Raw genomic sequence first — 55384 nt, forward strand, 5'->3', positions numbered from 1 at the left:
ATGAAGTTCGGGAACCGCCCGAACCCCTACCCGTATTTCGAGGAGCTGCGCAGGACGCCGGTGGCCAAGGTCGCCGACAACACCTACGTCGTCACCGGCTATCCGGAGTTGCTTGCGCTGGCCCACGACCCGCGGATCAGCTCCGACATCAGCCGAAGCCCAGCAGGCCTCGGCGGCGGCAAAAGCGAGCCCGAACCCGGCGGCGAGCACATGCAGGCCTACGGGCGCGAGGCCAGCATCATCGTCACCGACCCGCCCGACCACGACCGCGCCCGCCGCCAGGTGATGCGCCACTTCGGCCCGCCGCACTCCCCCGACCTAATCCCGAGCATGGAGCCGTTCGTCGTGCGACTGGCCGGTGACCTGCTTGACAGGGTCAGGGCCCGCGGCGGCACCCGCCTGGACGTCGTGGAGGACTTCGCGTACCCGATCCCCGTGGCGGTCATCTGCAAGATCCTGGGCGTGCCAGTCGAACACGAGCAGATGTTCCACGCATGGATCTTCGACTTCATGATGGGCACGGACCTGGGGCCCGAGGGTGATACCGACGAGGGGCGCGCCCTGGCCGAGAAGGGCCGCGCAAGCACCGCGGCGTTGCTTGACTACCTCGGTGGCCTCGTGGACGGGTACGCGAAGGCCCCCGGCGACGGGCTGCTGTCCAAGCTGCTGCATGACGACGGACCCGACGGGCCCATGTCGATCAAGCAGGCCACGTCCAACGCCATGCTCTTGCTGGTCGCGGGCCACGACTCCACCGTCAACACCATCACCAACTGCGTGATGACACTGCTGCGCAACCCCGGCTCATGGGATCTGATGCGCGACCGACCCGAGTTGATCCCGCGCACTATCGAGGAAGTGCAGCGGCTGCAGTCAGCGGTGCAGTTCTTCCCCAGCCGCAGCGCCACCGCTGACATCGAGGTCGGCGGAACCGTGATCCCGGCGGGGTCGGCGGTGCACCTCGTTTACGCGGCGGCCAACCGGGACCCGCGCCGGTTCGAGAGTCCCGATCGCTTCGACCCGCTCCGCGACGACAACGAGCACTTCGGTTGGGGCAGCGGCATCCACACCTGCATGGGTGGGCCGTTGGCCCGCCTGGAGGTCAACCTGGCCCTCGAGACGTTCCTACGGCGCGTCGATTCTCCGGAGTTGGTGGTCGACCCGCCGCCCTACCGGCACAATCAGGTGTTCCGCGGGCCGCGCCATCTCTGGGTGGATTTCGCGGCGATCGCCGATTGAGCCCTCACCGACCGAGGGTGACGCGGTCACCCACGCGAATGACGCCTTCTGTCACCACCGCGAGATAAGCGCCCGCGCACGGCTGAGCACCGTGACCGCCTGTGTCCCAACGGTTCTCGGCTGCGGGGGTGCGGAGCGCCTGCGGAGCCCGCGGCAGTGGGCCGTGTTCGAGCGTCGGCACGACGCACCGTGATGTGGCGGTCAGCACCCGCAGACGCGCGTCGCCGACGGCGATTTCCCCGCCGACCCAATCGTTTTCGCCGTAGGGCGGGTAGCCCGGCGGCGTCGTGATCACCAGGTTGGGCCGGTACCGTAGCGCCTCGACGCCGATGTGCTCGAGCGTGGCGGTGGTGATCGCGTGCAGTGGCGCCTCGTCGGTGAACGCGTCGCCCGGGGTCGCCTTTGCGATCTCGAGAATGCGGCCGCTGACCTCGGCGTCCAAGCCCAGCTCGAGCAACTTCTCCGGGTCCGGGCGAACCAGCGTGGCACCCTCTGGGCGCTGGGCGATCAATCGAACCGGTCGCCCCATCAGCCGCGAAAGCAGATCGTCGATGCCCGGGTCGTCGGCCGTCACACTGGTGCCGTCGGGCAGCCCGATGCTCACCCGACCGGCGTCTGCATTCGCGGTGCACTTCAGCAGACCTCGCCACAACCGGGCGTTCTTGGCACTGGCTACATGCCCGGTCGTGGCGTCGAGCAACGCCAGCCGCCGGTCGCTTTCGGCGCCGTGCTCGTCGACGAACATGCTGGGCACGGCTTCCCCGAGCATCGACTTCACCGGGTAGCGGAGCAGGCTGTGCACCTGCATGTCCACCGCGGCGAAATCTGAAAAGGCCGTCGATTCCTCCACTGCTCATCCCCACTCGGCGAGACCGCACCAACTATCCCGCAAAGCGTATGCGGGAGGGGCGCGAAAACCGATGGTGGGTCAGGGAGCGGTCAGCCCGGGCAGTAGGTCGACTCCGCCGCACTGACCCAGCCGGTCATATCCGCGAACGAGAAGCCCTTCGAGCTCATGCTGGAGTGCAAATCGGCGGCGATCGCATCGGGAGTTTTTCCCGCCATCCGGTCGGCGCAGACCGCGTGTCCCATTGCGATCATGTCGGAGTCACTCCCCGACGGCCAGCTGAATCCCAGGTTGTGCAGTTTTGCGATGTACGCGTCGTCCGTGCTGTCGGCCGAGGCAATCGCGGTGGTTGCGGTGAGGGCAGCGCCAACCATGACGGGAATTGTCAGTTTGGCCAGCCAACGCGGTGCAAGCATTTCGTGCCCTTCTTTTCTTGTCGGTGTCGAGGTGGGGCCAGTATATGAGTGAGCGATGCCGCGAATATTAAAACTAGGAAAATTGCTGCGGTCTGTGGTAATCGGCGGCGGGGATCCATTTCCGCGAGGTCGATGTGAGTATTGATCGCACCCGCAGGGCCGGCCCGTCTGCCCGGGAAAGCCGGCACTCAGCCAGGACTCGCGGTGACCACAATCGATTCCTGTCCGGTTTGCCAGCCGGTCACGAAGGTCGGGATGGTGACCTGTTCGTCGGGGTGATCGGCGCCGGGGTCGTTGAGGTGGACGATCTCCCTATTGGTATCGATACCGGTGACGACCAGGAAGTGATCGGCCTTGGTCCGCTGATCGCTGGTGTTCCAGATGACGGCGGAGTTGACCCAGGCGATCACTTTGCGATTACCGGCGAGGTACCGCTCCAATGCAGGCATACCGGTCTGTTCCGGATGGGCCGCGTAAGTCACCTCCGATTTGATGCCGTAGTGGTCGAGTAGCACTACCGCATCGGCCATTTCGATGCCGCCGTCGCCGTTGGCGTGGCTCGGGTCGTCGCGCGGTGCGTAGATGGGCCCCGGATTGGTTTGTGAGGGCGTCGACTCCGCCAGCTTGATCATCTGCTGTTCCGTAGGTGCGTGGCCGGTGATCTCGCCGACCACGTCGGCCACCGAGATCAGCCCGCAGTTGTCCTCCAGGGACTGTGGCTGCCAATACTTTGCGGCCGCGACGGGATCGCCGTAGATGCCGTCTTCGATCGGCGGATGCGCGCCGGCCGCCTGCGTCGGCGTGGGGTTGCTGGGGGCGCTGCTGACGATTGCCGACGACGCGTTCGCCTGCGGCGCCGACGGCGGCGCCGGGCGGCACGATGAAACCAGGCAAACACCGACGACGCCGACGCATGCGGCCACCAGTGCGGCCCGGGGCATGGACGCCGTCGTGGAAGTGAACATGGGCGCTCGCGAAGTTCGATCAAAAAAGCTTGGCAGCGTGCAAACGGTAACACTTCCGCTCGCCCTTATAGGCGACTAATGCCGCGCCGCTACGTACTCAGCAATTCAAAGGTTTCGGTCGATATCAATCGCGAAATGTCGCCCCAACATACAAAAATCATACGAAACAATTGCCTGCGACATCTGTCGATATTGGACGCCTTTCTGAGAGCGCCAGTGAACGGAATGCGATCAGCTATCTCCATTTTCTGGGAGTCAGTGTGGGAGCAGGCGTTGCTTTTGCTCGTTGAATTCGTCCTCAGTGATGATTCCCGCGTCGCGCAGGGATGCCAGCTCGCGCAGCTCGGCGGCGATGCTGGTGATCGGGCCACCCGCCGGAACCTGCGGCGCCGCGGTGCCATCCTGCGTCGCCTTTTGCGTTGCGGCCCTGAGCCGTTCCGCGCGGCCGGCAACGCCCGCGCCTGCCGTACCGGCCATGGCGCGCCCGGCCATGCTCGCCGCGGCCATTTCCCCGAACAGGCTTCCGGAGCCGCTGGACGAGGCCTGCGCGGCGGCGCCGACCGTGGTGGCGGGCAAGGCCAGGGCGGCGGGGCGTACCGCAGGGGCGGCCGCCGCCCAGCCAGGCGGAACCGACAAACCGCCGACCGTGTTCGCCTGGCCCAGGCTCGCCGTCGCGGCCGACCCGCCCGCCAGGTTGGTGATCACCGGGAAGGGCGTGGGGGGCACGGGCGCCGACCCGGGCCAGGCCTGGATGCCCGCCCAACCGCTGACAATGTCATCGGTGTGGAAACCGGTCAGGGCGCCGGAAACGTCGTAGGGCAGCGCAACGACGGCGGCGGCGAGCCCCGCCGTCCCGACTTCTGGGTCGACGAACACCGCGCTCAGGTCGGCGGCCAGGCCCAGCAGGTCGCGTCCGCCGAAGCCAAGGTCGAGGGGGCTTGCGAGGTTGAGCAGCGCGTCGGGCGTCGCGTTGAAGGCCTGCTGGGTCGGCGAGAGGGCGCTTTGCACCTTGCCGGCCGAGGTGGTGGCGGCCTGGTTCAGGGCGGCCGCTTGCCGTACCGACCCGCCCGAATCACTGCTCTCTTGCGGCGAGGCGAACGGTGTCAGCCGTGCCGCCGCCGCCGACGACGCCGCGTAGCCGTACATGGCCCCGGCATCCTGGGCCCACATCTCCGAGTACTGCGCCTCGGTGGTCGCGATCGCCGGCGTGTTCTGCCCCAGGATGTTCGTCGCGATCAGGGACATCAGGAGGCTGCGGTTGGCCGCGATGACGGGCGGCGGTACGGACTCCGCGAACGCCGCCTCGTAGGCTGCGGCCGCGGCTTTGGCCTGGCCGGCGGTCTGTTCGGCCTGCGCGGCGGCGGTCCGTGTCCACGCGACGTACTCGGCGGCCGCGGCCGACATCGCCGCCGCCGATGGCCCCAGCCAGGGCCCGCCCGTCAACGCCGTCACCTCCGCCTGATACGAGTCCGCCGCTGAATGCAACGCGACGGCCAGCGCGTCCCAGGCCATCGCGGCGGCCAGCATCGGCGCCGCCCCTGGCCCGGTATACATCCGCCCGGAGTTGATCTCCGGAGGTAGTGCTGCGAAATCCATGAGTCGTCTCCTCGGACGGTTCAACGGTGGCCACAGTGTTAACGGCTCGTTGCTGGCCGTAGTGGGATTGCCCAACGGACAGCAAACAAATCTCGATCCTTTAAGTAGTACAGGTACCGCGACGACCGACAACCGAGCCCTGCCCCCTGGCCGCGGAGCTTTCGCGGCAGGCGCTCGAGCATCGGCGGTGACCAGGGATTCAACGACATAGGGATGTCCCAGAGCACCGATAAGTTACCTCCGCATCACGGCGAAACCCGTCAACCGCACCGGACGCGCCATGCCTGAATCGCGCGGTGCCGGCGGGGTCCCGCCCGGCGGTCCCGACCTGGCAGGTCTGCTTGGATCGATACCGTCACCGCGAGTTAGGTCGGAGTGGATGAAATTCGTACTGGCAAGCTACGGGGGGCGGGGCGACATCGAGCCCTGCGCCGCCCTCGGCCGGGAGTTGTCGCGCCGGGGTCACGACGTGCGCCTGGCAGTCCCGCCGGACAAGGTCGGCTTCGTCGAGTCGGCGGGGCTGCCCGCGGTCGCCTACGGGCCGGATACGCAACGCTCGATGAATGCGGCCTCGGAATTTCTTGGCCGCTTTCAAAACGGGCTCGGCGCGCTTTCTCAAGCCACCGAGCGTGTTAGCCGGATCTGGGCGGAGAAGAGCGCGACGCTGACATCGCTGGCCAAGGAGGCCGACCTGCTCCTGGCGCACATGAACGACCAGGCGCTCGCGGCCAATGTCGCCGAATATCACGGGATTCCGCTCGCCGCGCTGCACGTCTTCCCGGCGCGGATCATGCCGTCGAGCGAGTTGTATTCGGGCATCACCAGGGAGGCCGGAGCCGCCCAACGCCGTGCGCTTGGCCTGCCCGAGGTGGCCGCATCGGCGGGGCACGAAGACGGATCGCTCGAACTCCAGACTTACGACGAGATCTGCTTGCCCGGGCCGGCCGCCGAATGGGTGGAGCCGGGCGGTCGACGTCCCTTTGTCGGGTCGCTGACCTTGGAGTTGCCGACGGATGCCGACGATGACGTCTTGTCCTGGATTGCGGCCGGCACGCCGCCGATCTACTTCGGGTTCGGCAGCACACCGATCGACTCTCCCGCCGAGACCGTCGCCGTCATCAGCGCCGCCTGCGCGCGGTTGGGTGAGCGGGCGTTGATCTGCGCCGGCGCGAACGACTTCGGCGGCGTTCCACGGTTCGACCATGTCAAGGTGGTGGATGCGCTGAATTACGCGGCCGTCTTCCCCGCCTGCCGCGCTGTGGTCCACCATGGTGGCTCGGGCACCACCGCGGCGGGCCTGCGCGCAGGAGTTCCCACGCTCATCCTCTGGACGGTATGGGATCAGCCGATGTGGGCGGAGGCCGTCGACCGTCTGAAACTCGGTGCGGGACGGCGCTTTTTGGACAGCACCTTGGACTCGTTGGTCGCGGACCTGCGTTCCATCCTGACTCCGGAATGCGCCGCCCGCGCCCGCGAGGTCGCCGCACAGATGAGCAAGCCCGCCGAGAGCGTCGCCAAGGCCGCCGACCTCCTGGAAGACGCCGCCCGCTCGGACTGATCGACGCATTGGTCCGATCAGTGGTGCAAAGCGGCCGGGTCGTGTAGAAGGTTCTGGTGCAAGATCCGCCTCCTGGCCCTTTCGACCCGCCGATGCTCTACGAAGCGATGGTTAGGCGGTGGTATCGCCGGACGTCGGCCGAGGGGCACATCAGGGTGCCGGCCGTCCCGAGCCTGATCGACGAATACGTACAGTTGTGCGGCAACCTCTGCGCCACGCTGGGTGTCTGGCACACGCCCGAACAGTCCGCGCAGCTGCGGATCTCGCTCGAGACCGAGCTGGCGAAGGGCTTCAAGGCCTCTCCCCGCTCGGACATCCTCATCTCGTTCAACGCGTACTTCGGGACGAGCGTCAACATCCGCGTCAAGGCCGAGTGGCGGACGCTCGAGGCGGACTACGACGAATGGGTGGCCGTGCGCCCGGCGCCGCTGTTCGGCACCGAGCCCGACGCGCGGGTGTTGGCGCTGGCCGCCGAAGCGGCCGACCCGACGACCTACCGCGTGCTGGATGTCGGAGCGGGAACCGGGCGCAACGCCCTGGCCCTGGCCCGCCGCGGCCACCCGGTGGACGCGGTGGAGATGGCGGCCAAGCTCGCCGACGTCATGCGCTCGGAGGCGGAGAGCGAATCGCTGGGTGTGCACGTGATTCAGAGCGATGTCTTCACCGCGATGGAAAGCGTGCACGAGGAATACCAGCTGATGGTGCTCTCCGAGGTGGTCCCCGACTTCCGAACGACCCGCGAGTTGCGCGGCGTGTTCGAGCTCGCCGCCGAATGCCTGGCTCCCGGCGGGCGTTTGTTGTTCAACGCGTTCTTGCCCCGCGAAGGCTACGTCCCCGACGACGCTGCGCTGCAACTCGGTCAGCAGTGCAACACGATGATCTACACGCGCGATCAGATGGCGACCGCGGCCGCGGGGCTGTCCCTCGAGCTGGTTGCCGACGATTCCGCCTACGAATACGAGAAGGCTCACCTGCCCCAGGACGCCTGGCCGCCAACGGGCTGGTTCGAGGGGTGGGCCAACGGCCTCGACGTGTTCGACGTCGACCGTGAGCATTCGCCGGTCGAGTTGCGCTGGCTGGTCTACCGGAAGACGGAGTGAGCCCTTCGTGCCGAACGTGCGTTGACAGCGAGAGTTCGGCCGATTTTCCGCGTCGAGTGCACGCTCGGCGCGGGATCTAGGCGGTCAGATCGCGGGTGGCCGGCCCCTCGAGGAGGGTGCCGTCCGGGGCGAAGCGCGACCCGTGCAGCGGGCATTCCCACGCCTGGTCGGCGTCGTTCCAGTTCACGATTCCCCCGAGGTGGGGGCACACCGGCGACACTCGATGCTCGGTGCCGTTGACGCGGCAGCGTGCTTCCAGGTGCCACGGCGGCCCGCTGACCACACCGCCCTCGTCGGTCCCGGGGCTGCGCCGACCGGTGCGCAGCAGCGGGGTGACCCAGCCCTTGGCCAGGTCGAAGCCCACCTCCAGGTTGGCCTGCATGGCGGTCGGCAGGCCGGACAACTCGTGCGGGCTCCAGCTGGCGAACGCGTTGGCCCAGTCCATCCGTCCACCCAGGATGCGGCTGGACAGCGCCAGCGCCGCGGCGGCGCCGTTCGTCATTCCCCACTTGTTGAATCCCGTTGCCACGAAAATGGTTTCGCTCCTGGGCAGGATGGGCCCGACGTAGGGCAGCTGGTCGATGGGCGTGTAATCCTGCGCCGACCAGAAGTGCGTCTGCTCGGCGCCCGGATAGTGCTTGCGGGCCCACGACGCCAGTTCCTCGAGCGCCTTCGACGGGCTCTTCTTGCGTCCCACGGTGTGGCCGGCCCCGCCAACGATCAGCCGTTCGCCGTCCGCGACGGGCGCGTAGCGTACCGAGCGGGTCGGCGAGTCGGTCGAGATCATCATCGGCCGCGTGATGTTGCCGGGGACCTTGAAGGCCATGCAGTAGGACCGGCTCGGCTTGACGCGCGCGAAATATCCGCCGCGATCCAGGATCGGGATGCCGGTGGCGAGAATCAGTTGCCCGGCTAGGAGCTCGACGTCGCGCTGGGCGGCGTCGTTGACGTGTACGCGCACGCGTTCGCCGCGGCTCGACACCCGCCGGACCCGCGTGTGCTCGACCAGCCGCCCGCCGCGGTTGAGCAGCTCGGTGGCCAGCGCGTCCAGGAACGGCATGGGGTCGAACTGCGCCTGGTCGGGAAGCCGCACCCCGCCGTGATACGGGAACGGCACGCCGGCGTCGTCGTCCCAGACGGCGGGCAGCCCCACTGCCTGGCACGCTTTGAGCTCCAGGCGCGCGGACGGCACCCCTTTGGGGGATTGGGCATAGGTGTAGGCGTCCTCGCGCTGCACCGGTATGCCGTGCGACTCGCAGTATTCGAGCACCCAGTCCTGGCCTTCGCGATTCCCGTCGACGTAGGCGCGGGCCAATTCCCTGCCATGCCTGGGCAGGATCTTCGACAGGTGGGTGCTCTGCAGCAGGCTGATCTTCGCGGTGGTGTTCCCGGTCGCGCAGGCTCCCACCGTGCGCGCTTCGAGCACCAGTACGTCCTTGCCGGCGCGGGCCAGCAGAACCGCGGTCATCAGCCCGGTGATGCCGGCGCCCACCACGATGACATCGGCCGACCGGGAACCCTCGTCAAGCTTGCTTGCGGCCCAAGGCTGTTCGGCCCGATCGGCCAACCATAAAGACGTCACGGGGGGCTTAATACCCCGGCTGGACTCAGGGAAACACCGACGCGGCCCGACGGATGCTGTCAGCCCCGCTTCAACTGCGCTTTCGCCTCCTTGACTGATTCCCCCGCGGCGCGGCTGGCTTGCTCGGCCCGCTCGTAGTGCGCTTCGGCGTGTTCGAGTTCGCGCTCGGCGGTTCGCAGAGCCGCGAGCGCGTCATCACGGCGGTGCCGGGCCGCAGCGCGCTCCGCCCGGCGCTCCGAGAGCCTGGCCTCGGCGCCGGCCTGCTCGCGCTCGGCGGCTGTCACGGCCGCAGTCAGTTTCTCGAGTCGGCGCCGCGCGGCCGCGTCATGCGCGGGCTGCTTCGCCGGCTGTGCCCGCGACGGCGCGGACCGCTGGTTCGCCTTCCCGGCCCGCTCAGCCGTCACGGGCGCCGCGGCGCCGAATTCGCCGAAACCCGACCACTGCTCGGGCCGGGCCAGCCGGCCGAGGCGCTCCCTCACCTCGGGGTCGGCGATGGCCGCTTGCAGCGTGCTGACGATGTCGTCGCGCACCGCCGAGGATGGGTTGCTGACGTCGGCGGCCCGCAGTGCGGCTCGGGTGAGCTCACCGACGAGCCGGTGCTGCTCGGCGGACAAGTCCCGGATACGCGCGCCGTCCATCGCGGCGTGCGCGGCGCGCAGCCGGTCGCCCAAGTCGGTCAGGCGCCGTTTGGTGTCGGCATCGCGCAGCGCGAGCCGGTTGACGATCCACGCCGCGGTGGTCGGTTTGTTGGCCGCGGAAATCCGCTTGGCGCCGGCGTCGTCCCCCCGGCGCTTGGCCGCTGCGGCTAACTTCGTGCGCTGCGCCGTGAAATCCTTCGGCGGCGCCGCATACAGACTGTCCAGTTCGTCGTCGGCCATGACGCCATGATCCCCGCCCCGGCGCCGGCCGGTTTAAAAACCGCACGTCCGTGGCACCTGATGGACAACCTCGTCCTGCTGGGCAGTGATTCGACCCGGCATCCAACAGAACGCAAGGATCCGACAGCTCAATGATGTCCAAGACCAGTGACCGGTCCGTCCGCCGGATCCTCGCAGATCGCAAGGCCCGCCGATTGCTGATCGCCGCGCTGGTGGTTGTCGCGGTGGTGGGCGCCGTCGTCGTCGCGGCGTCGCTGGACTGCTTCAGCGGTGGCTGCGGTCACCGCAGCGCCTCGTCGAAAACCTCCGGGCCGGCGCAAGTCACGGTCACGCCGGGGCCCGATGCGCACGACGTCGATCCGCTCGCACACGTGATGGTCAAGGCCGACGCGGGAACGCTGACCGACGTCCGCATGGTCAACGAGAGCGGCAAGTCGGTGCAGGGCGTCATGACGCCGGATAACACCGTATGGAAGCCCACCGTCCCGCTGGGCTATGGCCGCACCTACACCCTGACGGTCACCAGCCGGGGCCCCAATGGCGTTGCGTCGACGCAAGTTTCGTCCTTTTCGACGCTGAAGCCGTCCAACCAGACCAAGGTCTCGTTCACCACCACGTCGGAGGCCGCCCTGAAAGACGGCGGGACCTACGGCGTCGGGATGGTGGTCGTGGCACACTTCGACGAGCAGATTGCCGACCGCGCCGAAGCCGAGCGGCATCTGGCGGTGACCACCGATCCCAAGGTGGAGGGGTCGTGGTTCTGGGTCGACGACCAAACCGCCCACTGGCGCCCCGAGCATTACTACGCGCCGGGCACTTCCGTCACCGCCGAAGCCAAGATCTACGGAGTCGCCTTGGGCGGCGGACTGTTCGGGCAGGACGACACCAAGGTGTCGTTCCGGATCGGCGATGCGCACGTCTCCATCGCCGACGACGCGACCCATCAGGTCAGCGTCTTCAACAACGGCGCCCTGGTCCGCACCATGCCCACCTCGATGGGGATGGGGGGCACCGAAGACGTCGGCGGCAGAAAGATTTCGTTGTGGACCCCGTCCGGCGTCTACACCGTGCTCGACAAGGGCAACCCGGTGGTCATGGACTCCTCGACGTTCGGGCTGCCCAAGAACTCCCGCCTGGGCTACCGCGAAACGATCAACTACGCCACCAAGATCAGCACCGACGGCATCTATCTGCACGAGCTCGACGCCACGGTGTGGGCGCAGGGGCATCAGGACACCTCGCACGGATGCTTGAACCTGAACGCGGACAACGCGAAATGGTTCTACGACTTCTCCGTGCCCGGTGATGTGGTGGAGGTCCGCAACAGCGGCGGCCCGCCGTTGACATTGGCGCAGAACGGCGACTGGACGATCAGCTGGGACGACTGGCGCAAAGGCAGCGCGCTGAAGCCAACCTGAAATCAGCGTGATGTGGCTCATTCGTCACCGGCAGTTGTGCCCCACTTCACAGTAAACTCTTGACTCGTTCCAGATAAGTGCGTCATATTGGTGCGGTGTCATCGACGGCCGATTACGCGGAACGACTGCGGATGGCCGATCTCCGGGTGACCCGCCCCAGGGTCGCCGTGCTGGAGGCAGTCGACGCCCACCCGCACTCCGACACCGAGACCATCTTCTCGGCGGTGCGCGTAGGCCTGCCAGACGTCTCCCGCCAGGCCGTGTACGACGTTCTCAACGCGCTGAGCACGGTGGGTTTGGTCCGCCGGATCCAGCCCTCGGGGTCGGTCGCCCGCTATGAGTCGCGAGTCGGCGACAACCACCACCATGTCGTGTGCCGGGCCTGCGGCGTCATCGCCGACATCGACTGTGCGGTGGGTGAGGCGCCCTGCCTCACACCGTCTGACGACAACGACATTCTGGATGGCTTCGTCTTGGACGAGGCCGAGGTCATCTACTGGGGCGTGTGCCCCGACTGTTCGACTGCAGGTTCCTAGAACGCAGCCCAATCACCCCTAAGAAAGGAATGCTGTGCCATCCGATATCTCCGAAGGTCGGCCGCCCCATGACGACAGCAAGACGGCTAGCACCAGCGAAAGCGAAAACCCCGCAATCGCCTCCCCCAAGCCGAAATCGAACGCACCCCTGACGAACCGGGACTGGTGGCCCGACCAGGTCGACCCGTCGATGCTGCAGCCGCACAACCCCCGGTCCAACCCGCTGGGCGACGACTTCGACTACGCCGCCGAGTTCGCCAAACTCGACGTCAACGCGCTCAAGGCCGACGTGATCTCGGTGATGACCACCTCCCAGGACTGGTGGCCCGCCGACTACGGCCACTACGGCGGCCTGTTCATCCGGATGAGCTGGCACGCGGCCGGCACCTACCGCATCTTCGACGGCAGAGGCGGCGGCGGCCAGGGCATGCAGCGGTTCGCCCCACTCAACAGCTGGCCGGACAACGTGAGCCTGGACAAAGCCCGTCGGCTGCTGTGGCCGGTCAAGAAGAAGTACGGCAACAAGATCTCCTGGGCGGACCTGATCATCTTCGCCGGTAACTGCGCCCTGGAATCGATGGGATTCAAGACCTTTGGGTTCGCGTTCGGCCGCGAAGACGTCTTCGAGCCCGAGGAAACCCTCTGGGGCGAGGAGGACACCTGGCTGGGCACCGACAAGCGGTACTCCGGCGAGCGCGACCTCGCCCAGCCCTACGGGGCCACGACGATGGGTCTGATCTACGTCAATCCGGAAGGGCCCGAAGGCAAGCCGGATCCCATCGCCGCAGCGATCGACATCCGCGAGACGTTCGGCCGCATGGCGATGAACGACGAGGAGACCGCCGCACTCATCGTCGGCGGGCACAGCTTCGGCAAGACCCACGGCGCCGGCAGTGGCGATCTGGTCGGACCCGAGCCCGAGGCCGCTCCGATCGAACAGCAGGGGCTGGGCTGGAAGAGCTCGTATGGCACCGGCGTTGGGAAGGACGCCATCACCAGCGGCCTGGAGGTGGTCTGGACGCCGACCCCGACTCAGTGGGACAACACTTTCCTGGAGACGCTGTACGGCTACGAGTGGGAGCTCACCAAGAGCCCCGGCGATGCTTGGCAGTTCGTCGCCAAGGACGGCGCCGGTGCCGGAACCATTCCCGATCCGTTCGCCGGGCCGGGTCGGGCGCCGACGATGCTGGTCACCGACATCTCGATGCGCGAGTCCCCGATTTATCGGGACATCACCAGGCGCTGGCTGGACCACCCCGAGGAGTTGACCGAGGCCTTCGCCAAGGCCTGGTACAAGCTGCTGCATCGCGACATGGGACCGATCAGCCGCTACCTCGGGCCGTGGATTCCCGAGCCGCAGCTCTGGCAGGACCCGGTACCGGCCGTCGACCACGAGCTGGTGGACGAAAAGGACGTCGCGGAGCTGAAGAGCAAGGTCCTCGGGGCGGGCCTGTCGGTTCCCCAGCTGGTGAAGACCGCTTGGTCGGCGGCCGGGAGCTACCGCAACACCGACAAGCGCGGTGGCGCCAACGGGGCGCGGTTGCGCCTGGAGCCGCAACGGAACTGGGAGTGCAACGAGCCCTCCGAACTCGACAAGGTGTTGCCCGTGCTGGAGAAAATCCAGCGGGACTTCAACGACGCGGCATCGGGCGGCAAGAAGATCTCGCTGGCCGACCTGATCGTGCTGGCGGGCTCCGCGGCGGTCGAGAAGGCGGCGAAGGACGCCGGCTACGAGATCTCGGTGCACTTCGCGCCGGGGCGCACCGACGCCTCCCAGGAGAACACGGATGTGGAGTCGTTCGCGGTGCTCGAACCGCGGGCCGACGGCTTCCGCAACTACATCCGGCCCGGCGAGAAGGCTCCCCTGGAGCACCTGCTGATGGAGCGGGCATACCTACTCGGTGTGACCGCCCCGGAGACGACGGTGCTCGTCGGCGGCCTGCGTGCGCTCGGCGCCAATCACGGCGGCACCAAGCACGGGGTGTTCACCGACCGGCCCGGCGCGTTGACCAACGACTTCTTCGTCAACCTGCTCGACATGGGTACCGAGTGGAAGCCGTCGGAGACCGCGGAGAACGTCTATGAGGGCCGCGACCGGGCCTCGGGCGCGACCAAGTGGACCGCGACCGCGAATGACCTTGTGTTCGGGTCGAACTCGGTGCTGCGCGGGTTGGCCGAGGTCTATGCCCAGGACGACAGCCAGGGGAAGTTCGTGGAGGACTTCGTCGCGGCCTGGGTCAAGGTCATGAACAACGACCGGTTCGATCTGAAGTAACACCCGGATACCGAGTGGCGCCCCGCGGGCCATGGGCTCGCGGGGCGCCCTCAGGTCAGGGCGCGGTCGTTTCCGCGACACATAACCTATGCAGATGACACGCGGCAAACCGTCGCACTCGGTTATGCCTCGTGACGTCGACGGGGCTCAGCGCGCGAAATCCCACTGGCCGAAGTCGGGCGCCAGGACCTCGTCGATGTCCACGTTGATCCCGCCGAGCAGCGGGCTGGGGTTGCTCGGGCTGTTGACCACGGACTGGTAGAGCACAGCCGCGGGTTCGCGCTGTCCATGCGACCACGACTTCGTCTGCCACGCCCACCGGTGCCCGGGCGTGGTCGAGTTTCCTATGACGCCGTCGCGGATCGCCCAGCCGCACGCGCCGGCATGGCCGTAGATGCCGGTGCGACCCACGCCCAGGACCGAGTTGATTCCGCGAAACCATTGGACGGCAACGCTATTCCAGGTGTTGACGTCGATGTCGTCGTCGATGCTGAAAAAGATCGGGGCCGAGCCCGGGCCCCCGGCCGCGGCGTGCAGCCGCGATGCGGTCTGCGCATCGGCCACGCCGCCGTCGTAGCCGCGCGTGCAGTCCGAAGGGTCGGGCCACCCGGGTTTGCCGTACTGGAAGTTACTGACGATCTGGAGACCCGCCGCGCGCAGCGCGTCCGCGTACTCGCGCGTGATGGGCTTTGCCTCGAAATTGGCCCCCGGCCGTGACTCCGACACATAATTCACCACCCCGCCATAACCCGCGGATTTGATCTCGTCCGGGGCAATCCTGCGCTCGGCGAAATCGATCAGCCGCATGTCGGCGGCGAATGCCTTTGGCCCCGCGGTGTTGGTGGCCAGCGTTGCGAGGCCGAGTAAAGCCGGCGCGGCGGCAAATTTCAGGGCGTCGCGCCTCGACACCCATCGCGGCGCGCCGCGTTCGCCTGCTGCAGCCGAATCCTGCACCGCGCGATGGTAACAAATAGCGCCCGACCTGGGCGAACTGCGGCGCGGGCGCACCGGCTGGCCCCGGGCACGTCGACGAAGCCATCGGCCGCCGACCCGAGCGCCCCGCTCGCCCCGCCATGGCGTCGGAGCTGTGCTCCCGCCGGCGCCCACCGGCTCATCACCTGCGGCTGGGTATAGCGTCGAATACCTCGTGCCGCGCGGGGGCCCGGCCGAACGGTTCAATCCCGTTCGGGGCCGAATGGCATGATCTTTGGGTGCCGGATTTCCGTCAGACCGTTTACCCGGGAGCCGGTGACGCCCGAGCTCGTTGCGCTCGATTAGGTGATCGAACTATAGTCTGGACACATGTCCAGTTTGCTGTCGCGGGGTTCGGGAGCCCGTTGACCGCGATGGATTCGGCGCCATTCCGCGGCCATTCACCAGCAAAGAAGAGTTGAGTATGCGAATTGCCCTGCTGTCCTACCGTAGTAAAACCCATTGCGGCGGACAGGGCGTCTACGTGCGCCATCTCAGCCACGGTCTGGTGGAACTGGGTCATGACGTCGAGGTGTTCTCCGGCCAGCCCTACCCCGACCTGCTCGACCCGCGGGTGCGGCTGACCAAGGTGCCGAGCCTCGACCTTTACCGCGAACCCGACCCCTTCCGCGTGCCAAGGCCCAGCGAGATTCGCGACTCGATCGACCTGTTGGAACTGCTCACCACGTGGACGGCTGGTTTTCCGGAACCCCGGACGTTCACCATGCGCGCCGCGCGGTTGCTGGCGGCCCGGATGGCCGACTTCGACGTCGTCCACGACAACCAGAGCCTGGGCACCGGGCTGCTCACCATCGCGGGTGCGGGACTGCCTGTGGTGGCCACCGTGCATCATCCCATCACCCGTGACCGGGTGCTCGACCTGGCGGCCGCGCGATGGTGGCGAAAGCCGTTGGTGCAGCGCTGGTATGGATTCCTGGCGATGCAGCAGCAGGTGGCGCGCCAGATCCCGGACCTGCTGACGGTCTCGTCGTCGTCGGCCGCCGACATCGTGAGCGACTTCGGGGTCTCGCCGGACCAGCTGCATGTGGTGCCGCTAGGCGTGAACACCGACTTGTTCAAGCCGGGATCCCTTCCCCGGCAACCTGGGCGGGTCATCGCGATTGCCAGTGCCGATACGCCGCTGAAGGGTGTGCGCACCTTGCTGCATGCGGTCGCTCGGCTGCGTACGAGCAGGGATCTCGAGCTGCGGCTGGTCGCCAAGGTGGAACCCAACGGGCCCACCCACAAACTCATCGCCGAGCTCGGCATCTCCGACATGGTCCACATCACCAGCGGGCTTTCCGACGCCGAGCTGGCCGCGTTGTTCGCCTCGGCCGAAGTCGCCTGCATTCCCTCACTCTACGAAGGGTTTTCGCTACCGGCGGTGGAGGCGATGGCCAGCGGAACGCCGATCGTCGCGAGTCGGGTCGGTGCGCTCCCGGAAGTCCTCGGCACCGACGGCGCGTGCGCCGAGCTGGTACCGCCCGCCGACGTCGACGCGCTCACCCGTGCCCTCGGAGACCTGCTGGACTCACCGGAGAAGCGACGGAGCCTGGGCAAGGCGGGACGAACCCGCGCGGTCAACGTGTTCAGCTGGGAAGCCGTGGCCGCCCAAACCGTGCGGGTGTATGAGCGGGCGATCGCACGCAACGCCGCCTCGGCCACTCCCGAAGGGGAAACGCGATGCTGACAGTCGATTTCGACCGGCTACGGGTGGGGCCGGCGACGAAGGTGATCGACGTCGGCTGCGGAGCAGGCCGGCATGCCTTCGAAGCGTACCGGCGCGGTGCCGACGTGGTCGCGTTCGACCGCGATGAGGCCGAATTGCGTTCCGTGGATACCATTTTGCGCGCGATGGCCGAAACCGGTGAGGCGCCTGCCGGTGCGTCGGCGAAGGTGGTGGTCGGTGACGCCCTGAAGTTGCCGTACGCCGACGAGACGTTCGACTGCGTGATCGCGTCCGAAATCTTGGAGCACATACCGCACGACGACGCCGCGATCGCCGAATTGATCAGGGTGCTCAAGGCCGGCGGCACTCTGGCGGTCAGCGTGCCACGCTGGCTTCCGGAGCGGGTGTGCTGGCTATTGTCCGACGAATACCACAGCAACGAGGGCGGCCACGTACGCATCTACCGGGCCAGCGATCTGCGCGCCAAGATCTCGGATGGCGGAATGGAATTGACGCATTCCCACCACGCGCACGCACTGCACTCCCCCTTCTGGTGGTTGAAATGCGCTGTGGGCGTGTCGAACACCGATCACCGAGCCGTGTCGGCGTATCACCAACTCCTGGTATGGGACCTGACGCAACGGCCGAAGATCACGCAGCTGGCGGAATCGCTGCTCAATCCGCTGGTCGGCAAGAGCGTGGCGATGTATTTCGTCAAACAACCGCCGGCCGAAAGCCAGGCGACGGTGGGATATTCAGTTGCGTCGGTCTAACCCACCATCGGTCCCGGGCGTCCTCAGTCCCGAGCAATGCCGTCGCACCGCGCTGTCGATCGCGGCCATGCAGGAGCCCACCGGGGCCATCCCCTGGTCTGAGGGGGGCCACACCGACCCGTGGGATCACGTGGAGTGCGCGATGGCGCTCACCGCCGCCGGGCTGCTGGAATCGGCGCGCGCTGCGTTCGAATGGAGCCGTCGCACGCAGCGGCCGGACGGCTCCTGGCCCATCCAGCTCCGCGCGGGCGTCGTCGAAGATGCCAACAGCGACAGCAACTTCTGCGCCTACATCGCCACCGGCGTCTGGCATCACGTGCTCGTCACCGGCGACCGGCGCTTCGCCGCTCAAATGTGGCCGGTCGTGCACAAGGCGATCGACTTCGTCATCGACTTACAGGTCGGCTATGGCGAAATCTGTTGGGCCCGTGGTGAAGCCGGCCCTTTGAACGAAGCGCTGCTGACCGGTTGCGCAAGCGTCTTTCACAGCATGCGGTGCGCCTTGGCGCTCGCGGCCCTGGTCGGCGAGCCTCAGCCGGAGTGGGAACTGGCGCTGGGCCGACTGGGACACGCGTTAGCCGCGCACCCCGAGGCGTTCACCGAGAAGGACCGCTACTCGATGGACTGGTACTACCCCATTCTCGGTAGCGCGCTGCGGGGGCCCGCGGCGGCCGCGCGCATCGAACAGCGCTGGGACGACTTCGTGGTCGGCGGACTGGGCATCCGCTGTGTGGTGGACCGACCCTGGGTAACCGGCGCCGAGACCTGCGAGCTGGTGATGGCGCTGGACGCCATCGGTCAGCGGTCCGCCGCCCATCGCCAGTTCGGCGCCATGCAGCATCTCCGCGAGGAGGACGGCTCTTACTGGACGGGTTTGGTGTTCGCGGACGGGAAACGCTGGCCCGAGGAGCGCACCACTTGGACGGGAGCGGCGATGATCCTCGCCGCGGACGCGCTGTCGAACACCACTGCGGGCGCCGGGATTTTCCGCGCCGAGGGATTGCCGATGGGTCTGCAGACCGACTTCGACTGCGAATGCGTCTCCACAGGTCCCGGCTGGTGACGTGAGTCCGGCTAGATCTGCTCGCCCGGCTGACCGCTGACACGTTCCAGGACCCTTAGCGATCCGGTGGCCGAAACCTCCCGGAACTGTCCGGAATCGATAGCGCGACAGTAGATGTAGTAAGGGGGCCGTCCGCCGTCCCTGGGGTCCGGGAAGACGTCGTGAATAGCCAGCGCGCCGCCGACGGCCACCCACTTCGCCCATCCGTCGAAGTCCTGGTTCGCCGCGGCCTCACTGTGGCCGCCGTCGATGAACAAGAATCGCAGCGGTGACCGCCACCCGGAGGCGACGATCGGCGACTTGCCCACGACGGCGACGACGTGGTCGTCCAGCCCCGCCGCATCGAGCGTGCGCCGGAAGGTCGGCAGGGTGTCGAACAGCCCCGTGACCTCGTCGACCAACGCGGCATCGTGGTATTCCCAGCCGGCCTGGTGCTCCTCGGAGCCGTGGTGGTGGTCGATCGTGTAGAGCACGCCCGCGGTTTGTTGGGCCGCGGCGCCGAGCAACAGGGTGGATTTGCCGCAATACGTGCCGATTTCGACGGCGACGCCGCCGTCGAGATACCGCAGCGCGGCTTCGTAGAGCGCCCGTCCCTCGTCGGCGGGTAGGAACCCCTGCACCTGTTCGGCCAGCGCGAACAGGCGTTCGGGCGCACTCGCGTCGACGTGACTCATCAGCTGAACCTATCGTTCGCGCCACCGGTGCCCCCACGGTGGTCGGGGTCGCCGCCGCGCGACCGGACTGAGGTCGCTTTGCCTAAGCCCAGCGGCCGGGCCGGGACCGCTTTACCATCATGCTGTGCTTGCCCGCAGACTCCGTGACATCAGCCTGGCGGCGGTCCTCATCGCGGCCGCACCGGCGTTGCCCGCTGCCCTCCCGGCGTCCGCAATTCCCAGCGCCGCGGCCGCCACCTGCCCCCAGGTGCAGGTGGTCTTCGCCCGCGGACGGATGGAGTCGCCGGGACCGGGGGTGTTGGGCAACGCGTTCATCAGTTCGCTGCGATCCAAGGTCAACAAGAACATCGGCGTCTATGCCGTGAATTACCCCGCCGACACCGAGGTTGCTCAGGGTGCCAACGACATGAGCCACCACGTTCAGGACATGATCAACAATTGCCCGAATACCCGGCTGGTGCTCGGCGGCTACTCGCTCGGCGCGGCGGTGACCGACGTGGTCCTCGCGGCGCCCATCGGCGCGTTCGGCTTCGACAGCCCCCTGCCGCCGGGCGCCGACCAGCACATCGCTGCCGTGGCCCTCTTCGGCAACGGCAGCCAGTGGGTCGGTCCGATCACCAACTTCAACCCGACCTACAACGACCGGACCATCGAGTTGTGCCACGGCGCCGACCCCATCTGCAACCCCGCCGACCCGAACACCTGGAACGCGAACTGGCCGCAACACCTCGCCGGTGCGTACATCGACGCGGGCATGGCGAATCAGGCGGCCGACTTCGTCGCCGGCAAGCTCTGAGCGATCCGGCGCGCCGGATCGCTACAGGCGGTTGTGAGCGAGCTAAGCCCGCGACGTAACCCGCTCCGGCGATCTCGTGGTCCGACGCCGTCGTGCCCGCAGTCCCACGTACCCGAGCAGCAGACCCGCGCCGATCTCGGCGACCGCGGTGACCCACGAGAACCAGGTGACGTTGATGCGCGGCCCGGACGTGAAGCTGTCCTGGAAGTCCGGCAGGAACGTCGGCAGCACATGGGCATAGACGAACAGCGCGGCGCTGCCGAAACCCACCGCGATCGCCGCCTCGGGCGCCCGCGGGTGATGACGCAGGACGAGCACGACGGCGATCAGCACGACGATGCCCTGGATGGTGCCGCCGACCATGATCGACGGCGGCGATGCCGCCATTCCCCGCCGAAAATGATCGATTGCGTGCAGGGCGTAGGCGGCGGCGAACCCGATCATCGCCGTGGTGAGCGGACGGTGCGCTGTGCTCGAAAACCAATTGTTCGACATCGCTTTCCCCAATCGACTTCTACTACTCACGGTAGTAAACGGTGGGAATGATGTAAACGGCGCACACCGAAAATCTCGGGGCATCGCCGTGGCTCTCGCGCCACGGCTGCCCTCTATGGCGGAGCGCTGCCCCGGACGGAGTTATCGAAATGATTTGCGGCTCGATTATCGCGTGGGAGCGGGTCCACGCCCGGTACGCCTATTGCGCAATTTACGCACGGAAATGTTCAGGCCGGGGTGTTGGTGCTGGAGTAGAGCTTGAAGTCGCGGATCAGCGGAATGACCTCGCCACCGGCGACCGCGGCACGTTGGCTGGCGCGGAAAGCGGGGTGACGACGCATCGCCTCACGGCGTTCGCGTTCCTGGCGCCGAGCCGCAGCCCATCGCGGGTGGGACTGAAGGGAAATAACCGTCGCTCCCGTTGAATTCGCCACGATCGTTAACTCCTCCCAGTGCAACCCGCAAAAGCTACGCCTTCTGGTTATCGGCTTGTGATCTCAGGATGCCCGGCCGATCCTGAGGCCAAACCACCCACGAAGTTGAGAACTAGCCATGAATTTCGACTAATCCCGCCGCCGTTACCGCGCCGCCGTCCGTGCTGGCCCGCCCGCGATTCGAAACGTTAGCGGCGAGCACCGACAGATTTCGGAGTTCGGTCGGGACGGCGGTGGCTGCTATCGTCCCCGCGTATGCCCAAGATGGACCGCCGCCGCATGATGTTGACCACCGGGATCGGCGTGCTGGCAGCCGCGCTGCCTGCGCCGGATGCCCTGGCCAGCCCGGGTCGCACACCCGCTCCCGCCGCTCCCAGCGGCCAAACCGGCACCTACATTTTTCACGACGAATTCGACGGACCCGCCGGCTCAGCGCCGGATTCGTCGAAGTGGACGGTGGCGAAGGCCCGCGAATCCATCAAGGACCCGACATATTGGGAGCTGCCCGAGCACATCGGGCAGTACCGCGACGATCGTCGCAACGTCTTCCTCGACGGCAACTCCAACCTGGTTCTCCATGCCGCCAAGGACGGCCCCACCTACTACAGCGGCAAAGTCCAAAGCCTCTGGCGGGGTGGCGTCGGCCATACCTGGGAAGCCCGTATCAAGCTCAACTGCCTGACCGCCGGTGCCTGGCCGGCCTACTGGCTGGGCAACGATGACCAGGGCGAGATCGACGTGATGGAGTGGTACGGCAACGGCAGTTGGCCCTCGGCCACCACCGTGCACGCGAAAGCCAATGGCGGCGAATGGAAGACCCACAACATTGCGATGGACAGCGCCTGGCACACCTGGCGCACGCAGTGGGATGAGGCCGGGATCCGGTTCTGGAAGGACTACTCTGACGGGGCCCAGCCGTATTTCGACGTGCCGGCGAGCTCGCTGCCCGATTGGCCGTTCAACGGACCGGGCTACACGGTCTACCCGGTGTTCAATCTGGCGGTGGCAGGTTCCGGCGGCGGCGATCCGGGACCGGGAACCTATCCCGCCGACATGCTCGTCGACTGGATCCGCGTCTGGTAGGCGGGTTCAGTGGGTGAGCAGGGCGGTCGCACTCCAGGCCCTGCCGCCCGGGTGCCGCGGATTCGGCTGGGGTAGCCACGTGAGCGGGCGCATCCACACCGGCAAGCGATGGAATCGGTGGGCGGCGAGGTAGAGCGCCTCGACTTCGACGGTCCGCCAGCCCAGGTTTTCGAAATAGGCCAGCCCGTTCTCGGGGGCGAACTTGAACGGCGCGTTCTGCAGCATGCCGGCCATCTTCTTGTTCATCATCTTCTTCAGCCCTGGACCGGCGAAGTCGAGCATCCACCAGGCGACCTCGGGTCGCTTGATCGCCGCTGAAAGCGCAACGACGTCGCTGTCCTCCAGATACATCAACAGGCCCTCGGTCAGCACCATCGTCTTGGTGGCGCCGCGCAGGGCGTCGTCGAGGAAGGCGTCGCGGGCCGCGGTGTTGGCCAGGTCGACGGCGGTGCGGGTCAGCCGGCACCGCGGCGCCTGGTCGGCAAGGAGCTGCGTCTTTTCCGCGAGCAAGTCCGGCAGGTCCGCCTCCACCCACGTGAAATCGGCCGGAAGGTCCAGCCGATACGGGCGGGTATCCAGACCGGCGGCCAGGTTCAGCACCCGGTCGCAGCCGCCGGCGATCGCATCGACGATGGCGTCGTCGATGAGCTTGGTGCGCGCGACGAGCCACCAGCCGTTGCGGGTCGACCGCGGCACGTTGGCGACGATCTCGCGGCCGTGTTCACCCGCGAGGCGCTCGGCAAGCGGGTCGCTGAAAAGCGCGTCGGGACGGGCGGTTTCGGTCGCTCGGTGCAATGCGGTCCAGCGAGCGGTGTCCGAAACGTGGGTGATCGTGTGTCTGGGGGCTGACATACGTGCGTTATAGCAGCACCAGTGCCGGCCTATTGACCGGCCTTGCCTCCCGCGAACCATGCTTCCGTCACCGCGCGCGTCTGGGGTGGCGGGTAGACGGTGTCAGGTCGTCCGATCTGACCGACCTTGACCGTCCACGCCGACGATGAGCGGTCGATGCAACTCCCGGCGCCCTGGCTGGGCAGCCACAGCACCGCGGTATTGCCACCGCCGCCGGTGCCGCACCCGTACACCGGGACATACCCGTCGGCGCGACCGCCCCAGGCGCCACCGTTGCGGAACAGGCACCGCGTGCCGTCGTCGAGAGTCAGCGCGAACGGGTCCGGGGTTGTGGGTGCCTGCACGGGCGGCAGCGGGCCGTCGTAGTTCACCCGATGCATGCGCTTGTCCCAGGGATTGTCCACGCACAGCAGCGATCCGGGTGTCGAGGGCCAACAGGTGAGGGCGCCCGCCGCGGTTGGCGAGCAGGAGTAGACGTTGTCGGCCAGCGCCGACGGCGACGGTGAAGAGCACTCGCTGGCCTGGCCGACGTTGCCCGGTCCGGACGCCACCTGGTAACCGTTCATCGGTTGGCCATCGGGCCCGACGGCCACGACGGTGATCTGCTGGGTGGGCGGCGGATCCGCGGCAGCCGGCCCGGGCGGCGACAGGATCGTCGCTGTCAGCACCGTCAGCGCGGCGACGGGGACACCGGCGATTCGCGACATCACGTTCACCGCGCAAAACCTTTCGTACGGCGGCCCCCTTGTTGAAGGGTACGGTGCGCATATGTCCGATCGAAACCGTCGTTTTCTGCTCCGCGAACGCCCCACCGGCCGCATCGGCCCGGACACCTTCGAACTGAGCGAGGAGGCGGTGCCCGAGATCGGCGACGGCGAGGCGCTGGTGCGCGTCGACTGGATCTCGCTCGACCCGACCAACCGCATGTGGATCAACGACACCCCGACATACCTCCCCCCGGTCGGGCTCGGCGAGGTCATGCGCGCCGCCGGGATCGGCGAGGTCGTCGCGTCCAAGAGCTCCACCTACGCGGTCGGACAGCAGGTGCAAGGCCTGCTCGGCTGGCAGGAGTACGCGGTCCTCACGGACACGGCGATGGTGAACCCGGTGGACGTGGCACCCGGCATCTCGCCGAGCGCCTACCTGGGTGCGCTCGGGATGACCGGGCTCACCGCGTGGATCGGGATCCGTGAGATCGGCAAGCCGCGGCCGGGCGAGACCGTCGTCGTCTCCGCGGCCGCGGGTGCGGTCGGGTCGGTCGCCGGCCAACTCGCCAAGGCCGCCGGCGCTCGCGTCGTCGGGATCGCCGGCGGGCCCGAGAAGTGCGCGCTACTCACCGACCAGCTCGGCTTCGACGCGGCCGTCGACCACCGAGCCGACGACTGGGCCGCCCAGCTGGCGGCGGCGACGCCCAAGGGCATCGACGTCGACTTCGAAAACGTCGGCGGCGACCTGATGGACGCCATCTTCGCGCGCCTCAACATCGGCGCCCGCGTCGCGCTCTGCGGCCTGATCTCCGGCTACAACGCGGAAGACCCCCCGCCGGGCCCCCGCGCATTCGGCAATCTGCTCATCCAGCGCGCCACATTGCAGGGTTTCATCGTCCTCGACCACTTCGGGCGCGCGCCGGAAGCGATCGGCGAGATCGCGGGCCTGATCGAGGCGGGAAAGCTCACCCCGCTCGAGACCATCGTCGAGGGCTTCGAGCAGCTGCCAACGGCGATCAACATGCTCTTCGACGGCAAGAACGTCGGCAAGCTGGTGGTCAAGGTCGGCTGATCCTCAGTCGAATTCGAGTAGGGCGAAGACGCCGCGATAAGGCTTCGCGGGCGGAAAGCGCCAGAACGCGGGGTATAGCTTGCCGAAGAAGAAGCCCCGCCCCGCGGGCATCGGTACATCGTGCACGGCACGGATGCCGGGCACGCCTTCCGCCAGCTTCGCCAGTTGACGCACCGAGAGGCTGAAGGGCATCGGCGGTACCCGGTAGCGCTTGGACGATCGCAGCCCCCTTCGCGCGACCTTCTTGACGATCGTCGGCGGCAGGTCGAAGAACATCCGGCCGCCGGGAAATCGCTTGGCGCACTGGGTGATCAGTCCCAGCGCCTCGTTGGGCTGTAGGTACATCAGCAACCCTTCGGCGGTGACGAACACGCCGTTGCCGGTGTCGACCTTGTCCATCCAGCTGTAGTCGAGTGCGGACTGCGCGAGATGAGTGATCCGCGTGGATTGCGGCAGCAGCCGCTGCCGAAGGTCGATGACCTGAGGCAAATCCACCGAAAGCCAACTGAATTGCGCGCCGGGTAGGGCGCGGTCCAGGCGCCAGAAAGACGTCTGGAAACCTTCGGCAAGCGCGACCACGGTCGCCCTGGGATGCGCGGTCAGGTAATCGATTGCGCACCGATCGACGGCCAGCGAACGCAGCGCCATCTCCTGGCCCCTGCGCCCGAACTTCTCGAAGTCGAAGTCGAAGGACTCCACCAGCCTGACGGCCATCGGATCGTCGATGATCGGGTCCGGGCGCCCGGCCTGATATGCCCTGCCGTAGAGGGTCAGCAGCGCCGTTTCCGAAACACCGGTCAGCAGCGTGGCATCCACCTTCTGGCTGTCTTGATTCGTCATCACGCCAAACCGTAACCGGCTCAGCGCCGAACGTAGGTGCCTACGCGCCGTCTCATGTCGAGCGGCTAGGCCGGTGCGGAAGCCGGATCGATCGGAATCGCTATCTCGTTGCGACGCCGCATCGGCAGCGTCCAGGGCGGATCGTAGAACCAGGCCTCGGCCTCTCCCGTGGTCTTGATCCCGTTGTCCCGCAATGTTTTCCTGAGCTCATCGGTGCGAGACGCGACCGCCTTGGGGCTGCGGTCACCGCTGAATCGCAGCACGGCTATGGTCGCGGACGGCACAGTGACGAGGCGGACCTGATCGTCTTTGGGCGCGGGAAGGGTCTCCATCGTCCACTTCTCGGGCATGAAAAACCGGATCACCCAGCCACTCTCGGCGCCGGCGGACTGGACGACGGGCGCGGTCATCGCGATCTGCTGGCCACGACGGCCCGGCTGCTGGCTGACGGGTGCCGTCATCGAGATCGATTCGTTGCCCCGATTGCCGCCGAATATGTATCCCGCCAGTCGTCGGAACCCCACGTCACGAGCGCGGTTTTCGTCGGCGTCGACTGTAGTCTCGGCGGCAATCCGCGGACCGTAGCGGCGTATCTCGACGGTGCCGGTGAGCGGATGGCGCGTGTACTTCGGTTCCTCGAGGCCAACGCGAATGCCGCCCACCGCCAGAACCGATTCGGCGACCTGCTCGGCGAGCTTGATCGGGTTCATCATCAAAACCATTTGACCCATCAGGCCCCGATGACGCAAGTGCGGTCACTCCCCAACGACGGTGTCACCCGACCCTTGTCTTTCGTCGTGGGCGAGGGTAACGCGCGTCCTCCCCGGTGGCGGGTTGGGATCGGTAGCCGACCCGGGGATCTGTACTTGGCGCAACGACGACGCCAGTCCGGCGCCGCCCCACGAAAGGAAGTCAGAAATGAAGATCGTCCCGGCCAGCATCGAAGAGCAGATCAACCGGGTGGACCGGCAGCGCAGCCTCTACATCGGGCTCAGCGCCGGCGCCGTGGCGCTGTGGAGCGCTTTCCGGCTGATCTGGGCCCTCTACATCGGGATGACATTCGGCTGGTTCTTGGGGTCGATGGTCTTCCAGTTGGTGCTGTGGGGCGTGATCGGTGCGGTCTCGGCGGTTGCGGCCGCTGGGTTCCTGACCCGCTACGCCAAGGGCTCTTGACTCGTCCGTAGCAGCGCGAAGTTCCGAACCTCATGGAGGTTCGGAACTCTTGCGTTCGAAGGCTAGAGCTGGGCCCAGACCGACTTCGTCTTCAGGTAGGCCTCGATGCCCTCACGCCCGAACTCGTGACCCCAGCCGGACTGCTTGTAACCGCCGAACGGTACATCGTGGTCGAACACCAACTGGCAGTTCACCTGAACGCTGCCGGCCTGCAGCCGCTTGACGATGCGGTGGGCGCGGCCGAGGTTCTCCGTCCAGGCCGTGGCCGCCAGGCCGTAGGTGGTGTCGTTGGCCATGGCCACGGCCTCGTCCTCATCGTCGAACGGCAGGACACTGACCACCGGCCCGAAGATCTCCTGCTGATACAGCCGCATGCCGGGGTCGACGTTGGTCAGCACCGTCGGGTGCACGAAGTAGCCCTTGCGGTCCAGGCGGTAGCCGCCGGTCACCACTTCGACGCCGTCACTCTTGCCCTCGTCGATAAAACCCATGACGCGGGTCAGCTGCTTCTGGCTGATCAACGGTCCGCTGACGCAGCCCTCTTCGCTGGGCGCGCCCAGCTTGAACGTGTCAGCCATCAGCGCAATGCCTTCCACCACGCGGTCGTACACCCCACGCTGCACGAAAATCCTCGAGCCACATACGCATCCCTGCCCGGAGTGCACGAAGATGCCCAACGACGCCATCATGATCGCCTTGTCCAGGTCGGCGTCGTCGAAGATCAGCACCGGCGACTTCCCGCCGAGTTCGAGCATGACCTTCTTCAGGTTGCCGGCCGAGGCCCGCACGATCTCCTTGCCGACCTCGGTCGACCCGGTGAAGGCGACCTTCTCGACGTCGGGATGCGCGGTGATCGCCGCACCGGCGGTATGCCCGTAACCGGTCAGCAGGTTGACCACTCCCTCGGGGACACCGGCATCGTGAATCAGCCTGTCCAGCAAGACCGCCGACAGCGGGGTCTCCTCCGCGGGTTTGACGAGCATGCTGCACCCGGCCGCCAGCGCGGGCGCCAGCTTCGCGCTGGCATTGAAGATCGGGCCGTTCCACGGGAAGATCAGCCCCACCACGCCGAAGGGCTCCTTGAGCGTGTAGGCATGCATGTTGACGAAGGCGTCGGTGGCGATGCCGTCCGTCTTCACGTCATACGCGACGCCGTTGAGCTTGGAACACCAGCCCGCGTAGTAGCGGAAGAACTCCGAGCAGGTCGACATCTGCAACTGCGCCTGCATCAACGGCATGCCGGTGTTGAGCGAGTCGAGTTGGGCGAACTCTTCGGCATGCTCGTCGATCAAATCCGCGATACGCCACATGATCTTGGCGCGCTCGCGGCCCGGCAGCTGGGACCAGGCGCCCGATTCGAAGGAAGCCCTCGCCCGCGCGGCGGCACCGTCGACCGCCGCTTCCCCACAGTCGGTGAACTCGGTGATCGTCTCCTCGGTGGCGGGGTCGATGACCGCGATGACCTCGCCCGTTCCCGGGCGGTTTCGGAGGTCCTCCAATACCGTCTGCAGCGTCATCCGATCCCTTCCGTATCGCGGTGCCGTTCGGCCGGCACACAATGCTGAGCACTTGCTTAGCATTGTGTGTGCAGCCGGTCAAGGCCGCGTTCACGGATCAGACCGCGGCGCCGTGCCGCGAAAGCGGTTGGTATCGATTGGCTAGCGCAGCACTCAGCGCAGTTCCTGGATGCGGATCAGGTTGCCCGCGGGATCGCGGACCGCGCAGTCCCGCAGTCCGTACGGCTGTTCTGTCGGCTCCTGGACGATGTCGACGTCGTTGGCCTGCAGCTGCTCGAAGGTGCGGTCGAGGTCCTTGGTCGCCAACAGCAACGTGGCGTAGCTGCCCTTGGCCATCATCTCGGCGATGGTGCGCCGCTCGTCATCGGTGATGCCCGAGTTGGCGGCCGGCGGATTCAGGACGATCGACGTGTCGGGCTGGTTCGGAGGTCCCACGGTGATCCACCGCATCTTGCCCTTTCCGACGTCAAGGCGGACTTCGAAGCCGAGGGTGTCGCGGTAGAAGGCGAGCGAGGATTCCGGGTCGTCGTGTGGCAGGAAGCTCGAGTGAATCGTGATATCCATGGGGTCAGGCTAAGCGCGGCCCGGTGACCGATGCTTCTCGATTCCTGATCGGTCTGGTCACCTGTTTGGCCACGCAGGGCGGCATTCCGGCCAGCGTGTCCACCCCCAGGCGCCGGTAGGTGCTCGGCGGCACGCCGACCAGTTCGGTGAAGCGAGTGCTGAAGGTGCCCAACGAAGAGCAACCGACCGCGAAACACACATCGGTGACGCTCAGGTCGCCACGCCGCAGCAGCGCCATCGCGCGCTCGATGCGCCGCGTCATCAGATAGGAGTATGGCGACTCGCCGTAGGCACGGCGGAACTCGCGGCTCAGGTGGCCGGCGGACATGTGCACGTCACGCGCGAGCGCCTCCACGTCCAGCGGCCGTGCATACTCGCGATCGATCCGGTCCCGGACGCGGCGGAGCAGCGTGAGGTTGCGCAGGCGCTGCGCCGCGTCGGCTCCTTGGCGCACCGGTAATCCCTACGCGCCGACCAACTCTGGATGGAACTTGGTCGCCATCCGGCGCAGCCCGTCACGCCAGTCGACCGTCGTGCCGCCGATCAGCTCGTGCATCCGGACGCTGTCCGTGGGATTGCCGCGCAGCGCCTGAGCGCTCACCTCGAAGACCGGCTCCTTGCCCACCAGCGAGCCCAGGTAGCCACACCACTCCTGGATGCTGACCGTTTGGTCACCGCACCAGTTGACCGTGGTCGCCGGGACCGACGCCACCTCCAGCAGCTTCGGAATGGTCGCGATGATGTCGTCCTCGTGAATCGGGTTGTAGCGCGCGGGTTCCCCGGGCGGGACCGGGATCGGGATGCCCGCCAGCAGCATCTCCATGTGGTAGAACGGCCACCCGCCGTTGTCGCCGTATGGGACGTTGAGCCGGGCGACGGTGGTGGGCACTCCGAGGGCCCGCGCCATCGAACGGGCGACGACCTCCCCGGCGATCTTGGAGATGGAGTAGGTGGGGAACAGGCACTTGTGGTTGTCGCCCAGGGCGGCGGCCTCGGTTCGCGGATCGTCGCCCGGCGGGTCATAGACGGCGGCGGACGAACAATGCAGAAACGCCTTGGCATCGCGGCAGTGCGCCATGAGCAGACCCACCGACTCCGCATTGGCGGCGAGGTCCTTGTCCCAGTTCCCGCTCTTGGCCACTGCCAGGTTCAGGACGTACTCGAAATCGGTTGGCAGACTGGCGAAGTCACCTGCTGCCAGGTTGACCTTCTCGCATCGGACGCCAGCCTTCTCCAGGCCCTCCCGGGCCGCCGGATCGGTGAAGCGGGCAATGCCCCACACCTCGTTGTCGGCCGCGAGCGCCCGCGCAATGGGGGTTGCGATTTGACCGGTCGGACCGGTGATCAGGATCTTCGAGCCGCGCATGCGCTGATAGTAGCGACTCACAGCCCTGGTTGGTCGTCGATGATGCCGAGCCAGATCTGCGCGACGTCGATGGCGACTTTCTCGCTGATGAAGGCATGCTGCGTCCCGGTGTAGATGTCCCGGAAAGCGCGCTCCAACCGGGTACCCTCCCGGATCGAGCTGGTGCCCGCGACCAGGTGCGCCCACTCGGCGCAGCTCCGGGCCGTGTCGGTCGCAAAGACCGCCGCCACGCGCATGTCCGCGCGCAGCAACGGTGTCAGCTCCTCCCCCGACGCGACCGCGGCCTCGGCGGTGGTGAACGCGTCGAGCACCAGCAGCCGAGCGGCGCGCCAGGCCGCGCGGTGGTGCGCCAGCCCCTTCTGGAAGGTCGGGCGGCTGGCCAGCGACGCCATGTCACTCATCCGGAACTTCGTCGCCGCCAACTCCTGGACGTCGTCGAGCATGCTCTTGGCGACGCCCAGGGCCCACGACGCGTGACCGGCGGCGGTCACCGGCATCAGCCCCATCCGGGTGGCCGGCGACGTCCCGCGATACGGCTGACGCACAAAGAGCTCGAAGGTGCGGCTCGCCGGTACGAACACCTCCTGGGCGCTGTAATCATAGGACCCGGTTCCCTTGAGCCCCTGGACAAACCAGCCGTCGTTGAAGCTGATCTGATCCCGGGGAATCACCGCGACCCGCATCTCGGGGAAGCCCTCACTGATCCAGCGCATTTCGCCGTTGTCCATCGGAAGGAACCCGGCGGCGACGTACTGGGAATGCCCGATGCCCGAGCCGAAGTTCCACGACCCGCTCACCAGGTAGCCGCCATCGACGGCGGATCCCTGCCCGTTGGGGAAGAATTGGCCGCCCATCGTGACGCGGTTGTCGTGCGCCGTGAACACCTCGGCAAAACCCTCGTCGGGCAGATACGCCGCGACGGCGAAGGAAGATGGCAGGTTGGCGATGCCGACCCACCCGAAAGAGCCGTCCTGCCAAGCCATTTCGATCCAGGTTTCGATCATCTCGGTGAACGACGGCTCCGTACCGCCCGCCGGGGCCGGGTTGAACGCGGACATCAGCCCGGTCGCCCACATCTCGTCGACGATCGCCGGGGTAAGGGTGCGCATCCGCTCGGATTCTGCGGCCTCGGCGCGCACCAGGTCGCGCATTCCGCGGGCGAGCGAGACAACCCGGTCATCGGTGTCGGCTATCGACGTCATCCACCTGTCCCATCATCGCGACGGCATCAGCGGGAAACTGATATCGGTGACCGTACCAACCGCTTAGCGCTGAAAAGAATGAATCGCGGGACACGGGGCCGGAAGCGGTACGCCGAAATGTCGCCTTACCGTAGGGGCGTGCGCTGGATCGTTGACGGCATGAATGTGATCGGGAGCCGCCCGGACGGGTGGTGGAAGGACCGCGGTCGCGCCATGGCCGCATTGGCCGACCGCCTCGACCGATGGGCCGCCACCCAAGGCGACCACGTGACGGTTGTGTTCGAACGGCCGCCGTCGAGCGCCATTCCCGCGGCGGCGATCGAGATCGCGTACGCGCCCCGGGCGGCCGCCAACTCGGCCGACGACGAGATCGTCCGGCGCGTCCAGGCCGACCCCCGGCCGCACGACATTCGGGTGGTGACGTCGGACAAAGGGCTGAGCGACCGCGTGCTGAGCCTGGGCGCCTCGGTCCACCCCGCTGCAAGCTTCCGCGACCTCATCGACCCCCCGGGGCAGCGGGCCCGATGAACACCAGCCGCAACCGGGTCTGTGCATCCGCCGGGGTCGACATCCCGATCATCCAGGCGCCGATGACCTATATCGCCGGCGCCCAGCTGGCCGCCGCGGTGTCCAACGCGGGCGCGCTGGGCGTCATCGAGACCACATCCGAGCAGGGGCGGGCCGACCTGCGGCGCGTCCGTGACCTCACCGACCGTCCGGTGGGCGCGAACATCGCGCTGATCATGAACCGCGACCCGGCCACCGTGGATCTCCTGGTAGCCAACGACATTCGCTTCGTCACCACATCGGCCGGCGATCCGGCGCTGTTCATCGGACGGCTCCACGATGCCGGGATCACCGTGTTCCATGTGGTGGGCACCCTCGCGGCTGCCCGGAAAGCCGTGGACGCCGGAGTGGACGGGCTCGTGGTCGAGGGCGTCGAGGGCGGCGGGTTCAAGAACCGATTCGGTGCGTCGACCATGGTGCTGCTGCCGCTGGTGGCGGCGCAGGTCGACGTGCCGATCGTGGCGGCTGGAGGGATCTGCGACGCGCGCTCGATGGCGGCCGCGTTCGTCCTCGGAGCCGAGGGCGTGCAAATGGGGACGCGGTTGCTCGCCTCGGCGGATTCCCCGGTGCACGGCAACCTCAAGCAGGCGGTCGTCGCGGCCGATGAAACCTCCACCGTGCTCCTCCCCCTCGACGGCAAACGCATGATGCGGGTGATCCGGACGGCCGCCGCCGAAAGGCTGGACACCGCGATGTCTTCCGGCGACGGCGCCGCGGCGCTGCAACGGGTGCAGCGGCTGTATTTCGACGGGGACATGGACGCCAGTGTCGCCAACACCGGTCAGGTGGCCGGGCGGATCGAGGACATCCCGCCGGCGGCCGACATCATCAAGCGGATGTGGGCGGGATGCGGCGAAGCGCTGGCGGCCACCGCGGACCTGTTCGGGCCGCCGGGGCTTAGCTTGGGCGACTCTTGACGTCGAAGACGACCTGCTCGCCTTCGACTTTGGTGATGCGCATGTGCGCGGTGTAGCCCTTGCCCTCCGGCCCGGTGAAGTGACAGTCGAACTCTTGGCCCACCTTGGCTTCGACACCGGAGGGACAGCTCACGTCGGTCGGGTGGAATCCCGTCTGGCGCGAGACGACGTCGACGACGGATTGCGCCGCGCCGTCGGGTTTGACCGTCGACTTCGCGCTGCATCCGGCGACCTGGAGGGCCACCAGAGTCGCCAGCACGCCCGCGACGACCGGAAATCTGCCGCAATCCATAGCCGGTCAGGCTAACACGCAATCGGCGCGTTAGAACAGCTCACAGCGACGGACATTGTCAGCTCGCAAACGAGCGACGGGAGGCCCGCGCCTGGGGGCAACCGCAGTCGGCGGATCGGGTCAGCCCGCCGCGGCCAGTGCCGCGTCGTAGTTGGGCTCCTGGGCGATCTCGGGGACCAACTCCGTGTAGCTGACCTTCCCGTCGGCGCCGACCACGACGATCGCCCGGGCCAGCAGACCGGCCATCGGCCCGTCGTTGATGGTGACGCCGTAGTCCTCGCCGAAGCTGCTGCGGAACGCCGAGCCCGTCTTGACGTTGTCGATGCCCTCGGCGCCACAGAATCGGGCGAACGCGAACGGCAGGTCCTTTGACACGCACACCACCGTGGCTCCGCTCGCGGCGGCGCGCTCGTTGAAGGTCCGTACGCTGCTCGCGCACACCGGCGTGTCCACGGACGGGAAGATGTTGAGCACCACGGCTTTACCGCCGAGCTGGTCGCTACTGACCGCCCCCAGATCGCCGCCAGTCAGGCTGAATGCCGGCGCCGGGGATCCGACGGCAGGCAGCTCGCCGACGGTGTTGATCGGGTTTCCACGCAACGTTATCTGTGCCATGCGGACAGTCTGCCAAGCGCGCCTTGGCCACCATGGGTCAGGTCCCATGTCCTAATTGGTGGGTTGCAGGGCGTAGACGACATGTGGCTGCGTGCCGAACACTTGAGTCCATGACTCGCAAGGTCGTCATCGCCGGTTTCCCCGGCGTGCAGGCGCTCGATGTGGTGGGCCCGCACGATGTCTTCACCGGCGCCTCGCTGCTCACCGGGGGCGGGTACGAGGTCGTCGTGGGCTCGGTCGGCGGCGGCCCCGTGGCCACCCCGACCGGGCTGGCCTTCGTCGCCGCGCCGCTGCCGGCCCCGAACGACCCCAACGAGAAGATCGACACGGTCGTGCTGCCGGGCGGCGGAGGTGTCGAGGCGGCCCGGTCGGATACCGAGCTGATCGGCTGGATCAAGGCCGTCGCCGGAACCGCCCGCCGCGTGGTCACCGTCTGCACCGGCGCGTTCCTGGCGGCCGAGGCCGGGCTGCTGGACGGGCAGCGGGTCACCACGCACTGGGCCTTCGCCGGGCGGTTGGCCCGCGAGTTCCCCGCGATCGAAGTCGACGCCGATCCGATCTTCGTCCGCACCTCGGACACCGTATGGACGGCCGCCGGAGTCACCGCGGGGATAGACCTGGCGCTCTCACTGGTCGAGGATGACCACGGCACCGAGGTTGCGCAGACGGTCGCCCGCTGGCTGGTGCTGTATCTGCGCCGGCCGGGCGGACAGACGCAGTTCGCGGCGCCGGTGTGGATGCCGCGCGCGAAACGCAACGCGATCCGCGCGGTGCAGGAGGCGATCGAGGCCCAACCCGGTGGCGAGCACAGCATCGACGAGCTGGCCCGTCGCGCGGCGATGAGCCCGCGGCACTTCACCCGTGTGTTCACGGCCGAGGTAGGCGAGGCGCCCGGCCAATACGTCGAACGCGTCCGCACCGAGGCCGCGCGCCGGCAGTTGGAGGAGACCGACGACACCGTCGTCGCGATCGCCACCCGCTGCGGCTTCGGCACCGCGGAAACCATGCGGCGCAACTTCCTTCGCCGGGTCGGCATTCCGCCGGACCAGTACCGCAAGGCCTTTGCCTGAAATCGAAAGGACGACACCATGACCCAAATCGCAATCGTGACCTATCCGGGATTCACCGCGCTCGACATGATCGGCCCCTATGAGGTGCTGCGCAATCTGCCGGACGCCGAGGTGCGGTTCGTCTGGCACGAGCCCGGGCCGATCACCGCGGACTCCGCTGTGCTGGTCATCGGGGCCACCCACGCACTGGCCGAAACACCCTCGCCCGACGTGGTTCTGGTGCCGGGCGGCCCGTCGACCCCGGTGCATGCCCGCGACGAGGCGCTGCTGGACTGGCTGCGCCGGGCGCATCGGACCGCCCGATGGACGACGTCGGTGTGCTCCGGGTCGGTGATCCTGGCGGCGGCCGGACTTCTCGAAGGGCGGCGGGCCACGTCGCACTGGCTGACCATTCCCGCGCTGAAGGCCTTTGGCGCTGTCCCGGTGGCCGACGAACGCGTCGTGCATGAAGGCGACATCGTCACGAGCGCGGGCGTCTCCGCGGGACTCGATCTCGCGTTCTGGCTGGCCGCGCAGATCGGCGGCGAAAGCCGCGCCAAGGCAATCCAACTCGCGCTCGAATACGATCCGCAGCCGCCGTTCGATTCCGGCCACATGTCCAAGGCGTCGGCCGCCACGAAGGCGGCTGCGACCGCGCTGCTGTCCAGGGAGAGTGTGAAGCCGGCCAACGTGAAGGCTGCCACGATGCTGGCGTGGGAGGAGGCGTTGGCGGCCGTGCGGTCGCGGCGGCGGGGGCGACAGCCGGTGACCAGTTAGTCAGGCGCCCGGCTGCAGGATTTCGTCGGACTCGAGCCGGCCGCCGGCCTGTAGCCAGGCGGCCACCACACCGGGCGCGTCCCGGTTGGGGTTGTAGATGTCCTCCTCGCTGGAGAACAGTCCGTCCCCGGCATAGACCAGCCGGGTCCAGTTCGGAAACCAGAAGGGTTCACCCTTGGGGTCCGTCGGATGGTCGAGCAGATTCTTGATCATCACGACGACCGCGTCGTTGTCCTCGTCGTAGGCGGTCCAGTCGGACGGAAATCGCATGTGCGGGAACGGTGCCATGACGGCGACGATCCAGTCCCGCACTGCCTCGCGGCCATGGAACACCCCGTAGTGATGTTCGGTGTAGACGACATCCTCGGTGAAGAGATCGGCGAAAGGTCGCCAGTCGCCCGACGCGCTGCACCCCTCCACTACCCGCGTGTAGTTCTCGACGGCTTGCTCGATTTCTGCCCTGGTGAATTTGCCCATGGCGGACACACTAGAACGTGTTTCGGTTAGAGGAAGCTCGTCTGGATAGGGATATGGCATGAACGTCTTGAAGTTGTTTGATCTGCGCGGCAAGCGGGCGCTGGTGACTGGGGCATCCAGCGGCATCGGCAAGAAAGTGGCGCAGGCATATCTGCAAGCGGGTGCCGACGTGGCCATCGCGGCGCGGCGAGCCGAGGGTCTGGAACAGGTGGCCCGGGAGATCGCGGCGGACGGCGACGGCAAGGTCGTGCCCGTCGCCTGCGACGTGACCCAACCCGATCAAGTCACCGAGATGCTGGAGCGGGTGACCGCGGAGTTGGGCGGCGTCGACATCGCGGTGTGCAACGCCGGCATCATCACGGTCAACGGGATGCTGGACATGTCGCTCGAAGAGTTCGAACGCATCCAAACCACCAATGTGACAGGCGTTTTCCTCACGGCGCAAGCGGCGGCCAGGGTCATGGTCCGGCAGGGCCGGGGCGGCGCCATCATCACGACGGCCTCCATGTCGGGCCACATCATCAACGTGCCGCAGCAAGTGGGCCACTACTGCACGTCCAAGGCGGCGGTGATTCACCTGACCAAGGCCATGGCCGTGGAGTTGGCCCCGCACAATATTCGGGTCAACAGCGTCAGCCCGGGTTACATCCTGACCGAACTCGTAGAGCCGATGACGGAGTATCACCGGTTGTGGGAGCCGAAGATTCCGCTCGGGCGGATCGGCCGGCCCGAAGAACTGACCGGCCTGTACCTCTACCTGGCGAGCGACGCTTCCAGCTATATGACCGGTTCGGACGTCGTGATCGACGGCGGATACACCTGCCCGTAGCTCATGCGACGACGATGCGGCGGCCGAAACGGGCTCGCACACCGGGCGAGAAGAGCGCGCGCAACGGCTCGCCGGCGCGCCGAACCATGCTGGCCGCCACCAGGTCGTCGTGGAGCTCGACGATGTCGGCCGCGTACAGCGGCCAGGTCTCGTGTTCGTTCGGTACCCACCAGGTGCGGCCGGCCGTGCGGGTGTGCGCACCCCATCGGGCCGTCAGCCAGATTTCCAGCGGTGTCGGTTTCACCGGCGCGCCGATGGCGACCTCGATCCGGCTGCGCAGACCGCGGCGGGGCCACCGCCGCACGCTGTCGTACGTGACGCGGTCGCCGTGCCGGTTCGTCCGCATTTTCGCCCAGGTGTAGGGAACGCCGAGGCCGACGCGGGTGACGGGCACGACCGCGAGCCGCGCCGTTTCCAGCGACCGGAACAGCACACCGTGCCGGCCGGCGTCGTCGACCGAATACAGCCGGACGTTTGTCTCCGGGAAGCTGCCGAAGTACGGAAGTCGCAGCACGGAGCCGACTTTGGTGCTGCCCATGACGAACGAGACCAACCCGACGTAGGTCATCCCGTCGGCGAAGACGTCGGGCCGGGTGCCGGGCGGGTACATCGTCTCGACGGTGTCGGGCCGCACCGGCCAGTGGATGAAGGTCAGTTCACGCCAGCACTGATCGAAGGTGACGGGACCGCGAAGCGGCGGCGGGGTGAGCGGGTATCCCTCGAGCCCCCGGCCGCCGCCCGGTTCGGGCGTCGGCGACTCGGGAGTCGCGGTCATCCCTCCAACTCCCCGAAGACCTTTCGTTCGATGCCGGCTTGCGTGGTGGCCGGCAAGACGACGAGCCCCTCGAGTTCCTGGCGCGCCAACTCATAGGCCTGCCGGCGTTCCTGCCCTGTCGCGGCGGAATCCGCCGCGACCCGTAGCAGGTTCTGAGCGCGCGCGATCCGCTGCTGGTCCGCTCGAGAGAAGTCGCTGCGCCGCCTGCGTATCGCTTCCGTCTCGGCGGCGTGGAAGGCGGTCAGGTAGTCCTCGACGGCGGTCCGGTACTGCGCGGCCGTTTCGCGGTCGTCGAGGAGGTCTTCGGCTTTGGCGGGGCGCAGGAAGTCCGCTCGGAGCTTGGCTTTGTGGAAGGCGACCGTGAGCGGGTCGCGCATGTCCGTCATGAGCGGAAAGTCGAGCAACTTGGCGACGTCGAGTTCGTATTCGAGCCAGCGCGCGTCGGTGCGGCTGTGCTCCTCGAGGACGCGGCGCAGCGACCGCCACTGGGCGATGTGGTTGTCGGCGGTGTCCGGTGATTCCGTCCGATCGATCTGCGGCGGTGGTTCGGCCGGCCGGCGGTTGGCGCTGAATGCGCGCACCGCGGCGATGGTGGCCCCAGCCAGGGGCAGGATGACGATCAACAGCTCCGCCAACCGGATGAGTAAACCCACACGGCCAGGATGCCACCCGCGGCCGGCCAAGACGGACGTCGAACGCGGGGACCGAGGACGAATCCAGTGCCGGGCCCGTACACAGGGCCCACAGTCGGCGACCCAGGGAGCGGCGATGTCACGTCTGCGGTCGCACCCCGAGGACGTCGCGAAACAACGCCTGCCGCAAGGCGAGTTCGCGCGGGTCACTCCACAGGTGAAAACCCAGCCGGTTCATCACGTAGGCGAAGCCGACGCCGGTGTCCGGGTCGGCGCAGCCGAAAGAGCCGCCGAAGCCGGGAGTCCCGAAGGCCCGGCCCGAAGAGCCGAATGCAAAGTGCGGCACGGGTTTACAGAAGCCGAGGGAATACTCCACGTCGACATTCATCACCTTGTCGCGAACGCCCCGGCTCGGCGAGAGCGCCGGTGCCGCCAGAGCTTCGACGGTGTCGCCGCCGAGGCCGAGCTCGGCTCCCCCGGTTGCCGCGCTGCCATATATGCGCGCCACCGACCGGGCGGTGCCGATGCCGTTGGCCGACGGGATCTCGACCGTCCGAACGTCCTCGCGGTTGTAGTCGCCGTTGAACGGGTTGACGCCCCGCGGGACCGCGATCGCGCGGGCGGTCAGGCCGACCGGGTTGAGCGAGGCAGCCACGAATCCCCGGGGCATGACGTTCAAATGCAGCAGCGTTTCGGGGCGAACCCAGTTGTGGATGTGCGCGACCCGCTCACGGTTGACCGAATCCGGCAGGCCGATGTGCAGGTCGAGCCCGAGCGGCCGGACGATCTCGTCGGCCATGAAGCGGCCCAGCGTGCGGCCGGCCGGGTCCGTCCGGCGGATCAGCTCGGATTCGTACCAGCCCAGCGTGATCGCGTGGTAACCGTGCCGCGAACCCGGTCGCCACGCCGGCGCCTGGGCCGCCAGGATGGGCGAGAGCCTGGCCGGGTCGGCGACGTCAACCAGCGCCGGCTTCGGTTTGAGCGCGCACAGCCCGGCCTGATGCCCCAGGAGTTGGCGGACCGTCACGTCGCCCTTGCCCGCCCGCGCGAATTCCGGCCAGTAATCGGCCACCCTGGCGTCATAGGAGATGAGTCCGCGGGACACCGCGACGGCCACGACCAGGGCGGCGACCCCTTTGGTCGTGGAGAACATGTTGACCATGGTGTCGGCCCGCCAGGGTTGTCTCGCCAACCCGTTCCGGTAGCCGCCCCACAGGTCGACGACCTTGACCCCGTCGCGGTAGACGGCGACGGCCGCGCCGACTTCCGCGCCGTCGCGGAAACTGGCGCGGAAGGCGTCGGCGACCTTTCCGTAGCCGGCGTCCACGTCGCCGCCGATCAGGTCCGCCGACACCGCAACCTTGAGCACCATCGTCACGCCTCCGAAAGGAGACTAAGCCAGCGCCGGACGCGAGCAGCGCTTTTCGGGCCGTCTCAGCCCGGCCGGGTCAGTGGCCACCCAGGCTGCCGTTCAGGTACTGGGCGCGGCAGGCCCGCCGCGCCAGCTTGCCGCTGGTGGTGCGCGGAATGGCGCCGGCCGGCAGGAAACACACCTCGGCGACCGGCAGCCCGTGGCGTCGCAGGACCGCGGCGCCGATGGCCTCGATGGCCGGCCGCGGGTCGGCGCGGCTGGTGCCCGTCGCCCGCTCGGCGATGATCACCAGTCGCTGTTCGGTATCCTCGCCGGGCACGTCGAAGGCGGTCACGTATCCGCGCCGCACCAGGGGGGACGCTTCGGCGACGGTCGCCTCGATGTCCTGTGGGTAGTGGTTGCGGCCGCCGATGGTGACCATGTCGACGATCCGGCCGGTGACGTACAGCTCGCCGTCGAGATAGGTACCCAAGTCCCCGGTCCGCAGCCACGGGCCATCGAGCACCGAGCCCTCGGCGTGGCTGCCGTCGGCGAATCGCGATCGCAACCGGGCGCCGAACGCTCGCCCGGTTTCGCCGGGCAGTCCCCAGTAGCCCCCGCCGACGTTTTTGCCCTGCACCCAGATCTCGCCGACCTGACCGTCGGGCAGTTCCGTCCCGGTGGTCGGGTCGACGATGACGGCCCATTCGCTGCGGCCCACCTGGCCGCAGGAGACCTGCGCCACGGCCTCGGGGTCGCCCGCCGCAACCCGCACCGCGCGGCCGGCGCCCAGCTCCTCGCGGTGGAAGTAGGCGGCGGTCGCCTCCGCGGCGGGCGCGATGGTCGCAACGAACAGGGTGGCCTCCGCGATGCCGTATGACGGCTTGAACGCGGTCGGCGGCAATCCGTACGGGGAGAACGCCTTGTTGAACGCCGTGATCGCCTCGATGCGGACGGGTTCGGACCCGATGATCAGCACCACGTTGCTCAGGTCGACATCGTCGCCCGGCGCGGGCAGTCCCCGCTGGGCGGTCCATTCGTAGGCGAAGTTCGGCGCCGCGGTGACGGCCCGGCCCGTCTGGGCCGACAATGCCTTGATCCAGCGCAGCGGCCTGCGGACGAACGCGGCGGGCGACATCAGCGTGGAGTGCCCGCCGTATACCGCCGGGAAGCCGATCATCGATAGCCCCATGTCGTGGTAGAGCGGCAACCAGCTCACGCCGTGCGTGTTGCGGTCAAGCAGGTCAATGGAAAGGATCATCTGCACGAGGTTGGTGCCGACCGCCCGGTGCGTGATCTCGACGCCGACCGGGGGCCGCGTCGAACCCGACGTGTACTGCAGGTGAGAGATGTCGTCATGGCGTAACTCATTGGGGGCGAATGAATCCCGCGCCGAGTCGGGGATCTCGTCGATCACGATGACCCGTGGCCGGTGCCGTTGCGGGAGGGTGCTCAGAAAATCCTCGACCGCGTTCCTGGCCGCCGATGTGGTCAACACGGCCGTCGGCTGCGAATCGCGCAGCGCAGTGTCCAGGCGTTCGGCGTGGCCGGGCAACTCGGGCGCGAACAGCGGCACCGCAATGGTTCCGGCCTTGATCGCGGCATAGAACCCCATCACGTAGTCGAGGCTCTGCGGCGCCAGGACCGCGACTCGATCGCCATGGCCGGCGGCCTGTTGGACGCGCGCGCCGATGGCTTCCAGCCGGACACCGAACTGGTTCCACGTCACCTCTTCGACATGGCCGTCGGCCGAACGGTTGTAGTCCAGGAAGCGGTACGCCACGGCGTCACCGACATTGGCGATGTTGCGATCGACGAGCGAGATCAGCGTGACGTCGGGCGGCACCAGGATGTTGCCCGCGGCATCCAGGCAGTCCTCGATCTCGAGCAGGCCGGGGACGGGCCTGGTGTGCTGCCGCGAACCGAACTCCATGGCCCTACTGTAGGCAAGGGGATGCCGCAGCAGCCGCGCCGCGAAGAGTTGTCGGGACGCCCCGCGCGAAGGGCTTTCGGAGGGAATCGAATTCGCCAGTCGGCGCCGGCCCGTCGGCGACCGTTGTGCGCCCTCGTCACGGTGACCACGGCGTGGGCGGTAGCCTACGCGCGAGCGGCATGCAGGGTCGTCGATGATCGCACCGGGAGTTGGCCATGTCAGGCAGGACGTTTTCATTCGAGATCAACCGCACCAGCACCGCGCCCGCCGCGACGCTGTTCCGGCTCGTGACCGACGGCGCCAACTGGTCGAAGTGGGCCAAGCCCATCGTCGTTCACTCGAGCTGGGCCCGGCAGGGCGATCCCGCGCCCGGCGGAATCGGGGCCGTCCGCAAGGTGGGGATGTGGCCCGTGCTGGTGCAGGAGGAGACCGTCGAGTACGAGCAGGACCGCCGGCACGCCTACAAGCTCGTCGGCCCCCCGACTCCGGCCAAGGATTACTCGGGCGAGGTGGTCTTCACGCCGAACCCGGCGGGCGGAACCGACATCCGCTGGACCGGCTCGTTCACCGAGGGAGTGCGCGGGACGGGCCCGGTGATGCGGGCCGCCATGGGCGGAGCGGTTCGGTTCTTCGCCGGCCGGCTGGTGAAGGCCGCCGAGCGGGAATCGAACGCCGGGCGGTAGCACCGGGCGCATGACGGCCGCGGGAGGCGGCCGCCGCGCTTTCAGGCAGGGTCTACGGGTTGTTGGCCTGTTGCTCGTCCAGCTGAGCCTGCTGCATGCTCTGCTCGAACTGCTGCTGGGCCTGTTCGTTCTGTTGTTCCGCCTGCTGCATGGACTGTTGCAGTTGCTGCTGGGCGAGCTGCTGCTGCAGTTGGGCTTCGTCGTCGCCGTCATCGGCGGCAAAGCCGCCGGAGAAGTTGGGCGGTGTCTGGGGCGATACGGCCACGTCGGTCAGGCGCACCGGTCCCTGCGCCGTGCCGAGGAGGGAGAGCAGGGCGACGGCCGCGGCTCCCGCGAGAAGGAGCCGCACCATTCGTCGCCGGCGGTGGTCAGGGGCGCGGGTAGTCATCTTTCGGTTATGCGCCGAGACCCTAGCTACCGCCTGGGCGGCGGCTGTTCGGCGAATATGAAGTCCGCCCGCTACTTCGCGTCGACCTCGTCCTGATACTTCTTCGTCATGTGCGCGACCGCGTCCAACTGCGACTGCGCCAAGCTGTCCCGGGCCTGCCCGGCGCGCGCGGCGGCGTCCAGCGTCGGTTGTGCCTGGCCCTGGAAATGCGGCATGACTTCGGCGGCGAACAATTCGGCGGACCGTTTGGTGGCGGCCGGGTTGGCCCACTCGTGGCCCATCTGCAGCATGCAGCCGAACCCGCCGGATTGATCCCACAGCCGCTGAACCTGCCCGCGCGCCCGCTCGGGCGTGCCGATCACGCCCGCCCCGTTTTCGTTGATGACGTCGATCATCTCGTCCAGCTGTTCGCCGGGCATCGTCATCTGCGGGAAGGCGGCCACCTTCTGGAAGTACCGGAACCACGGCTCGATGCCGAACTTGACCTCTTCCCGGGCCTGCTTTTCCGTTTCGGCAAGGTGGAACAGTCCGACCAGGCTCCAGTTCCTGCGGTCGACCTGCGTGCCGAAGGTCGCCGCGCGCTCCTCAACGATGCCCCAGTGATACGAGAGCGCGTTGAAGCCCTCGACGGTCAACGTCGCCCCGATGGAGAGCAGGCCGATGCCGTGTTTTCCGGCCAGCCGTGCACCGGTCGGCGAGGCGACCGCGGCGACCGACAGCGGGATCCCGCCGTCCGAGTACGGGGCAAGCTGCAGCTTGGCGTCGAACAGTTGGTGCGTGGCCGTCTTGGCGCTCACGGTCTCCCCCGCCAGCAGCCGCACCACGATGTCGAGATTCGTTTCGAGCAGTTCGCGGGTGTCGGTGGGCGTGAGCCCGATCATGGACGAGTCGCTGGGCAGGGAGCCCGGCCCCACACCGCCGATGATGCGGCCATGGGTGAGGTGATCCAGCAGCATCAGCCGGTCGGCGACCCACAGCGGGTTGTGGTACGAGAGCGAAATGACCCCGGTGCCAAAGCGAATGCGCTTGGCGCGCTCGGCCGCGGCGGCGATGAATACCTCGGGCGAGCTGATGATCTCGCTGCCGGCCGAGTGGTGTTCGCCCATCCACACTTCGTCGAAGCCGAGTGCGTCGAGGTGCTCGATGAACTGCAAATCGCGCTGCAATGCGAGCGTGGGATTTGTGCCCGCCCGATGGAACGGGGCGATGAAGTATCCAAACCTGAGCTTCGTCATTGAGGCTCCCTTGCATCCGATTGGCCTGAACCATAACTCGCATGCGGTGTTCGGCCTAGGCCGTCATGGAAGAACGCTCGGCAAGGAGCGGGTTTTCAGCCGGCGGGGCCAGGTGATCCCGGCCCCGCCGACTAAGGGAGCAAGTCTTTGTCGCGGTGCGCTACGGCGAGCTCAGCGCGTGAGGTCAGTAGCCGCCGCAGACGTTGCCGACGCATCCGCCGCCGCCGCCCGGGCCGCCGCCGCCACCCCCGACGCCGGGGATGCTGCCGCCTCCGCCGCCGGGGCCGCCGCCACCCGTGGGGCCGCCGGGAACGCCGCCGCCACCGCCGCCCGGGCCGCCGCCACCCGTGGGGCCGCCGGGAACGCCGCCGCCACCGCCACCGGGGCCGCCACCGCCGGTGGGGCCGCCCGGAGCGCTGCTGCCGCCGCCGCCAGGTGTGGACGGAGCCACGCTGGACGACGGCGTGGTCGTCGGGGTGGTGCTGCTGCTGCTCGGCCCTTTGTTGCCGCCGCCGCAGCCGACCGCGAACACGAGCATGGCCGCACCGCCGAAGAGCGCGACCGACGTCCTGCCTGCAGATCTCATCGAAGTCCCCAATCCCCACTTGCGCCACGGCAACTGGTCCACTTCTCCTTACCCCGGCTCGTGCCCCTGCAAACGGGATTCGATGCGGGACTTCTGCCCGGAAACGGCGATGGCCCATCCGCCGGGATGGGCCATCGGTACAAGCGGCGGGCGCGGCTGGCGCCAAGCATTAAACGCAAGGGAAGCGAGTGCATTGGGAGCCGATGGCCCATCTCGGGCTAATGGGCCATCGGCGAGCCAAATCGTATCCCCGGACAACTGTTGCTATGCGGGAATTTGCTACATAGGTAATAAGAAATTTTCTTATTCGTAAATTGGATACCGCGTCCGCGCCGTGAGCCCGCATCAGCAGCAGCGTTCAGACCTGCGTCCGCTCCCTAGGCTTCCTTGGTGATCAGCTTGCGCAGCGCCACCCGGTCGGGGGTCAGCAGCTCGGCGATGCGCGGCTTGTTCACCTCGGCGACAATGATCTCGCCGACCTCCTGGTAGACCTCGCTGAAGATCCCGTGGGACTTCATCTTCTCGGTCTGATAGAGGTTGTCCTCGGTCGGCGTCACGTAGTAAACCGCGTCGGCCTTGAACCGGTGCACCAGCCAGAGGTGAATCAGCGTCATCAGGCGCTTCTGGCGCAGCTTCTCGGCGAAGGTGTTCTGGTCACGGACCTGCAGGATGCTGCGGCCGTGCCGGTCCTTGATGGGATCGACGACGACATTGGCCAGCTGCTCGTTTCCGTTGCCGTAGATGCCGAGCTCGAGAACGTCCGAACCGGCGCGGCGGGGCCGCAGGGTCACCCGCAGCTTTTCGCCGAGCTGGTAGTTCTCGCTCCACAACGCCAGCCACTCCTCCAGCAGCTTCTTGGGCACCTCGGTCTGCGCGAGGTGCTGATGCTGGGTCGAACCTTTGCCCATCGCCTTGGTGGTCGCCGTGCGCCCGGACGACGCCTGCAGCGCCGCGTCGCTGCGTGGCCCGCCGACCAGGGTCTGCGGGGTGCGGTAGGGCGACTCGACCAGGCGCATCTTGCGCTGCAGCCGAGCCAGCGCCAGCATGCCGTCCTGCTGCAGCGACGTGGCGAACTCCTCGGCGGCGACGCCGTCGATCTGGTGGCCGCCGTAGGTGATGAAGTTGAAGACGAAGCCCATCTTGCCGAGCTCCTCGGGGAAGCGCTTCATCTCCTCGTCGGTCATCCCGGTGGTGTCCCAGTTGAAGGACGGAGAGAGGTTGTAGGCCAGCATCTGCTCCGGGAATTCGGCGTGGATCGCGTCGGCGAACTGACGGGCGTCGGCGAGATCGGCGGTCTTCGTCTCCATCCAGAGGATGTCGGCGAACGGTGCGGCCGCGAGCGACTTGGCGATGGCGTACGGAATGCCGCCGCGGATCTGGTAGTAGCCCTCCGGCGTCTTCGACAACTCCGGGTCCCACGGCGGATCGACGCCCAGTTCCTTCGCCTTCTCCCGCGCGGCGTAAAGCGATGCGCGGGCCGCGAACTGGCGCCACTCGTCGGGGGTCATGCTCGGTGACTCGTCTTCGGTCTCGTCGAACGAGAGCACCTCCGCGACGGCCTCGCTGTAGGTCATCAGCCCGGCATCGTCCTCCCACGCCGCCACGAATCGCGACTCGACCTGGTCGAAGAGGTCGTCGATAGAACCTTGCCCGTCCTCGCGCCGGGCGTTCACGGCGTCGGAGATCAAGCCCTGGATGCCCTGGCGCTCCAGCCAGGCGGTGGCGGCGGTGTACTGCGAATCGGGCAGAGCGTAGAGCAGGTGGCCGTTGAGCTCCTTGATCCCCAGCTCGTGGAAGCGCCGGACCATCGCCAGGAAACACGCCTTGTACGACGGGATGTCGAGGTTGGTGGCGCCGAGCAGGAACGGCTGGTCACGTTCGTCGGCGCGGCTGTCGATAAGGTTGGCCGCCTCGGCGTCGGTGCGGGCGACGATGATGCCGGGCACCTTCATGACGTCGAGCTGGAACCGGGCCGCATTGAGCCGCTTGATCTGTTCGTCCGACGGCACCAGCACCTTGCCGCCCTGGTGGCCGCATTTCTTGGTGCCCGGGCGCTGGTCCTCGATGTGGTAGCCGGCCACGCCGACCTCGACGAAGCGGCGGACCAGGTTGCGCACGTGCGGGTCACCGCCGTGGCCGGTGTCCGCATCGGCGATGATGAACGGGCGGTAGTCGTACGCGGGTGTGGTGGCGCGCTGCCTTTCGGTCATGTTGAGGCGCTGGTACTGCTGGTTGCGGTCAGCGGTGAGCAGGGCGCGCACCAGCACCGCCGCGTCGTCGGGCACCTGGCTGAGGGGATAGCTGGCGAGGTCGGGACCCGGGTCCTCGGTGGTGGAGCCCTTGGCCGAGGTGGCCCAGCCGCCGAGGTAGATGCCCTCGATGCCCATCCGCTTCATGGCCACCGCCTGGCCGGGCGAGTAGGGGCCGAAGGTCGTGATGCTCTTCTTCGCGGCGTACAGCTCGCGCAGCCGGTCGTAGAAGGCGGCGGCCGCGTTGCGTGCCACCGGGTAGTCGGACGGGATGGTGCCGCGCTGCTCGACTACCTGGCGGGCCGTGTAGAGGCGCGTGATGCCGGCGAAGCGCGGGTCGTCCATGTACCGCTGCGTGGCGGCGATGTCGTCTTCGAACGATGTCCGGACTTCGGTGTCCGAGTCAATGATGGCCATGGCCCTACGCTCCTCTTCGGCATGATTCCCCTGGACGGAGTCTATCCCCGGAGATGACCTTTCAATCAGGGGTCGAAAGACCCATGCCAAAACTGTTGCCGGACGCCTGTATCCACCAGCCGGCGCCGGCACGGCACGGCCGCGGGGCGCCGGGCGCACGGCCTCGGTGTGCACCGCTTGCGGCGCAACACTCTTCGCACGCAAGGTCGGATCAGTTGGGGCCGCCGGCCGCGCGCCGGGTCAACCACTCCCGCTGGCGACGGACGAACTCTGCGTCGACGACCCTTCCGTGGCCCGGCACGTAGACCGCGTCCGTGCCGCCGACCTCGAGCAGCCGATCGAGTGTGGCCGGCCAGGCCGCCAGATCCGAGTCGGCGTCGATCGCGGGTTCGGCGGACTCTTCGACAAGGTCGCCGGTGAACACGACGACCGGATCGTCGGCTCCCCCGGGAGCGACCACCACCAGATCGGAGGTGGTGTGGCCACGGCCCAGGTGGGCGATCGTCACGGTGCGGTCGCCGAGGTCGATGGTGGCGTGAAAGACCCCCCGCCGCGGGGGTCGCAACGCCGCGATCGCTCGGTCTATCTCTGCGGCGTCGGCGCCGTGGTGCAACGCGTCGTCACGCATCCGGTCGGTTCCGGACGACAGGTATTCGACCACCTCGGGTGCGCAGTAGACATTCGCGTCCGCAAACGCCGAAGAACCCAAAACGTGGTCAAAATGCTTGTGCGTCAAGACGATATCGCTGACAGGGCGGCCGGCGAGCCGTCGCACTCCGGCGTCGATTGCGGCCGCCTCGGACAGCGTCGTGCCGGCGTCGACCAGCAGTGCCCCGGTGCGGCCCCACACCAGTCCGACGGTGACATCGCAGAACGGCAGCCGGCAGCGATGCACGGTGGCCGTCAACCGTTCCCACGCGAGGTGCACACGAGCAAGGTAGCGCCCGGGGCTGGGCCGAACAGGTCGGACATAGTTGACACGTTGGCAACGGCCGGAGAGAAGGTATTCGCGATGCGCGCAGTCGTCATCACCAAGCGTGGCGGTCCGTCGGTGCTGCGCGTCCAGCAGCGGCCCGACCCCCCGCCGCCGGGTCCGGGGCAGCTGCGGGTGGCGGTGCGCGCAGCGGGCGTGAACTTCGCCGATCACCTCGCCCGCGTCGGCATGTATCCGGATGCGCCGAAGCTCCCGGCGGTCGTCGGCTACGAAGTCGCCGGGACCGTCGAGGCCGTCGGCGACGGTGTCGATCCCGGCCGCGTCGGCGACCGGGTGCTGGCGGGTACCCGCTTTGGCGGCTATGCCGAGATCGTCAACGTGGCCGCGAGCGACTCGGTGCCGCTGCCGGCCGCAATGAGCTTCGAGGAGGGCGCCGCCGTCCCGGTCAATTACGCGACCGCGTGGGCCGCGCTGCACGGGTACGGGTCGCTGCGCGCCGGGGAAAGGGTGCTGGTGCACGCCGCGGCCGGCGGGGTCGGTATCGCGGCCATCCAGTTCGCGAAGGCCGCCGGGGCCGAGGTGCATGGCACCGCGTCGCCGGCGAAACACGAGAAGCTGGCCGAACTGGGGGTGGACCGGGCGATCGACTACCGCCGTGACGGCTGGTGGCGTGGCATGGATCCCTACGACGTGGTGCTCGACGCGCTCGGTGGCACGTCGCTGCGGCGGTCCTACGCATTGCTGCGGCCGGGCGGACGGCTGGTCGGGTACGGGGTGTCGAACCTGCAGCATGGCGAGAAGCGCTCGCTGCGGGCGGCCGCCCCGCACGCGTTGGCGATGCTGCGCGGGTTCAACCTGATCGATCAACTCTCGGAGTCCAAGGCGGTGATCGGCCTCAACATGTTGCGGCTGTGGGACGACCGCGGCACGCTCGAGCCGTGGATCACTCCGCTGGCCCAGGCGCTCGCCGACGGAACGATCGCTCCCGTCATCCACGCGGCCGTGCCGTTCGCCGACGCGCCGGAGGCACACCGCATCCTGGCGGCCCGGGAGAACGTCGGCAAGGTAGTCCTGGTGCCGTGAGTTTTTAGCGGCGCTGCAGTGGTTATCTATCTCCCATGGCTGTCACCGAATCCCGCGAGGTCGTCATCGAAGCGACACCGGATCAGATACTGGATGTGCTGTTCGACATCGAATCGCTGCCCGAGTGGTCCTCGGTTCACCAGAAGGTGGAGGTTCTCGAGCGGGACGATCAGGGCCACCCCACCAGATCGAAGCAAGTGGTCAAACTCGTCGGTGTCAGCGACGAGCAGGAGTTGGCGTACACCGTTCACGACGACGGTGTCAGCTGGACTCTGGTCAGCGCCAAACAGCAACGCGCGCAAGACGGTCGCTACACGCTGACGCCCGACGGAGACTCCACGCGGGTGAACTTCGATCTCACCGTGGACCTGTTGATGCCGGTGCCCGGGTTCTTGATCAAGCGAGGCTCCAAGAGCCTCATGGACACGGCCACCAAGGGATTGCGTAAACGGGTCCTGGAGCGCAAGGGCGGCAAGTAACGGCACCCAGGCCGTCTGAATCGGGCGCTTTCGGATGGGCGCCGCGCGAGCGACACTGTCCATATGAAACCGAAACCCGTGAGCAACTTTCGACGGGTCGCATCGCTCGCCGGTGCGTTGGCGATCCTCGGCGCGGCGGCCGGCTGCGGCGGCCACGGTGACACCCGCATGACGGCACCGTCGACGCCGAAGGTCACCACCCTTGGGCGGACCGTCCCGGCCGCCCCCGCCGACGGGCCGTTAACCATCAGCAGTCCGGCGTTCCGCGACGGTGCGCCGATCCCCGTGCAGTACACGTGCAAGGGGGCGGACACGGCCCCGCCGCTGACGTGGTCGGCGCCGTTGGGTGCCGCACTCGTGGTCGACGACCCTGACGCCGTCAACGGTCTCTACGTGCACTGGGTGGTGGTCGGCATCGGCCCCGGTTCCGGCAGCACCGCCGACGGTCAGACGCCGGCCGGCGCGACCACCTTGCCGAACACCGCCGGCGAGCTCGCATACAAGGGACCCTGCCCGCCGGCCGGTACCGGCACGCATCATTACCGGTTCACCCTCTACCAGCTTCCCAACGACTACCGGCTGCCCGACGGGCTCGCCGGCGTGCAGGCGGCGCAGGCGATTGGCGGCGCCGCGAACGCGCAGGCGCGACTGACCGGAACCTTCGGAGGCTGAGGATGCGCTTTCAGGCCATGTCTTCGAGCGCCTGATAGCCGGCGTTATAGCCGGGCGTGAACGTGATGCCGGGCCCACCGTGGCATCCCGCACCGCCGAGGTAGAGCCCCGCGATGGGAATCGGAAAGTCGAGGAATCCCTTGGGGCCGGGGCGGTTCGGGCCCATCAAGTCCGGATGCAGCAGCCCATGGCAGAAGTCGCCCGCGGGCGCACCGAACATCGTGTTCATGTGGTAGGGCGCAAACGTGATGTGACGGATCACGATGTCCTTGAAATTCGGGGCCAACCGGGTGATCTTGTCGATAACACGCTGTGCCATAACATTTTTGAGTTGCCCATGATCGTGGCGGTCGACTTCGACCGGGAAGGCGTAAGCGTAGGCGCTCGCGGCGTGTTTACCGGGCGGCGCCATCCCCGGATCATGCACGGACGGTATTTGCATCCCCATCGACGGGTTGTCCGGGACGATGCCCCGACGGCAGTTCTCCCAATGCAGCTGTTGTTCTTCGGGATCGCCGAAGATCCCGACCGACTGCTGCATGCCTTCCTCGTTCAAAAACTCGTAGGGCGGCGCGAATTCGGGCAGCCCGTCGAGGGCGAAGTGGATCTGCACGAAGGAGGCACGGTGGTCTCGTCCGACAAGACGTGAAATGAGCTCCCCCGGCACATGTTCGGGGGCGATCAGCTCGGTGAGGGTGACGTCCGGCGCGAGGTTGGAGACCACGATCGGGGCGGTGATCGTCGAGCCGTCGCGTAACCGCACGCCGGTCACGGTGCCGTGGTCGACGAGGATTTGCTCCACCTTGCTGCGGAAGCGGATCTCACCGCCGTGGGAGACGAAGAGCTCCCGCAGGTGTTCGGTGAGCGCGCCGATGCCGCCCTTGAGTTTGGTCATCATCGCCGTGCTGTCGTCCGGCACCGCCAGAGCGAATGCCAGGCAGGTGGCACTGCCCGGCGTGTAGGGGCCGCGGTAGGTGGAGTTGACGGCCAGGAACGCGAGCATCCCCCGCATGACCGTGTGCTTGTCTTTGTCGGGCAGGTAGCGGTCGATGACGTCCATCGCCGACCCGAACAACATCTCGTGAATGGCCCGTCGTTCGGCGTCGTTTGCCGCGCAGGCGTACATCTCGTCGAGGGTCTTGGGCGGTGTGCGAACGTCGAAGCGGCCCAGTGCCTTTGCGGGTCCCTGGCTCCACCCGATCAGTTCGGCCATGCCGGTGACGGCCTCCATGCCGTGCTTCTCGGCCAGGTGCGTCATCAGCCGCATCGGGTCGCGGTAGAAGATCATCGGCTCCTCGCCGTGGTCGCCGATGTTGGTCGACATCACGTCCGGCTCCACCGTGGGCAGGGTGTCCAGCCCGAGATCCTTGGTGATCTGGCTCGCGGTCGGAAACTGGACGGAGCCGGCGATCTCGTACCGGAAGCCGTCGATCAGTTCGACGGTCGCCGCCATGCCCCCCGCATAGGTATTGCCTTCCAGGCACAGCGTCCGCAGGCCTGCGCGCTGCAGTACGGCGGCCGCGGTAAGTCCGTTGTGGCCCGCTCCCACGACGATCGCGTCGTAGTCAGACATGGCGTTCCTCCCTCGATTGGCGCGTGACAAGGATATGTCAGTACTGACATGATTGGAAGATGTCAGTTCTGACAAATTCTGGCCGGCTGGGATACCATTCCGGGGGGATGAACGCGCCGACGAACCGTCATGAGCTACGCCGACGATCGACGCACGAGGCGCTGCGCCAAGCGGCATTGAAAAGCTTTGCGCGCAAAGGGTTTACCAACGTCACCGTGACCGAGCTGGCCCGGGAGGCCGGCGTAACCGAGCGGACTTTCTTTCGCCACTTCCCCACCAAGGAGGCGGTGCTCTTCCAGGATTACGAGACGCAGCTGGCGTGGCTGGCCGAGGCGCTAGCCGACCGTCCCGCGTCCGAGTCGCTGTTCGATGCGGTGCTGGCGAGCGTCGCGGCCTTCCCGCACGACCTCGAAGTGGTCCGCCAGGCCGCGACGGCCCGCGCGGAGTTGATCAGCGCGGAGCGCATCGCGAGCCACCTGCGCGTCGTGCAGTCGTCGTTCGCCCAGGTGCTGACCGATTTCGTCAGGGATCGAAACCCGGGTGTGGCGAACATCGATCTGCTCGCCGAGGTAACCGGCTCCGCCCTGGCCGCCGCGCTCGTTGTCGCAGTGGAGAATTGGGGCCGCAACGGCTGCAGGGGCGACCTCGGCGAACTCGTCGCGGCCAGCCTGGAGCTGCTGCGCTCGGGCTTCGTTTTCCCTGCTTGAGTGTGCGTCGAGGGCGACGACACGCCGGATAACCCCGCCGTGGGCTCAAACACTTTGCGCGCTCTCCACGGCCGCCTCGACGAAGCGGCGCAGCACGGCGTTGCGGGCGCGCGGCAAGAACGCTATCGAGACCGAGCTCGCGGGGGCTCCGCGCAGCGCGACGAACCGGACGCCGGGGTGGATGTTGCGCCGTACCGCGACGTCGGGGATCACACCGATGCCGCGATCGGCCGCGACGGATTCGAGCCATTCGTCGAAGTTGGTTGTCTCAACGACCGTTTTCGGTCCCTCGCCCGCCGGCCATGACCAGGGCCCGGTGGTCCCGCTGGCGGTGTTGACGACCAGCGGCCACTGCGGGACCTCGGCCCAGTCCAGTTCGGATCTGGTGGCCAGCGGCGAGTGGACCGAACACACGGCCACGCGGGCCTCGTCGAACAGGTGCACCATCCGCACCTGAGCGGCCGTCACCTGGCCGCGGACGACGGCGACGTCGACCCTGCCCTGCTGTACGGCGCTCAGCGCATCGTCGGTGCGGACCAGCCTGACCGTGGTCCCGGTGGCCCGCTCGAAGCGGGCAACGGTGTCCTGCGCCCACGGATCGGGCAGCAACCAGCTGAATCCGAGGCCGACGCTCGCCTGCCGGCGTACGGCGCCGAACGCCTGGTCGAGCTCGGCGAGGATCCGCGCGACGTGGTCGAGGAACGTCCGCCCGGCCTGGGTGGTCTCGACGTGTCGCGAGGTGCGATCCACCAGGGTCACGCCGAGCGCATCTTCCAGTTGGCGAATGGTGCGGCTGAGCGCCGGTTGGGTGATGCGGAGTTCGTCGGCGGCCCCGGTGAACGACTGCAGTCGCGCCACCGCCTCGAACGCCCGGAGGTGGCGCAACTCGATTCGACCGCCCGCCAATGCGCCCATGCCTGACAAGCATAGATCGATTACAGCAGGCATTTCACAGGCCGTCTCGACGGACCTAACGTCGTTGCCAGGACAGAGATCTTAAGGAGCCGAAATGCCGCTGCTATACATCGACCTCATCGAGGGCCGCACGCCGTCGGAGGTCGGGGCCCTGCTCGACGCGGTTCACGAATCCGTCGTCGAAGCGTTCGGGGTGCCGCCGCGCGACCGCTATCAAGTGGTGCGCACCCATCCCGCCCACGAAATCGTCGCTTTAGATACCGGTCTCGGCATCAGCCGCTCGTCGCACCAGGTGATCGTCAACGTGGTGAGCCGGCGGCGCACGCGGGCGATGAAGGAGAAATTCTACGAGCTGCTGGCGACCAACCTGGCCGAGCGGTGCGGTCTCGACCCGGCCGACCTGATCGTCTCGATCACCGAAAATGGCGACGAGGATTGGTCTTTCGGCTACGGCCGGGCACAGTTTCTCACCGGCGAGCTGCCATGAGCCTCGACACCCGGCTCACGGAGTCCTTCGGCATCCAACACCCCATCGTGCTGGCCCCGATGGCGATGATCTCCGGTGGCCGGCTCGCGGCGGCGGTGACGTCGGCCGGCGGCCTGGGCCTCATCGGCGGCGGCTACGGCGACGCGGAATGGCTGCGGCGCGAATTCGACCGGGCCGACGGGGCTGACGTCGGCTGCGGGTTCATCACCTGGAGCCTGGCCCGCCAACCTGAGCTGCTCGACGAGGCCCTGGCCCGGCGGCCCGCCGCGATCATGCTGTCCTTCGGTGACCTGCAGCCCTTCGCCGACCGCATCCGCGCCGCCGGCGTCCCCCTGATCGCGCAGGCGCAGACGCTCGACCACGCACGCCAGGCCCTGGACGCCGGCGCCGACGTGGTGGTGGCGCAGGGCGGGGAGGCCGGCGGCCACGGCATGACCGTCCGGTCCACCTTCACGCTGGTGCCCGACGTCGTCGACCTGGCCGCCGAACGCGCACCGGACACGCTGGTGCTGGCCGCGGGCGGGGTGACCGACGGGCGTGGCCTGGCCGCCGCGCTGGCGCTCGGCGCCGACGGCGTGCTCGTGGGCACCCGGTTCTGGGCGTCGCCGGAGGCGTTGGTGTCGCCCCGCGCGCACGAGCGGGCGCTGACGGCCGGCGGTGACGACACCGTTCGCACGCGCGCCTACGACCTGGTGCGGCGGCTGGATTGGCCGGCCGGATACAACGCGCGGGCGCTCGGCAACGCCTTCCTCGACACCTGGCACGGCAACGAGGATGAACTGGCCGCGTCGCTGCCCGAAGCGATAATCGACTACGAAAAGGCCGTCGCGGCAGAGGATTTCGACAGTGCCGCCATACTGGTCGGTGAGGGGGTGGGGCTCGTCCGGCGAGTTCGGCCCGCGGCCGACATCGTGGCCGACATGGTCGAGCAGGCCGGCCGCATCCTGAATCGCGCGACCGGGCCGGACTCAGTACAGCGGTGACCAGTCCGAGGTCCGCAGCAGGCGGCTCTGCCACTGGTCGCGGTACTGCAGGGCGTCGAACATGTAGCTGCCCGGCGCCCGGTGCTCCGGCGGGATCTCCTTGGTCAGCAGATGGAC

General features: G+C 67.7%; 58 protein-coding genes (2 of these 58 cut by a window edge). 25 read left to right on the top strand and 33 right to left on the bottom strand.

Annotation, left to right across the window (positions count from 1 at the left end; all coding sequences use genetic code 11):
- A protein-coding gene (locus tag A5750_RS01500) for a cytochrome P450 (protein WP_066956740.1) crosses the window boundary here: on the top strand, window positions 1-1239 show its 3' portion. 30 nt of this gene lie to the left of the window's left edge; 1239 of the gene's 1269 nt are visible here — the last part of the coding sequence; its start codon lies beyond the left edge, outside the window; the stop codon is at window positions 1237-1239.
- Window positions 1240-1243: 4 nt separating this feature from the next.
- On the opposite strand, the gene A5750_RS01505 is transcribed toward A5750_RS01500, so the two are convergent.
- The 4 genes from A5750_RS01505 to A5750_RS01520 form a co-directional block, all read right to left on the bottom strand.
- Window positions 1244-2047, bottom strand: a complete 804-nt coding sequence (locus A5750_RS01505) for an MOSC domain-containing protein (protein WP_156659728.1) — start codon at window positions 2045-2047, stop codon at window positions 1244-1246.
- A gap of 131 nt (window positions 2048-2178) precedes the next feature.
- Window positions 2179-2460, bottom strand: coding sequence for a DUF732 domain-containing protein (locus tag A5750_RS01510; RefSeq protein WP_231989091.1), 282 nt, complete (start codon window positions 2458-2460; stop codon window positions 2179-2181).
- Between the two features lie 230 nt (window positions 2461-2690).
- The gene (locus A5750_RS01515; RefSeq protein ID WP_066956733.1) at window positions 2691-3467 is read right to left on the bottom strand and encodes a C39 family peptidase; all 777 of its coding nucleotides are present in this window, start codon (window positions 3465-3467) and stop codon (window positions 2691-2693) included.
- Window positions 3468-3722: 255 nt separating this feature from the next.
- A complete protein-coding gene (locus A5750_RS01520; RefSeq protein ID WP_066956729.1) occupies window positions 3723-5063 on the bottom strand; it encodes a PPE domain-containing protein in 1341 nt (446 codons plus the stop codon).
- A gap of 379 nt (window positions 5064-5442) precedes the next feature.
- Between A5750_RS01520 and A5750_RS01525 the strand changes: the two genes are divergently transcribed.
- Entirely contained in the window at window positions 5443-6621 is a 1179-nt protein-coding gene (locus tag A5750_RS01525; RefSeq protein WP_066956725.1) for a glycosyltransferase, read from the top strand.
- A 56-nt stretch (window positions 6622-6677) separates the two neighbouring features.
- Window positions 6678-7721, top strand: coding sequence for a bifunctional 2-polyprenyl-6-hydroxyphenol methylase/3-demethylubiquinol 3-O-methyltransferase UbiG (locus A5750_RS01530; protein ID WP_066956723.1), 1044 nt, complete (start codon window positions 6678-6680; stop codon window positions 7719-7721).
- A 76-nt stretch (window positions 7722-7797) separates the two neighbouring features.
- Here the strand turns inward: A5750_RS01530 and A5750_RS01535 are convergent, their stop codons facing one another.
- Both A5750_RS01535 and A5750_RS01540 read right to left on the bottom strand, forming a co-directional pair.
- Window positions 7798-9303: an FAD-dependent oxidoreductase gene (locus A5750_RS01535; protein WP_067260794.1), complete on the bottom strand. Its 1506-nt coding sequence runs from the start codon at window positions 9301-9303 to the stop codon at window positions 7798-7800.
- Window positions 9304-9362: 59 nt separating this feature from the next.
- Window positions 9363-10181, bottom strand: a complete 819-nt coding sequence (locus A5750_RS01540; protein ID WP_067260799.1) for a hypothetical protein — start codon at window positions 10179-10181, stop codon at window positions 9363-9365.
- 131 nt (window positions 10182-10312) lie between these two features.
- On the opposite strand from A5750_RS01540, the gene A5750_RS01545 reads away from it, so the two are divergent.
- From A5750_RS01545 to katG, 3 genes are all read left to right on the top strand, one after another.
- Window positions 10313-11599: an Ig-like domain-containing protein gene (locus A5750_RS01545; protein WP_066956714.1), complete on the top strand. Its 1287-nt coding sequence runs from the start codon at window positions 10313-10315 to the stop codon at window positions 11597-11599.
- 95 nt (window positions 11600-11694) lie between these two features.
- A complete protein-coding gene (locus A5750_RS01550; RefSeq protein WP_066956712.1) occupies window positions 11695-12135 on the top strand; it encodes a Fur family transcriptional regulator in 441 nt (146 codons plus the stop codon).
- Window positions 12136-12169: 34 nt separating this feature from the next.
- Complete coding sequence (gene katG, locus A5750_RS01555) at window positions 12170-14410, top strand: catalase/peroxidase HPI (RefSeq protein WP_067260804.1); 2241 nt, start codon at window positions 12170-12172, stop codon at window positions 14408-14410.
- Between the two features lie 147 nt (window positions 14411-14557).
- On the opposite strand, the gene A5750_RS01560 is transcribed toward katG, so the two are convergent.
- A complete protein-coding gene (locus tag A5750_RS01560; protein ID WP_066954530.1) occupies window positions 14558-15364 on the bottom strand; it encodes a DUF1906 domain-containing protein in 807 nt (268 codons plus the stop codon).
- Between the two features lie 442 nt (window positions 15365-15806).
- Between A5750_RS01560 and A5750_RS01565 the strand changes: the two genes are divergently transcribed.
- From A5750_RS01565 to A5750_RS01575, 3 genes are read left to right on the top strand one after another with little or no spacing between them, the layout of a single operon-like run.
- On the top strand, window positions 15807-17072 hold the full coding sequence (locus tag A5750_RS01565) for a glycosyltransferase family 4 protein (RefSeq protein WP_067260807.1): 1266 nt from the start codon (window positions 15807-15809) through the stop codon (window positions 17070-17072).
- Window positions 17066-17824, top strand: a complete 759-nt coding sequence (locus A5750_RS01570) for a class I SAM-dependent methyltransferase (RefSeq protein WP_066954524.1) — start codon at window positions 17066-17068, stop codon at window positions 17822-17824. Before A5750_RS01565 ends, A5750_RS01570 begins: the two co-directional genes overlap by 7 nt.
- Complete coding sequence (locus A5750_RS01575) at window positions 17811-18887, top strand: prenyltransferase (protein WP_066954521.1); 1077 nt, start codon at window positions 17811-17813, stop codon at window positions 18885-18887. The genes A5750_RS01570 and A5750_RS01575 overlap by 14 nt, the downstream gene beginning before the upstream one ends.
- A gap of 11 nt (window positions 18888-18898) precedes the next feature.
- Here the strand turns inward: A5750_RS01575 and A5750_RS01580 are convergent, their stop codons facing one another.
- Window positions 18899-19561 carry a class I SAM-dependent methyltransferase gene (locus A5750_RS01580; protein ID WP_067260811.1) on the bottom strand — a complete coding sequence of 221 codons (663 nt, stop codon included), beginning with the start codon at window positions 19559-19561 and terminating at the stop codon, window positions 18899-18901.
- A 124-nt stretch (window positions 19562-19685) separates the two neighbouring features.
- On the opposite strand from A5750_RS01580, the gene A5750_RS01585 reads away from it, so the two are divergent.
- Window positions 19686-20357 (top strand): cutinase family protein, encoded by a 672-nt coding sequence (locus A5750_RS01585; protein ID WP_066954515.1) that lies wholly within the window; start codon window positions 19686-19688, stop codon window positions 20355-20357.
- A 42-nt stretch (window positions 20358-20399) separates the two neighbouring features.
- Here the strand turns inward: A5750_RS01585 and A5750_RS26235 are convergent, their stop codons facing one another.
- Complete coding sequence (locus tag A5750_RS26235; RefSeq protein WP_231989092.1) at window positions 20400-20852, bottom strand: hypothetical protein; 453 nt, start codon at window positions 20850-20852, stop codon at window positions 20400-20402.
- Window positions 20853-21541: 689 nt separating this feature from the next.
- Here A5750_RS26235 and A5750_RS01595 point away from each other — a divergent pair.
- Entirely contained in the window at window positions 21542-22369 is an 828-nt protein-coding gene (locus A5750_RS01595) for a family 16 glycosylhydrolase (RefSeq protein ID WP_066954512.1), read from the top strand.
- A 6-nt stretch (window positions 22370-22375) separates the two neighbouring features.
- Here the strand turns inward: A5750_RS01595 and A5750_RS01600 are convergent, their stop codons facing one another.
- Complete coding sequence (locus tag A5750_RS01600; RefSeq protein ID WP_067260815.1) at window positions 22376-23221, bottom strand: SAM-dependent methyltransferase; 846 nt, start codon at window positions 23219-23221, stop codon at window positions 22376-22378.
- A gap of 29 nt (window positions 23222-23250) precedes the next feature.
- Complete coding sequence (locus A5750_RS01605; protein ID WP_067260818.1) at window positions 23251-23937, bottom strand: hypothetical protein; 687 nt, start codon at window positions 23935-23937, stop codon at window positions 23251-23253.
- 52 nt (window positions 23938-23989) lie between these two features.
- Here A5750_RS01605 and A5750_RS01610 point away from each other — a divergent pair, with 52 nt between their 5' ends.
- Complete coding sequence (locus A5750_RS01610) at window positions 23990-25000, top strand: NADP-dependent oxidoreductase (protein WP_067260821.1); 1011 nt, start codon at window positions 23990-23992, stop codon at window positions 24998-25000.
- Between the two features lie 3 nt (window positions 25001-25003).
- On the opposite strand, the gene A5750_RS01615 is transcribed toward A5750_RS01610, so the two are convergent.
- Window positions 25004-25840 carry a class I SAM-dependent methyltransferase gene (locus A5750_RS01615; RefSeq protein ID WP_067260826.1) on the bottom strand — a complete coding sequence of 279 codons (837 nt, stop codon included), beginning with the start codon at window positions 25838-25840 and terminating at the stop codon, window positions 25004-25006.
- 65 nt (window positions 25841-25905) lie between these two features.
- On the bottom strand, window positions 25906-26562 hold the full coding sequence (locus tag A5750_RS01620; protein ID WP_067260899.1) for a heme-binding protein: 657 nt from the start codon (window positions 26560-26562) through the stop codon (window positions 25906-25908).
- Between the two features lie 196 nt (window positions 26563-26758).
- Between A5750_RS01620 and A5750_RS01625 the strand changes: the two genes are divergently transcribed.
- Window positions 26759-27013, top strand: coding sequence for a hypothetical protein (locus A5750_RS01625; protein WP_066954494.1), 255 nt, complete (start codon window positions 26759-26761; stop codon window positions 27011-27013).
- Window positions 27014-27075: 62 nt separating this feature from the next.
- On the opposite strand, the gene A5750_RS01630 is transcribed toward A5750_RS01625, so the two are convergent.
- The 5 genes from A5750_RS01630 to A5750_RS01650 form a co-directional block, all read right to left on the bottom strand.
- On the bottom strand, window positions 27076-28530 hold the full coding sequence (locus tag A5750_RS01630) for an aldehyde dehydrogenase (RefSeq protein WP_066954491.1): 1455 nt from the start codon (window positions 28528-28530) through the stop codon (window positions 27076-27078).
- Window positions 28531-28683: 153 nt separating this feature from the next.
- Complete coding sequence (locus A5750_RS01635) at window positions 28684-29094, bottom strand: VOC family protein (protein ID WP_066954488.1); 411 nt, start codon at window positions 29092-29094, stop codon at window positions 28684-28686.
- 4 nt (window positions 29095-29098) lie between these two features.
- On the bottom strand, window positions 29099-29548 hold the full coding sequence (locus A5750_RS01640) for a helix-turn-helix transcriptional regulator (protein ID WP_066954485.1): 450 nt from the start codon (window positions 29546-29548) through the stop codon (window positions 29099-29101).
- A gap of 9 nt (window positions 29549-29557) precedes the next feature.
- A complete protein-coding gene (locus A5750_RS01645; protein WP_066954722.1) occupies window positions 29558-30460 on the bottom strand; it encodes an NAD(P)-dependent oxidoreductase in 903 nt (300 codons plus the stop codon).
- A gap of 17 nt (window positions 30461-30477) precedes the next feature.
- On the bottom strand, window positions 30478-31662 hold the full coding sequence (locus A5750_RS01650; protein ID WP_066954481.1) for an acyl-CoA dehydrogenase family protein: 1185 nt from the start codon (window positions 31660-31662) through the stop codon (window positions 30478-30480).
- Between the two features lie 138 nt (window positions 31663-31800).
- Here A5750_RS01650 and A5750_RS01655 point away from each other — a divergent pair, with 138 nt between their 5' ends.
- Window positions 31801-32190, top strand: coding sequence for an NYN domain-containing protein (locus A5750_RS01655; protein ID WP_066954478.1), 390 nt, complete (start codon window positions 31801-31803; stop codon window positions 32188-32190).
- A complete protein-coding gene (locus tag A5750_RS01660; RefSeq protein WP_066954475.1) occupies window positions 32187-33146 on the top strand; it encodes a nitronate monooxygenase family protein in 960 nt (319 codons plus the stop codon). The genes A5750_RS01655 and A5750_RS01660 overlap by 4 nt, the downstream gene beginning before the upstream one ends.
- Here A5750_RS01660 and A5750_RS01665 read toward each other — a convergent pair.
- Both A5750_RS01665 and tpx read right to left on the bottom strand, forming a co-directional pair.
- Window positions 33127-33438: a DUF4333 domain-containing protein gene (locus A5750_RS01665; RefSeq protein ID WP_066954472.1), complete on the bottom strand. Its 312-nt coding sequence runs from the start codon at window positions 33436-33438 to the stop codon at window positions 33127-33129. The genes A5750_RS01660 and A5750_RS01665 overlap by 20 nt on opposite strands.
- Before the next feature lie 120 nt (window positions 33439-33558).
- On the bottom strand, window positions 33559-34053 hold the full coding sequence (gene tpx, locus A5750_RS01670) for a thiol peroxidase (protein WP_066954469.1): 495 nt from the start codon (window positions 34051-34053) through the stop codon (window positions 33559-33561).
- A 110-nt stretch (window positions 34054-34163) separates the two neighbouring features.
- Between tpx and A5750_RS01675 the strand changes: the two genes are divergently transcribed.
- The gene (locus A5750_RS01675; RefSeq protein ID WP_066954466.1) at window positions 34164-35123 is read left to right on the top strand and encodes a GlxA family transcriptional regulator; all 960 of its coding nucleotides are present in this window, start codon (window positions 34164-34166) and stop codon (window positions 35121-35123) included.
- Window positions 35124-35189: 66 nt separating this feature from the next.
- On the top strand, window positions 35190-35879 hold the full coding sequence (locus tag A5750_RS01680; RefSeq protein ID WP_231989099.1) for a DJ-1/PfpI family protein: 690 nt from the start codon (window positions 35190-35192) through the stop codon (window positions 35877-35879).
- On the opposite strand, the gene A5750_RS01685 is transcribed toward A5750_RS01680, so the two are convergent.
- Window positions 35880-36356 carry a nuclear transport factor 2 family protein gene (locus A5750_RS01685; protein ID WP_066954460.1) on the bottom strand — a complete coding sequence of 159 codons (477 nt, stop codon included), beginning with the start codon at window positions 36354-36356 and terminating at the stop codon, window positions 35880-35882.
- Window positions 36357-36414: 58 nt separating this feature from the next.
- On the opposite strand from A5750_RS01685, the gene A5750_RS01690 reads away from it, so the two are divergent.
- Window positions 36415-37185 carry an SDR family oxidoreductase gene (locus A5750_RS01690; RefSeq protein ID WP_066954457.1) on the top strand — a complete coding sequence of 257 codons (771 nt, stop codon included), beginning with the start codon at window positions 36415-36417 and terminating at the stop codon, window positions 37183-37185.
- A gap of 1 nt (window position 37186) precedes the next feature.
- Here A5750_RS01690 and A5750_RS01695 read toward each other — a convergent pair whose 3' ends face one another.
- The 4 genes from A5750_RS01695 to A5750_RS01710 form a co-directional block, all read right to left on the bottom strand.
- Complete coding sequence (locus tag A5750_RS01695; RefSeq protein ID WP_066954454.1) at window positions 37187-37960, bottom strand: YqjF family protein; 774 nt, start codon at window positions 37958-37960, stop codon at window positions 37187-37189.
- On the bottom strand, window positions 37957-38613 hold the full coding sequence (locus A5750_RS01700; protein WP_066954451.1) for a hypothetical protein: 657 nt from the start codon (window positions 38611-38613) through the stop codon (window positions 37957-37959). The genes A5750_RS01695 and A5750_RS01700 overlap by 4 nt, the downstream gene beginning before the upstream one ends.
- Before the next feature lie 118 nt (window positions 38614-38731).
- On the bottom strand, window positions 38732-39964 hold the full coding sequence (locus tag A5750_RS01705) for a serine hydrolase domain-containing protein (protein WP_066954719.1): 1233 nt from the start codon (window positions 39962-39964) through the stop codon (window positions 38732-38734).
- A 76-nt stretch (window positions 39965-40040) separates the two neighbouring features.
- Complete coding sequence (locus A5750_RS01710) at window positions 40041-41876, bottom strand: fatty acyl-AMP ligase (RefSeq protein ID WP_067260829.1); 1836 nt, start codon at window positions 41874-41876, stop codon at window positions 40041-40043.
- Between the two features lie 215 nt (window positions 41877-42091).
- Here A5750_RS01710 and A5750_RS01715 point away from each other — a divergent pair, with 215 nt between their 5' ends.
- A complete protein-coding gene (locus tag A5750_RS01715; RefSeq protein ID WP_066954445.1) occupies window positions 42092-42559 on the top strand; it encodes an SRPBCC family protein in 468 nt (155 codons plus the stop codon).
- A 52-nt stretch (window positions 42560-42611) separates the two neighbouring features.
- On the opposite strand, the gene A5750_RS01720 is transcribed toward A5750_RS01715, so the two are convergent.
- From A5750_RS01720 to A5750_RS01740, 5 genes are all read right to left on the bottom strand, one after another.
- Window positions 42612-42908 (bottom strand): hypothetical protein, encoded by a 297-nt coding sequence (locus A5750_RS01720; RefSeq protein WP_156664235.1) that lies wholly within the window; start codon window positions 42906-42908, stop codon window positions 42612-42614.
- A gap of 110 nt (window positions 42909-43018) precedes the next feature.
- Window positions 43019-44182 carry an LLM class flavin-dependent oxidoreductase gene (locus tag A5750_RS01725; protein WP_066954439.1) on the bottom strand — a complete coding sequence of 388 codons (1164 nt, stop codon included), beginning with the start codon at window positions 44180-44182 and terminating at the stop codon, window positions 43019-43021.
- 184 nt (window positions 44183-44366) lie between these two features.
- Complete coding sequence (locus tag A5750_RS25685) at window positions 44367-44768, bottom strand: hypothetical protein (protein WP_067260902.1); 402 nt, start codon at window positions 44766-44768, stop codon at window positions 44367-44369.
- A gap of 377 nt (window positions 44769-45145) precedes the next feature.
- Window positions 45146-47434, bottom strand: coding sequence for an isocitrate lyase ICL2 (gene aceA / locus A5750_RS01735; RefSeq protein ID WP_066954435.1), 2289 nt, complete (start codon window positions 47432-47434; stop codon window positions 45146-45148).
- A gap of 211 nt (window positions 47435-47645) precedes the next feature.
- A complete protein-coding gene (locus A5750_RS01740) occupies window positions 47646-48362 on the bottom strand; it encodes an MBL fold metallo-hydrolase (protein ID WP_066954432.1) in 717 nt (238 codons plus the stop codon).
- Window positions 48363-48446: 84 nt separating this feature from the next.
- Here A5750_RS01740 and A5750_RS01745 point away from each other — a divergent pair, with 84 nt between their 5' ends.
- The 3 genes from A5750_RS01745 to A5750_RS01755 all read left to right on the top strand — a co-directional run bounded on the left by A5750_RS01745 (window position 48447) and on the right by A5750_RS01755 (window position 50602).
- On the top strand, window positions 48447-49451 hold the full coding sequence (locus tag A5750_RS01745; RefSeq protein ID WP_067260837.1) for a zinc-binding dehydrogenase: 1005 nt from the start codon (window positions 48447-48449) through the stop codon (window positions 49449-49451).
- A gap of 35 nt (window positions 49452-49486) precedes the next feature.
- Entirely contained in the window at window positions 49487-49930 is a 444-nt protein-coding gene (locus tag A5750_RS01750) for an SRPBCC family protein (protein WP_066954426.1), read from the top strand.
- A 63-nt stretch (window positions 49931-49993) separates the two neighbouring features.
- On the top strand, window positions 49994-50602 hold the full coding sequence (locus tag A5750_RS01755; RefSeq protein WP_067260840.1) for a YbhB/YbcL family Raf kinase inhibitor-like protein: 609 nt from the start codon (window positions 49994-49996) through the stop codon (window positions 50600-50602).
- Between the two features lie 10 nt (window positions 50603-50612).
- Here A5750_RS01755 and A5750_RS01760 read toward each other — a convergent pair whose 3' ends face one another.
- Window positions 50613-52175 (bottom strand): NAD(P)/FAD-dependent oxidoreductase, encoded by a 1563-nt coding sequence (locus A5750_RS01760; protein ID WP_067260842.1) that lies wholly within the window; start codon window positions 52173-52175, stop codon window positions 50613-50615.
- Window positions 52176-52282: 107 nt separating this feature from the next.
- Here A5750_RS01760 and A5750_RS01765 point away from each other — a divergent pair, with 107 nt between their 5' ends.
- A complete protein-coding gene (locus tag A5750_RS01765; protein ID WP_066954417.1) occupies window positions 52283-52882 on the top strand; it encodes a TetR/AcrR family transcriptional regulator in 600 nt (199 codons plus the stop codon).
- Window positions 52883-52927: 45 nt separating this feature from the next.
- Here A5750_RS01765 and A5750_RS01770 read toward each other — a convergent pair whose 3' ends face one another.
- Window positions 52928-53797 (bottom strand): LysR family transcriptional regulator, encoded by an 870-nt coding sequence (locus A5750_RS01770; RefSeq protein WP_067260845.1) that lies wholly within the window; start codon window positions 53795-53797, stop codon window positions 52928-52930.
- A 94-nt stretch (window positions 53798-53891) separates the two neighbouring features.
- Between A5750_RS01770 and A5750_RS01775 the strand changes: the two genes are divergently transcribed.
- Window positions 53892-54284, top strand: coding sequence for a tautomerase family protein (locus A5750_RS01775; protein ID WP_066954410.1), 393 nt, complete (start codon window positions 53892-53894; stop codon window positions 54282-54284).
- Window positions 54281-55267, top strand: coding sequence for a nitronate monooxygenase family protein (locus A5750_RS01780; protein ID WP_067260849.1), 987 nt, complete (start codon window positions 54281-54283; stop codon window positions 55265-55267). The genes A5750_RS01775 and A5750_RS01780 overlap by 4 nt, the downstream gene beginning before the upstream one ends.
- Here A5750_RS01780 and A5750_RS01785 read toward each other — a convergent pair.
- Window positions 55253-55384, bottom strand: the end of a protein-coding gene (locus tag A5750_RS01785) for a hypothetical protein (protein ID WP_067260856.1). The gene runs 582 nt beyond the window's last position; only the last 132 of its 714 coding nucleotides appear in the window; its start codon lies beyond the right edge, outside the window — the gene reads right to left on this strand; its stop codon occupies window positions 55253-55255. The genes A5750_RS01780 and A5750_RS01785 overlap by 15 nt on opposite strands.

It is taken from the genome of Mycobacterium sp. 852002-51613_SCH5001154 (assembly GCF_001667425.1).
In the GTDB taxonomy this organism is placed as follows: Bacteria; Actinomycetota; Actinomycetes; order Mycobacteriales; family Mycobacteriaceae; genus Mycobacterium.

What these genes read in the sequence shown, in the direction of transcription:
- A5750_RS01505 (WP_156659728.1), bottom strand. Translation starts at nt 2,047, where the DNA reads ATGCAGGTGCACAGCCTGCTCCGCTACCCGGTGAAGTCGATGCTCGGG.
- A5750_RS01780 (WP_067260849.1), top strand. Translation starts at nt 54,281, where the DNA reads ATGAGCCTCGACACCCGGCTCACGGAGTCCTTCGGCATCCAACACCCC.
- A5750_RS01610 (WP_067260821.1), top strand. Translation starts at nt 23,990, where the DNA reads ATGTCCGATCGAAACCGTCGTTTTCTGCTCCGCGAACGCCCCACCGGC.
- A5750_RS01680 (WP_231989099.1), top strand. Translation starts at nt 35,190, where the DNA reads ATGATCGGCCCCTATGAGGTGCTGCGCAATCTGCCGGACGCCGAGGTG.
- aceA (WP_066954435.1), bottom strand. Translation starts at nt 47,434, where the DNA reads ATGGCCATCATTGACTCGGACACCGAAGTCCGGACATCGTTCGAAGAC.
- A5750_RS01510 (WP_231989091.1), bottom strand. Translation starts at nt 2,460, where the DNA reads ATGGTTGGCGCTGCCCTCACCGCAACCACCGCGATTGCCTCGGCCGAC.
- A5750_RS01545 (WP_066956714.1), top strand. Translation starts at nt 10,313, where the DNA reads ATGATGTCCAAGACCAGTGACCGGTCCGTCCGCCGGATCCTCGCAGAT.
- A5750_RS01775 (WP_066954410.1), top strand. Translation starts at nt 53,892, where the DNA reads ATGCCGCTGCTATACATCGACCTCATCGAGGGCCGCACGCCGTCGGAG.
- A5750_RS01675 (WP_066954466.1), top strand. Translation starts at nt 34,164, where the DNA reads ATGACTCGCAAGGTCGTCATCGCCGGTTTCCCCGGCGTGCAGGCGCTC.
- A5750_RS01615 (WP_067260826.1), bottom strand. Translation starts at nt 25,840, where the DNA reads ATGACGAATCAAGACAGCCAGAAGGTGGATGCCACGCTGCTGACCGGT.
- A5750_RS01710 (WP_067260829.1), bottom strand. Translation starts at nt 41,876, where the DNA reads ATGGAGTTCGGTTCGCGGCAGCACACCAGGCCCGTCCCCGGCCTGCTC.
- A5750_RS01570 (WP_066954524.1), top strand. Translation starts at nt 17,066, where the DNA reads ATGCTGACAGTCGATTTCGACCGGCTACGGGTGGGGCCGGCGACGAAG.
- A5750_RS01725 (WP_066954439.1), bottom strand. Translation starts at nt 44,182, where the DNA reads ATGACGAAGCTCAGGTTTGGATACTTCATCGCCCCGTTCCATCGGGCG.
- A5750_RS01635 (WP_066954488.1), bottom strand. Translation starts at nt 29,094, where the DNA reads ATGGATATCACGATTCACTCGAGCTTCCTGCCACACGACGACCCGGAA.
- A5750_RS01515 (WP_066956733.1), bottom strand. Translation starts at nt 3,467, where the DNA reads ATGTTCACTTCCACGACGGCGTCCATGCCCCGGGCCGCACTGGTGGCC.
- A5750_RS01770 (WP_067260845.1), bottom strand. Translation starts at nt 53,797, where the DNA reads ATGGGCGCATTGGCGGGCGGTCGAATCGAGTTGCGCCACCTCCGGGCG.
- A5750_RS01690 (WP_066954457.1), top strand. Translation starts at nt 36,415, where the DNA reads ATGAACGTCTTGAAGTTGTTTGATCTGCGCGGCAAGCGGGCGCTGGTG.
- A5750_RS01540 (WP_067260799.1), bottom strand. Translation starts at nt 10,181, where the DNA reads ATGGCCGACGACGAACTGGACAGTCTGTATGCGGCGCCGCCGAAGGAT.
- A5750_RS01625 (WP_066954494.1), top strand. Translation starts at nt 26,759, where the DNA reads ATGAAGATCGTCCCGGCCAGCATCGAAGAGCAGATCAACCGGGTGGAC.
- A5750_RS01760 (WP_067260842.1), bottom strand. Translation starts at nt 52,175, where the DNA reads ATGTCTGACTACGACGCGATCGTCGTGGGAGCGGGCCACAACGGACTT.
- A5750_RS01765 (WP_066954417.1), top strand. Translation starts at nt 52,283, where the DNA reads ATGAACGCGCCGACGAACCGTCATGAGCTACGCCGACGATCGACGCAC.
- tpx (WP_066954469.1), bottom strand. Translation starts at nt 34,053, where the DNA reads ATGGCACAGATAACGTTGCGTGGAAACCCGATCAACACCGTCGGCGAG.
- A5750_RS01595 (WP_066954512.1), top strand. Translation starts at nt 21,542, where the DNA reads ATGCCCAAGATGGACCGCCGCCGCATGATGTTGACCACCGGGATCGGC.
- A5750_RS01520 (WP_066956729.1), bottom strand. Translation starts at nt 5,063, where the DNA reads ATGGATTTCGCAGCACTACCTCCGGAGATCAACTCCGGGCGGATGTAT.
- A5750_RS01750 (WP_066954426.1), top strand. Translation starts at nt 49,487, where the DNA reads ATGGCTGTCACCGAATCCCGCGAGGTCGTCATCGAAGCGACACCGGAT.
- A5750_RS01695 (WP_066954454.1), bottom strand. Translation starts at nt 37,960, where the DNA reads ATGACCGCGACTCCCGAGTCGCCGACGCCCGAACCGGGCGGCGGCCGG.
- A5750_RS01745 (WP_067260837.1), top strand. Translation starts at nt 48,447, where the DNA reads ATGCGCGCAGTCGTCATCACCAAGCGTGGCGGTCCGTCGGTGCTGCGC.
- A5750_RS01620 (WP_067260899.1), bottom strand. Translation starts at nt 26,562, where the DNA reads ATGGTTTTGATGATGAACCCGATCAAGCTCGCCGAGCAGGTCGCCGAA.
- A5750_RS01665 (WP_066954472.1), bottom strand. Translation starts at nt 33,438, where the DNA reads ATGGATTGCGGCAGATTTCCGGTCGTCGCGGGCGTGCTGGCGACTCTG.
- A5750_RS01565 (WP_067260807.1), top strand. Translation starts at nt 15,807, where the DNA reads ATGCGAATTGCCCTGCTGTCCTACCGTAGTAAAACCCATTGCGGCGGA.
- A5750_RS25685 (WP_067260902.1), bottom strand. Translation starts at nt 44,768, where the DNA reads ATGAGATCTGCAGGCAGGACGTCGGTCGCGCTCTTCGGCGGTGCGGCC.
- A5750_RS01650 (WP_066954481.1), bottom strand. Translation starts at nt 31,662, where the DNA reads ATGACGTCGATAGCCGACACCGATGACCGGGTTGTCTCGCTCGCCCGC.
- A5750_RS26235 (WP_231989092.1), bottom strand. Translation starts at nt 20,852, where the DNA reads ATGTCGAACAATTGGTTTTCGAGCACAGCGCACCGTCCGCTCACCACG.
- A5750_RS01755 (WP_067260840.1), top strand. Translation starts at nt 49,994, where the DNA reads ATGAAACCGAAACCCGTGAGCAACTTTCGACGGGTCGCATCGCTCGCC.
- A5750_RS01715 (WP_066954445.1), top strand. Translation starts at nt 42,092, where the DNA reads ATGTCAGGCAGGACGTTTTCATTCGAGATCAACCGCACCAGCACCGCG.
- A5750_RS01600 (WP_067260815.1), bottom strand. Translation starts at nt 23,221, where the DNA reads ATGTCAGCCCCCAGACACACGATCACCCACGTTTCGGACACCGCTCGC.
- A5750_RS01580 (WP_067260811.1), bottom strand. Translation starts at nt 19,561, where the DNA reads ATGAGTCACGTCGACGCGAGTGCGCCCGAACGCCTGTTCGCGCTGGCC.
- A5750_RS01630 (WP_066954491.1), bottom strand. Translation starts at nt 28,530, where the DNA reads ATGACGCTGCAGACGGTATTGGAGGACCTCCGAAACCGCCCGGGAACG.
- A5750_RS01705 (WP_066954719.1), bottom strand. Translation starts at nt 39,964, where the DNA reads ATGGTGCTCAAGGTTGCGGTGTCGGCGGACCTGATCGGCGGCGACGTG.
- A5750_RS01525 (WP_066956725.1), top strand. Translation starts at nt 5,443, where the DNA reads ATGAAATTCGTACTGGCAAGCTACGGGGGGCGGGGCGACATCGAGCCC.
- A5750_RS01660 (WP_066954475.1), top strand. Translation starts at nt 32,187, where the DNA reads ATGAACACCAGCCGCAACCGGGTCTGTGCATCCGCCGGGGTCGACATC.
- A5750_RS01645 (WP_066954722.1), bottom strand. Translation starts at nt 30,460, where the DNA reads ATGCGCGGCTCGAAGATCCTGATCACCGGTCCGACCGGTCAAATCGCA.
- A5750_RS01685 (WP_066954460.1), bottom strand. Translation starts at nt 36,356, where the DNA reads ATGGGCAAATTCACCAGGGCAGAAATCGAGCAAGCCGTCGAGAACTAC.